This window comes from Halomonas sp. NPDC076908, assembly GCF_050269715.1.
GTDB lineage: Bacteria > Pseudomonadota > Gammaproteobacteria > Pseudomonadales > Halomonadaceae > Vreelandella.
The window spans coordinates 1-57479 of record NZ_JBNNIW010000002.1; the positions used below are offsets into that span (position 1 = coordinate 1).

Here is a 57479-nt window from a genome sequence, read left to right on the forward strand (position 1 = left end):
TGGAAGCGGCTGTTGGTGCTTGATGGATTGGTTAGGTTCTTGAAATCATAGCACTTTCAGCCGCTTTCTTTTATACCCTGTGAGAAATCCGGGCTAGCCTGTGATATGTAATAGTAAGCAAATAATTTTTAAACGTTTTTTGCGTATTGAAACAAGCGGCTTGCCAACTTTCCAATCATTAACATACAATCATGCACGTTTGCTCACCCACAGGAATACTCCACGTGAATCAATATACTTGGTGGTCTGCCACCATCATTAGCCTGGCAGTTACGCCGCTCACTTGGGCGAATAGCTGGGAAGGAAGTATCGGTGCAGGCGCCGTGTATGCACCAGATTATTTGGGCAGTGATGATTACGATACGAAACTATGGCCTTCGCTACAGTTAAGCTATGGCGAGATACTAACGATTAGCCCACGTAGCGGTATTGAGTGGCATGCTATCCGTAATAGTGGCTGGACCGTATCACCTTTTGTTGGCTACACCTTTGGGCGTGATAATAAAGGCGATATCAGGGCCTTCGAAGAAGTGGATGGTGGTGCAACGCTAGGGGTGCGCGTTGGCTATGCTCAAAGAGAGTGGCACTACAGCGTCGCAGCGAGTACGCCTATCACAGGTGATGTTGATGGCGCAGAGTTTGAAGCAGCTGCCGCATGGCGCACACCATTGAGTGAACGGCTATTTTTCTCTTTATCACCGAGTGTTCATTATTCGAATGAAAAATGGACAGAGTCGATGTTTGGCGTTTCTGCACAAGATAGCCTGCGCAGCGGCATTGCCCCTTATAATCCAGACGGTGGATACTGGCGACTGGGACTAGGCAGCAGTCTTACTTACGCCTTAACCCCCGAATGGTCTGCAACAGGCTTTGTTGGTACCAGCTACTTAACAGGTAACGCTGCTGACAGCCCTATCGTTGACGATCTAGGCAGCGAGTGGCAAACCATTACCGGCGTGTCGCTCAACTATCGTTTTTAGCGCATGACCTAAAGAGTGGCTTCTAGAAAGGTGAAGGATGGTAATTAGCAAGGGAAGGCAACGGCTCAGGTATGTTTTTCGTCACTTATCTGGCGTGGGCCTTGTGTTGGGGACGCTGCTGTTTGCCTTCTCGCTGACGCCAAGCCTACTACCACGCCCCCTGGTAGCCCAGGGGGTCGTTTCAGGGCTGAGCTTTACCGCAGCCTATGCATTAGGGGTGGTGTTTCATTGGGTGTGGGCGTATCTGCATATTCCTGAGCCTAGCCTGCGGGTAGAACGTAAAATTAAGTGGGTAGCCGCCGCACTCTGCGCCATTGTGGCGGGACTGTTCTTGTGGCAAGCCTCTGAGTGGCAGAACAGTATTCGCACATTGATGGTCATGGAACCAGCGAGTGGCACACGGCCCTTTTCTATCGCACTGATCACGCTGGCTATCTTTGCCTTTATGCTGCTCATTGCACGCCTGTTTAAGCGTACCTTTCGGCTGCTTTCACGTAAAATGGCACACTTTGTACCGCGACGTGTTTCCTATGTACTCGGCACTATCGCTGCGGTTGCGCTATTTTGGTCGGTGATCGAAGGGGTCATCTTTTCGCTTGCCTTACAAGCCGCTGATCGCTCTTATCAGCAGGTAGATGAACTAATACAAGACGACCTTTCACCACCCAATGATGCAATGAAGCCTGGCAGCGCTGAATCGCTGATTAGCTGGGAGGCGCTGGGCAGTCGAGGCCGCCGCTTTGTGACCACGGGACCAAGCGGGGCAGAGATAGGTAATTACCTGGGCGAAGACGCGCCCGACCCGGTACGTGTTTATGTCGGATTAAATGCCGCCGAAACGCCCACTGAGCGCGCCGAGCTTGCGTTAGCCGAGCTCATACGCGTAGGCGGCTTCGAGCGCTCCGCACTGGTAATAGCCACCCCTACAGGGCGCGGATGGGTAGATCCCGCCGCTCAAGATACCGTGGAGTACTTGCATCGTGGTGATATTGCCACCATTGCGGCCCAATACTCCTACTTGCCTAGTCATCTTTCATTAATTGCTGAAGCGGAATATGGCGTCGAAAACGCCCGTGCGCTGTTCACCACGGTTTATGATTACTGGACAACGCTACCCACTGACGAACGCCCCCGGCTATATCTGTTCGGTTTAAGCCTTGGTGCGCTGAACTCAGATCTCTCGTTTGATCTTTACGACATCATCGAAGACCCTTTTCACGGTGCCCTATGGAGCGGCCCCCCCTTTCGCAGTGAAACGTGGCGTAGCGTTACTACTGACCGAGATGCAGGCTCGCCCGCTTGGCTACCTACTTTCAGGGGAGGCTCCGTCGTGCGCTTTATGAATCAGTACCAAGGGTTAAACGCCACTGAAGCTCAATGGGGTGATTTCCGAATTGCCTACCTTCAGTACGCAAGCGACCCTATTACCTTTTTTGAACCTAATGCCTTTTGGCGTGAACCTGAGTGGATGCGTGAGCCACGCGGCCCAGATGTTTCACCAGATCTGCGCTGGTATCCGGTAGTCACCATGCTGCAACTGTTGGCTGATCTAGCCACTGGGACGGCCCCACCCGGCTTTGGCCATGAAATAGCCGCAGAAGATTACATTGATGCCTGGGTTGCCCTTTCAGAACCTGAAGGATGGAGCGAAGAAGAAGTGGCGCGACTACGCGAGCACTTTACTCAAGCGCGTGAAGCAAGTAAGTAACGCCTTTGAGATATAGAGTGCTTAGCTCATATAAACGTTGCTACACACTCTTTTTATAAACGATCCCTGTAGTGAGAAAAAGTGAGTATTGAAGCGCGAGATTTTTATCGCAACGGTCCTTCTCACCGGCAAGAGCAAGCCAGTAGCTTTGCACTGATTCGGCGTCAGTTTGATTTCCGCTCTATCGAAATTGGCCGCTGGGTTACGAGCGCCGAACGCGACCGAGCCGCAGAGCTATTTCACGACGCCCTTTGCGATCTAATGCTGATTCTACAGGGGCCAGAGGCGTTGATTTCGCTACGTGGCTCGTTAGCACTGCAATATGGCAGCGGTGGTCGGCCTGGTGTTTCTGCCCATTACGATCCGAGCCAACGCAGCTTTTCACTGGCCAAAAACGCAGGTCCTGGCAGTATCGCACACGAGTGGTTTCATGCTTTCGACCATTACATCGCCAGTAAATGTTTTAGCAGCACGCCTAGCGGAATGTTCGCGTCTACTGCATGGTTAGCCGACTCCTCCCCCATTCTTCATCCGCTCAATGATTTACTAATGCGTTGTTTTAAAGCCGTTTTGCTACAGCCAAAAGGTGACCAGCCCAGCGAGCTATTTAAGCACTCCGCGCAGATGGACAAAAAGCTTGGCCAGCTTTATTACAGTAAACCCGAGGAGCTCTGCGCACGCGCCTTTGAAGCCTTTGTTCAAGACGCAACCATCACCAATCACTTCCTGGTCAAAGGCACCAAAGCGTCACCCGAGGCCGAACGCGGGCTTTATCCACAGGGCGAACAACGGGAACAGATCAATAGCGCGTTTGGGGACTATTTTGGCAGGCTAGGGCGGGCTTTGGGGCGTGAAGATTAGCAGCAAACAAATAGTCTAAAATGCAATGACATAACACCAAAGGGCGGATCTACACTCAATAGAACAACAGAGGAGATTCACTATGTCACAGCAAGAATGTGCATGCCCCAAATGTACGTGCTCAGTCGATAGCACCGCCGTTGAGAAAGATGGCAAGCTCTATTGCTCACAGTCTTGCGCCACTGGGCACGCCGATGGTTCAACTGACTGCGGTCACAACTGTAAATGTGGGAAATAAAGCCCACTATCTAATGTTTTCTGCTACTTTCACCACGCCCGACGGACACACCGTCGGGCGTTTTGGTAGGGTCGTATACCTACCACCATGAAAAGTTGCCAGCCTGTTCGCCAAGGTGCGAAATAAAGGATTAGCGACTAAACTGAAATGACATTCACTACTCAAAGGAAGAGAAAATGTCTACTACCACTATTGTTGTTATCGTTGTTGTTCTTGTCGCCGTACTTGGCGTTGGTTTCAGTGGCGGACTGCCGTTCTAATAAATAGCGTTCCCAAGGCCCAGAAACGACGAAGGGGAATCAACATGAGTTGATTCCCCTTCTTTATTCTGTGGCGGAGAGGGAGGGATTCGAACCCTCGAAGCCTTACGACTTACACACTTTCCAGGCGTGCTCCTTCGACCACTCGGACACCTCTCCACATTTTTGGCTCTGTTGAAAGACTAAACCTTTCTCTACAGAACGGCGCATATACTATTGGCTAAGCCTCGAAATAGCAAGTCTTTTCAGGCTGAAGGGCTGTTTTGCTAGCGCTGCGGCAACACTACATAGCTGCCGTTGGCTTCAAGGCAAAGCGTATCGCCACAATAGAGTTGGTGCGTCAGTGAAATCCGCCCTTTGCCACGCTCCGCGAGCCTGCTGGCAAGCTGCTCAGGGCCAGCTGGGTGATCGGGCGTGCATACTAAGCGGTAGTCGCCCGTCACCGGTGCGAAAAAACGCTGGGTAGCCTCTGCAACCACTACATCACGGGCTAGCCCACGTTCGCGCAGCCAAAGCGTTACCCAGCACCAGCCTTGCAGCGTCGTTTGCGCCGTTAGCGCACCACCAAAGCCGGTGCCTTTGTCGTTAAGGTTGGGCTGTAATGATAGCTCCCAGGTCAGCGCATCGCCTTGGCGCGTCACCTCACTAATACCTAGCGCACTTACCATAGGGATCGCGTCACTCAGCCAGCGCTGAAAAGCGGCCAAATCTTCAGGTTGGCCTTCTGGCAGGGGCAAACGTGGGTGCGGGATGCCAGGCGCTCGAGGTATATTCACCGTTAGTCCCAACGCTCCACAAAGTCAGCAACGTTATGCTGCGCCACCGGCTTATGACGTCCACCTAGCGTACCCAAATAGATAAACGCAACCACTTCGTCGTCTTCATCCAGGCTTAACCCTTTACGTACCACAGGGTCAAAAGCGTACTTGCCGCTGCGCCACATAGCGCCCAAGCCTAGCGCGTGAGCGGCTAACAGAATGCCATGCGCTGCACAGCCCGCGGAGATCACTTGCTCTATTTTGGGCACTTTGTCGAGTTCTGGCGTGACCTTAGCGATCACGGCAATAATCATCGGCGCGCGCAGCGGTTTCTTGCGCGCTGAATTGAGTGTTTCGTCATCGGCGCTAGGGTCTTCCTGGAACTCAGCCTCAGCGAATAGCTCACCCAGACGCTCACGCCCTTCTCCACTGAACTCGATAAAACGCCACGGGCGCAGCTCTTTATGGTCGGGCGCACGTAAAGCGGCCTGATAGATAGCACTGAGCTGCTCAGCGCTGGGCGCAGGCTCCATCAGCTTGCCCATTGAGCTACGTTCGTGAAGCAGCGTGAGTGCGTCCATTAATGGCTCCAAATTCAAACATGTAGCGCTAGTGTAGCACCGTCGTTTATAGCACTGCTAAGCACTGCCGTTTACTGCCTTGCTAAGCGCAGCGGCGTAGGGGGCGTTAACCCAGGCGTTGCGCGCCAGGGGCTAATATCCAACCCGCCACGACGCACATAGCGCGCCAGCACCAGTAATTGAGTGGGCTTTGCCTGGGTCATTAGATCAGTAAAAATATGCTCAACGCAGTGTTCATGGAAATCCTGATGCTGGCGAAACCCAATCAAATAACGCAGCAGGCCTTCACGATCAAGCTTTGGCCCTTTGTAGCGAATCAACACGCTACCCCAATCCGGCTGACCAGTAACAGGGCAGTTAGATTTGAGCAGATGTGAGTAAAGCGTCTCTTCAACGACCTCCTCCCCTACCACTAGATGCGCACTGCTGGGAGTGTAATCACTTACTTCAATATCCAGTTCATCTACGCATTCGCCCGGCAATTGCTGCGGCGCCAGCTCAGCGGCATTTACGTCAAACAACTCGACACTCACCTCGGCGCCTGCTGCGACGGCAAGATCATTTGCGAGAGTTTCCATCACCTTTTCGCGGTTGTAAAAGCGGGTTTGGTTGAAGCTGTTAAGATAGAGCTTCCAGGATTTAGACTCAATTAGATTAGGTGAATTTGCGGGCAGGCGAAAACGCGCTACGGCGACAATGGGTTTTCCACGTGCGTTAAGCCATGAAACTTCAAAGGCATGCCACTCGTCCTCACCTACAAACGGCAAAGCACTATCTACAATGCCCAGGGGTGACCGGTTAGCGGCGCGGGGAATGGGATATAAAAGCCCCGCATCGTAGCGCTCTGGGTAGGCGGAATCGCGCCCTAACGGTGCGTGCTCTAAGGTGTCTGGACGATGTGCCATTTTTAAAAAACTCTCTCAATTCTCTTAATTACATTTTTTGTCGCTAACTGCGGATACCCTTACCACGCTCTAACATCGTCAGCGCGATTAAAAACAGCGCTACAATAAAAGCAAAAATCGCAGCGAGTGCCCAGCCAACCGGAATATCCGATACACCCAAAAAGCCGTAGCGGAAGACGTTGACCATGTACAAAATCGGATTGAGCATGGAAACGCCCTGCCAAAATTCCGGCAGCATTGAGATAGAGTAAAACACCCCACCCAAATAGGTCAGCGGCGTGAGGATAAACGTTGGCACGATAGAGATATCGTCAAACTTGTTAGCCAGCAGGGCATTAATAAAGCCACCAATGGAGAACAATGCCGAGGTAAGCACGACAACTAGTACGGTGAGCAGCGGATGCTCCATGGTTAAACGAGTAAAAAACAACGAAACCACGGTGACAATTAGCCCCACGCCTAAGCCACGCGCCATACCGCCTAAAATAAAGCCGGCCAAAATCACCCAGTTGGGCATCGGCGACACCATCATCTCTTCAATCGAGCGCTGGAACTTGTTCGAGAAGAAACTGGACGCCACATTGGAGTAACTGTTAGTAATCACTGACATCATGATCAGCCCAGGAACAATAAAGTCCATGTAGCTGAAGCCGTCCATATCGCCAATTCGTGAGCCAATTAAATTACCGAAAATGATGAAGTACATCGCCATGGTAATAGAAGGCGGCAGCAGCGTTTGCGGCCAGATTCGCGTAAAACGCTTGATCTCTTTAAGCACTAAGGTCCATAAAGCGACCATTGTCTGGCTGAAATTCATGCGCGCACCTCCTTCTTTTCAACGCGCTGATCAATCGCTCCTCGACCACTGCTTTCCACCATCGACACAAACATCTCCTCAAGGCGGTTGGCCCGATTGCGCATGGAAACTACCTGCACGCCTTGCTCGCTTAACGCACTGAAAACATCGTTCAGCCGCTGGCCGCGATGCACCATTAACGAAAGCTGTGCAGGTTCCAACTGGCGCAATTCAAATCCTTCGATTTTAGGCACTTCTACGACCGGCTCAGCCAAATCAATCAGGAACGTCTCGGTATCAAGCTCAGCCAGTAATTCGCGCACGCTGGTGTTACGCACGATATCGCCGTTATTAATAATCGCTACGTTACGGCAAAGGCTCTCGGCCTCTTCCAGATAGTGGGTAGTAAGAATAATCGTGGTGCCTTCATCTTCATTAATGCGTCGCATGTATTCCCACATACTGCGCCGCAGTTCGATATCCACACCCGCCGTTGGCTCATCCAGAATCAACAATCTTGGCCGATGCATCAGCGCCCGGGCAATCATCAAACGGCGCTTCATACCACCAGAGAGCATCCGCGCATTGCCGTTGCGTTTATCCCACAGGCCAAGATCAGTCAGCAGTTGCTTGGCGCGGGGCAGCGCTTCGCCGCTGGTCATCCCGTAATAGCCCGCCTGGGCCAATACGATATCAATCACTTTTTCAAACTGATTGAAGTTGAACTCTTGAGGTACCACGCCTAGCTGATACTTGGCTTTGGCAAAGTCTTTATCGACATCAATGCCAAAAATGGAGACCTTGCCCGCTGTTTTCTGCACCAGCGAGCAGACCACCCCCAACGTGGTGGATTTACCGGCACCATTGGGGCCTAACAAGGCAAAAAAATCGCCCTGCTGGACATCGAGATCAATACCTTTGAGCGCCTGAAAACCGTTGCCATACACCTTAGTGAGGCCACGGATCGACAATGCCGGTTCGGCCATGAATATGTCCTGTCAGCAAAAAATAGAGAGAAGGTAAAACATTAGGGCGCAAACGAGTTTTTTCAAGGCAGCAGCTAGCTACCGAGCGCCAGACACGCGAATAATGACGCCCAGCAAGTAGCTGATGCATCATAAAATCAGGAGGAAAATTAAATTAAAAGCGCTTGGAGCGGGAAAGGAGATTCGAACTCCCGACCCTCGCCTTGGCAAGGCGATGCTCTACCACTGAGCTATTCCCGCAACGCAAACTGTACTTCAAGATCAAGATGGCGTCCCATAGGGGGTTCGAACCCCTGTTACCGCCGTGAAAGGGCGGTGTCCTAGGCCACTAGACGAATGGGACTTATAGGCTTCAAAACTGGAGCGGGAAAGGAGATTCGAACTCCCGACCCTCGCCTTGGCAAGGCGATGCTCTACCACTGAGCTATTCCCGCTTATAGAACGCTTGCTATCTAACATTCTGGCTATCGGAGGTGGCGTCCCATAGGGGGTTCGAACCCCTGTTACCGCCGTGAAAGGGCGGTGTCCTAGACCACTAGACGAATGGGACGTGTTGGAGCGGGAAAGGAGATTCGACCGGGCTGGCGTTCCAGCTCACGACCTCGTCTAACTTACCACACACCTAACTGGAGCGGGAAAGGAGATTCGAACTCCCGACCCTCGCCTTGGCAAGGCGATGCTCTACCACTGAGCTATTCCCGCATTCCGATAAACCTGACGACCGCTTATTTCAAAAGGACTTAGCTCTCAAAAGAACTTAATCCTCAAAAATAAGTGGCGTCCCATAGGGGGTTCGAACCCCTGTTACCGCCGTGAAAGGGCGGTGTCCTAGACCACTAGACGAATGGGACGTTTCATTGCCTCGTCGAGGTGGCGCGTATGTTACTCAGACCTTATTGAGCTGTCAAGCACTCCACCCTTGAAGGTTAACTTACCAGCTATCAACGAACTACACACACTGATAGCTCTCATGGCGATGCCGTTAAGCGAAACTGCATTTAAACAGTGCACCGCGAAAGCGCCACCTAAACGCAGATGGCTTCATTGCGGTGCAAACGTTTATTTTTCTTACACTTAGCTTCTGCCCTAGCAACCTATAAAATCCTTAAAAATCTTTTATTTATAATAAAATCGATTTTTTTGGCACGCCGATTGCTAACCCATAGTGTTCCCTTGCTGACCCACTCCCTTATCACGAGGTGTGCTATGTCCTTATCCCGCCGCAAGTTTCTGACCACTGCTGCTGTCTCTTCAACAGCTGGCTTAGTGTTGGGTGCCCCTTCTATCGCTCGCGCCCAGTCTGCTGAAAGTTTTAATTGGCGTATGACGAATGCCTATAGTCCCGGCTCCCCCTTTTATGTGGAAGGGCCTGGAAGCCCGACTGATGTCATTGCCAAGATCAACGCCATGTCTGGCGGGCGACTCAATATTCAGCACTTCTCTGCCGGTGAACTAATCCCGGCCTTTGAAGGGTTTGAAGCGGTACAGAGCGGCACCATCGAAATGAATGCTGCCAACAGCTACTTCTGGTCCGGCACTACCTTTGCCGCCCAATACTTCACCACTGTGCCCTTTGGCATGAGCTTTATGGGTCATATGGCATGGCTGTATCACGGCGGTGGTTTAGAGCTTTGGCAGGAGGTATATGAGCCCTACGGCATGGTGGCCTTCCCGCTTAACAACACCGGTGTGCAAATGACCGGCTGGTTCCGTGAACCGATTGAAGATATTGGTCAGCTTAACGGCCTGCGCATGCGTATTCCGGGCTTGGCTGGGCAAGTTTATGCCGCACTCGGCGTTGATGCGCGCGTACTGCCGGGTGGTGAGATATTCCCTGCACTTGAGCGAGGTGTGATTGATGCGGCTGAGTTTGTGGGCCCCTATCAAGATCGCCGTATGGGATTACACAACGCCGCCAAGTTCTACCACACCACCGGCTGGCATGAACCTGCCACCACAGGCGAGCTGCTGATTTCGAAAACCCACTGGGACAGTTTGCCAGAAGACCTTCAGATGATCGTCAAATCTGCCTGTATGGCCGCCTGTTTGGAGAGCGTAACGTGGTCTGAAGCAGTTAATGGTGAAGCAATGACCGATTTGGTAGAGAACCAAGGCGTTACCGCCAGTATGCTGCCTGAGTCCGTCGTTAACGCCCTACGCGAAGCAACGATGGACACCTTAGACACAGAGGCCAATGCTGACCCTCTAGTACGTAAAGTTCACGACAGCTACATGGCGTTTAAAGCCAATCATGACCGCTGGGCAGGCCCTAGTGAACGTGCCTGGCTAAACGACATTATCGGAGTCTGATATGCGCGCCGTGGAATATTTTGTCCACGGGATCGAGGCGGTGGTTCGGCTTTTTGGCTGGATCGCCGCTTGGACCTGCGTGGTGCTTGTGGGGTTAGTCGCAGGCGATGTACTGATGCGCTACGTATTTAGCATTGGCGCGGTATGGCTACAGGAACTGCAGTGGCACTTGATATCGCCCATCGCCCTCTTCGGTATGTCTTACCTGCTGTTGATGGGCGAGCAAGTCCGCGTCGATGTGTTTTATGAGCGTTTTCCCGTGAATGCTCAGCGAGTGATTGAAGTCATTGGTGGATTGCTCTTGCTGGCCATGGGTCTATATATCGCCTGGCTGACGCTGCCTTGGGTAGCGCAATCCTTTGCACGCAACGAATCGTCACCTAATCCTGGTGGTCTCCCCCTTCGCTGGCTGCTGAAATCTTTGATTCCTTTTGGGTTTGTCCTTCTCGCGCTGCAAGGGCTGGCCCACGCGCTGCGCCAGGCTTTCGCCCTACCCACACGAGGTGAATAACGCATGTCTCCCAATGAATGGCTAGCGATCGGCATGATCGTGGCTTTTTTCGTGCTCTTGCTGATTGGTATTCCGGTGGGTATCAGCATCGCGGCCACGGCTTTTTTCTTTGGTTACATTGGCTTCGGCCCGATGCTGTTTAACCTGCTTCCATCACGTATTTACGGGGTGGTGACCAACTACACTTTTATGGCCATACCGCTGTTTGTGTTTATGGGGGTGATGCTGGAGAAGTCGAAACTGGCCGAGGAGTTGATCGATGTGATTGGTCACCTGTTTGGCGGCCTCTCTGGCGGCATGGGCGTGGCGATTATTCTGGTTGGCGTACTATTGGGTGCGGCGACCGGCATTGTCGGTGCCACGATAGTGACCCTTGGCCTGCTCACGCTACCTACGCTGCTGCGGCGTGGTTATCCTAAAACATTAGCCACCGGCATGATCTGCGCATCTGGCACGTTAGGGCAGATTATTCCGCCCAGCCTAGTGCTGATTCTGCTGGCTGAAATTCTCGGTGAATCCGTCGGCACCATGTTTGCAGCAGCCATGGTGCCAGGACTAACGCTAGCAGCGGTATATATTATTGCCATTCTAGTAGTGGCGCGCCTCTACCCAGCATTAATGCCTCCCATCCCGGCTGAAGAACGGGCACAGCTGAGCAAACGACAGCTGCTGAAAAAGGTGATATTGGTTGTTGGCCCTCCGGTGGGCTTAGTGTTTGCGGTGCTGGGTTCTATTATCGGTGGGCTGGCAGCCCCCACTGAAGCGGCCGCCATGGGTGCGTTAGGGGCGCTACTATTTGTGGCCTGCTCAGGTCGATTAACGCGTTCGCTGCTGAGCGAAGTTGCCAAGTCCACGCTGATTATTTCGGCGATGGTATTCTTTATCTTAATCAGTGCCCAGGTATTCGGCCTGGCCTTCCGTGGCCTAGGCGGCGAGCACTTGGTTGCCCGTATGTTCGACTGGGTTCCCGGTGGCGAGTTAGGTGCACTGCTGTTTATGCTACTGCTGATGTTTGTGTTGGGATTCTTCCTGGAGTGGATTGAGATCAGCTATATTGCGCTACCACTATTTTTACCCTTCTTTGTTCAGATGGGCGTCGATATGGTCTGGCTCGGCATTCTGGTGGGGCTGGTGCTGCAAACTTCGTTTCTCACACCGCCGTTTGGCTGGTCGTTGTTCTTTCTTAAAGGCGTGGCCCCGAAAGAGGTCACCACGCTAGATATTTACAAAGGTGCTCTGCCATTTATCGGTTTACAGTTCTTGGCCGTGGCGTTGGTGTTTATCTTTCCTAGCATTGCTACTTGGCTACCTGAAGCAATTGGCTGGTAACAGCCTGCCCAATAATTTTTCATTAATAGCTTCATTAATAGCTTCATTAATAACAAGGGATACCCGTCATGCTCCACACACAACGTAGTTACGGCGGCGGCTGTGTCGCTCCGCATCACCTTGCCGCTAGCGCTGGGCGCGATGTACTGAAACAAGGTGGCAATGCGGTAGAGGCAATGGTCGCGGCAGCCGCGGCCATTGCGGTGGTCTACCCGCACATGAACGCCTTAGGCGGCGATGGTTTCTGGTTAATTCACGAGCCGGGTAAAGCGCCTATGGCCATTGATGCCTGTGGTCCAGCAGCGGGCTTGGCTAATGCAGACTTTTACGCCGGAGAAACGCATATTCCCGAGCGCGGCCCTAAAGCCGCCCTAACGATGGCGGGCACCATTAGCGGTTGGCATGAAGCACTGAATGTGGCATCACAATGGGGTAAGCCACTTCCTCTAACGACGCTGCTGGCTGATGCCATACGTCACGCAGAAGCGGGCATTGCAGTCTCGCAAAGCCAAGAGGAGCTCACCGCCAAACACGTGGAACGGTTAAGCCAGAGCCCAGGTTTTAGTGATGCCCTACTGCTTAACGGCCAAGTACCCCATGAAGGCGAACGGCTACGCCAACCGCGCCTAGCCGCTACACTTAAGCGCCTGGCAGAAGCGGGCCTGGATGATTTCTACCGTGGAGAACTGGCCACCAGCATGGCGCGGGATTTAGAGGCCGTTGGCAGCCCGTTGCGCTTGGCAGACTTTCACGCCTACCGCGCCCAGCGGGTAACGCCGCTGGAAGTCACGCTGCAAGATGCCACACTGTATAACCTACCTGCTCCGACCCAGGGCATGGCCTCATTAATGATTTTGGGCATCTACGAGCGCTTAAAAGCCGCCGAGCCCAACGGCTTTGAGCACCTGCATGGTTTAATCGAAGCCACCAAGCGCGCCTTTATCCTGCGCGACCAGAACGTCACCGACCCTGATCGCGTGCCCACACCGCTGCAGGATTTACTCAGCGAAGAGAACATTGGCCTGGAGGCCGCTCAAATCGACCCCCAGCATGCCCTCCCCTGGCCTCACGTGCCCACGCCTGGCGATACTATCTGGATGGGCACCGTGGACAGTGAAGGTCGTGCAGTGAGCTTTATCCAAAGCATTTACTGGGAGTTTGGCAGCGGCGTGGTGCTGCCCGAAAGCGGGGTACTGTGGCAGAACCGCGGTATCAGCTTTTCGCTTAACCCGGATGATTTACGCGGCTTAGCTCCTGGTCGCAAGCCCTTCCATACGCTGAACCCCGCGCTTGCCAAGTTTAACGATGGTCGCACCATGGTGTACGGCACGATGGGCGGTGAAGGTCAGCCACAAACCCAGGCCGCCGTATTCTCACGCTATGCGCTGCACGGCATGCCGCTTCAGCAAGCAGTCACCGCACCGCGCTGGCTGCTGGGTCGCACTTGGGGTGATACCAGCACGAATTTGAAGCTTGAGAACCGTTTTGACGAAACCCTCGTCACCGCCTTAGCCACAGCAGGTCACGATGTGGAAGTGCTGCCTGATGCGTTCAGTGACATCATGGGCCATGCGGGTGGCATTGTGCATCACCCGGATGGGCTGATAGAGAGCGCCCACGACCCGCGCAGTAACGGCGGCGCGGCAAGCGTGTAACTATTCTCCTCACCATTTTAAGCAGGCTGAACTTGAGCATGTGAGTGGCTGTCACTCCAGGGAGTGATAAGCTAGTCTGCTTATAAAGCCTCTGAAGAGTGGCAAACCAGAGGGAGAGGAGAACCCCATGGCGAAAATCGAAAAATCCCCTGAGGAATGGCAACAGCAGCTTACGCCGGAGCAGTACCGCGTAGCCCGTGAAAAAGGTACCGAGCGCCCGTTTTCCGGCGACTACCAAGTCAGCGATGCCCAGGGCATCTATCACTGTGTATGCTGCCACGCACCGCTGTTTGAGAACGAGCACAAGTTTGACGCGGGTTGCGGCTGGCCAAGTTTTGACCGACCACTAGGTACCCGCTGCGTGGAGGAGCATACCGATACCACCCACGGCATGCAGCGTACCGAAGTGGTCTGCTCTCACTGCGATGCGCATTTGGGCCATGTTTTCCCCGATGGGCCACCAGACACCACCGGATTACGCTACTGCATTAACTCGGTATCACTGGAATTCCATCCTGACGAGTAATCAGCGCTAAATCCTCGCAAGGAAACCCAGCAAGGCGGGCGTCATCTGCTAGAATGATCGCCCGCTTTTTTTATGCTTGCAGGAGAGACCCATGCTCGGCTGGTTCCCCGGACATATGAACAAGGCCCGCCGCCAGATTAAGGAAGTGCTGCCTGAAATTGACGTGGTGATCGAGGTACTCGACGCCCGCCTACCCTACTCCAGCGCCAACCCGATGCTGGCCGAGCTGACGCGCCATAAGCCGGTGCTAAAAATTCTTTCCCGCGCCGATCTCGCCGACCCCGAGCGTACGGCCGAGTGGGTGGCCTTTTTCGATGCCCAAGAGAATATGCGCGCCCTGGCAGTCACCACCACCAATACCCGGGAGCTTAAGACAATACCCAAGCTGTGCCATGAGTTGGCTGGCGCGGTGCGCGCAGACCGCAATGTGCGGGTGATGGTGATGGGTATACCGAATGTCGGCAAATCTACGCTGATTAATGGCCTAGCCGGGCGAAAAATCGCCAAAACCGGCAATGAGCCTGCGGTTACCAAACGCCAGCAAAAGGTGCGTATTGATGGGCGTGTTGCGCTCACCGACACACCCGGCGTGCTGTGGCCCAAAATTGAAGACCAAGCGAGCGCCTATCGCCTTGCGGCCACCGGCGCCATCCGCGATACGGCCATTGAGTACACCGATGTGGCGATTGTGACCAGCGCAGAGCTTGCCAAGCGTTACCCTGAAGCACTCACCGAGCGCTATAAACTGAAAGAGCTGCCGCCCTACACTGCGCCGAACATTCCCCACGACATTGATGCGGATGGCCCTAAAAAGCCCGACTTTCTCGCCATTGCAGGCTTCGACGGCAACGCCATTTTGAAAGATATTGCTGCACGACGTGGCGGTCTGCGCCCTGGTGGTGCGGTAGATCTGCATCGCGGCGCGGAAGTACTACTTCACGAATTGCGCGATGGCAAGCTGGGCAGACTAACCCTTGAAACCCCAGCGGATATTCCGCCGCCACCAGTGCAAAACGACGAAGACAATCAAGACCTTTCCGACGCATAATGACAGCAGCACTCCTAAGTCGCCGGGCGGTTTGGGAGGCACACCATTAAGTTGGATACTTTTGGGCCTCTAGCCACTTTTGGACAAACACCTCATGGACACCCCGCAGTCGTACGAATCACAACCGCTGAAAAAATCTCATAAGCTGCACAATGTTTGCTACGACATTCGTGGCCCAGTTCTCGACCATGCCAAGCGCTTGGAAGAGGAAGGCCAGCGAATTCTCAAGCTCAACATTGGCAATCCCGCGCCGTTTGGGTTTGAGGCGCCGGAAGAGATTTTGCAGGATGTGATGCGTAACCTGCCCACCGCCCAGGGCTACTGCGACTCCAAAGGCCTCTACTCTGCCCGTAAAGCGATTATGCAGGAGTGCCAACGCAAGCAGATTCCCGGCGTTGGTATTGAGGATATCTTCATCGGCAACGGCGTCTCCGAGCTCATTGTGATGGCCATGCAGGCGCTGCTCAACGATGGCGATGAGGTGCTAATTCCCGCCCCGGACTACCCGCTCTGGACCGCCGCAGCTCACCTTTCCGGCGGCCATGCGGTGCACTACCTGTGCGACGAACAGGCCGACTGGACGCCGGATATGGCGGATATTCGCGCCAAGATTACCAGTCACACCCGGGCCATTGTATTGATTAACCCGAATAACCCGACCGGCGCGGTGTACCCTCCTGCCGTGGTGAAAGAGGTGCTGGAGATCGCCAAGCAGCACCATTTGGTGGTGTTCTCCGATGAGATCTACGACAAGATTCTCTATGACGGCGTTGAACATACCGCCACCGGTGCCCTGGCGGACGATGACCAGTTAGTGATCACCATGAACGGGCTGTCCAAAAGCTATCGCTGCGCGGGTTTTCGCTCCGGCTGGATGACCATTTCCGGCACGCTGGCCAAACTCAATGCCAAGGATTATATCCAGGGGTTGAATATGCTGGCATCGATGCGCCTATGCGCTAACGTGCCTGCCCAACACGCGATTCAAACCGCCCTAGGCGGCTATCAGTCGATTAATGATCTTATCCTGCCTGGCGGACGACTGCTGGCTCAGCGTGATATCACCATCGAGAAGCTTAATGCCATCCCCGGTGTCTCCTGTGTGACCCCAAAAGGCGCGCTATACGCTTTTCCGCGGTTAGACCCCAAGGTCTTCAATATCAAAGACGATCAGCAACTGGTGCTCGACCTGCTGCTACAGGAAAAAATCTTGCTGGTGCAAGGCACGGCTTTTAACTGGCCAGAGCCCGACCATGTGCGCATTGTGACGCTGCCCTGGGCAGATCAACTGGGCGATGCGCTTGACCGTTTTGCTAATTTCTTGTCCCGCTACCGCCAGTAAGCCTGAGTCACTTAAACATTGCTATGACTTGAAACTGCCATGAACAGCACGTATTTAAACAACTATTCCGCGGCTCATTTCACTGGCTGTTGTTAAACCGTTTTATAAACGTTTAGGGAGAACCTGCACCATGATGCGAATTCTGCTGTTTTTAGGTACCAATATAGCGGTCTTGCTGGTCGCCAGTATCACGCTGCGCCTGTTAGGCGTTGAAGGCTATCTGCGCGGCCAGGGCATCAACTTCACCAGCCTGCTGATTTTCTGCTTTATCTTCGGCATGGTCGGCTCAATGATCTCGCTGTTCATCTCCAAATGGATGGCCAAGCGCAGCACTGGGACGGTGATTATCGAAACGCCTTCCAACGCCACTGAACAGTGGTTGCTGGATACCGTCGCAGAGCTTTCCCGTGAAGCGGGCATTAAAACGCCGGAAGTGGGTATCTTCCCCGCCCAACAGTCCAACGCCTTCGCCACCGGCTGGAACAAAAACGATGCACTCGTCGCGGTTTCGGCAGGCTTATTGAACCGTATGCGCCCAGAAGAAGTACGCGCAGTACTGGCTCATGAAATTGGCCACGTTGCTAACGGCGACATGGTCACCCTGGCGCTAATTCAGGGTGTGGTAAACACCTTCGTGATGTTCTTTGCTCGTGTAGTGGCACATTTAGTTGACAACTTCCTGAAAAGCCGCAGCGGCGGTGAAGGTGGCTTAGGCTTTATGGGCTACTTTGCGGTCGTGATTGTGGCGGAGATCGTATTTGGTATTTTGGCCTCGGCTATCGTTGCCTGGTTCTCGCGCTACCGCGAATACCGCGCCGATGAAGCAGGTGCGCGACTAGCAGGCACCAATGCAATGGTGAGCGCATTGGCACGCTTGAAAACCGAAACTGAAATGCCCGATCAAATGCCCGACACGCTGCGTGCCATGGCGATTACCAAAGGCCAAACACGCTCTCTGCTTGAGAAGATGTTTGCCAGCCACCCACCGCTGGATGAGCGCATCCGTGCGTTAAAAGAAGCCGCTTATCGTCAGTAAGTGCAAACCCATAAACCGCCCTGCTTTATCACGGGGCGGCTTTTTTGTATCTAGAAGCTGGAACGGAAAAAACGTTGCCGTGCTTGGCTTTGTTAAAGCAACCAACCTATACTTGTACGGAAATACCGTACATAAAGGAGATGTTGTGGATACCATTAGCGTCAATAAATTTAGAGACAATCTAAAAAGTGTTGTGGAGCAAGTTGTTAGCCGCCATGAACCACTCAAGGTCACTCGTAGAGCGGGAGAAGCCTTTGTTGTGATAAGTGCAGACGATTGGGAAAGAGAGCAAGAAACCCTACATGTGCTTCAAAATAAAAGCCTTATGCAGCAAATTTCCGCCTCACTTGAAACTCACTCGAACCGCCAAGGCTACAGACCGACAGAAGAGCAGCTAAATGAGATCACTGGTATTTGAGGGGAGCACCTGGGAAGCCTACGAAGAGATGCGAGAGAAAGATAAAAAGCTTCACAAATCACTTTGCAAGCTACTCAAGGAAATGCTCCGCTCTAACGACCCCTCTTCTGGATTGGGTAAGCCTGAGCCACTTAAGCACAATCTATCTGGTTTATGGTCAAAGCGCATATCCCAGAAAGATCGCCTGATATATCGTTTCGACGACAGCTCGATTTATATTTTTGCCATCGGCGGCCACTACGATCAGCCTTAAGTTATTACAGAATTGTTAGTTCAAGCTAGTTCTTGGTTAATTTGCTATTAACATCAAACCCTGCCCCCTGCAGAATGCCCTCCAGCGCTACTGCTTCACCTGCCAGTTGCACGTTGAGCGTGGCGAATTCGCGGCGCAGTGGGTAGTTGGCACGGCAGTCATCAAAGCCCTTACGCATTCCATGGTGCAGCGTTTGGCGCTGTAGCGCATCGTGGTCGCGGCGTACGTCGTACACGGCTCGCATACAGAGCCGTAGGGCATCTTCGGGTGATAGCGCGTGCTGCAAATGCAGCGACGCCAGCGCGGGTGGTGGGCAAATATCGGCAAACGTTAGATCGCTCGACTGATCATAGTGACTTGCCAGCGCTTGCTGGATCATCCAGGTGCCGCGCAGCTTGCCATCCAGGCTATGCCCGGCAATATGCGGTGTGGCCAGGGAGATCAGATCACGCAGGCCTGCATCAATGTCCGGCTCCTCCTCCCATACATCCAGCACCGCACTGATATCCCCCTTACCCGACACTCGGCTACGCAGTGCCAGGCCATCCACGCAGTCCCCCCGCCCGGCATTCAGCACAACGCTGCCCGGCGTCAGCTCATTGATGCGCTGGGCGTTGAGCAATTGATACGTTGCGTGAGGGCCTTCACGGGTCAGCGGCGTATGCAGGCAGAGCACATCGCAGCGCTCAATCAGCGCGTCTAAAGAGTGAAATCCTTGCTCTGACGCCAGGCTCTCCACCGCGGCTCTAGGCGGGTCGCAGGAAAGCGTCGCCACCCCCATGGCGGATAGCCGTGCCTGCAAGCGACTGCCCACATTGCCCACCCCCACAATGCCCACGGTACGCTCGCCAAGCGACCAACCATCGCGCTCAGCAAGCGTCAGCAGGCTGCTCAGAACATAATCCACCACCGCTTCGGCGTTGCAGCCGGGGGCGCTGGCAAAGGCAATATTGCGCCTTGCTAGCGCGGCCTGATCGATATGATCCGTACCGATGGTGCAGGTGCCCACAAAGCTCAGGCGGCTGTTGGCAAACAGCGCGTCGTTAACCTGAGTAATGGAGCGCACAATCAGCGCATCGGCGTCCTGTAGGTGAGCGGCCGTAATCTCACGACCCGGCACACGGATTAGCGTACCCAACGAGCCAAAGCAGGCGTCAGCAGCAGGGATATTGGCATCGATGACAAGTTTCATAGGCGTTTTGGTATCCGAGCTTTACAATACGCCCGCGACGGCTTGATGTGCAGGCGTGTTTAAAGGCTATCTTTTAAAGGCTAAGTAAGGAGAGTGTAGTGATCGTACGCTGGGAGACCAACCACGACTACGTGTTGGTTCATATTCACCAGGATATGTTTGGCGATTGGATATTCAGCCGCGCCTGGGGCCAGATTGGTACTCAGTTTGGTGGTCTGAAGCATCAGCTAGCCGACACCCTGGATCAAGCCCAGATGTGGCTTGAGGACGAGGCCACTATTCAGTCCTCGCGGGGATTTCGCAAAGTACTTGAAGTGGCCGATCACACCCCAGAAGGCCAGGAAGCCATGCGCCAGCTATCGCTGTTAGATATGATTTAGCCTAAAAAGCGTCGCCCGCCTCGCTGATGAGCTCCTTTGGGCGCAGCGGCGTCTGGTGGCGTAATAAATCCCGCCAGAGCGTCTTCATCCAACCAACCGCGTTCGCGCAACCAATCACTTAAGCGCTCCAGCTCAAAGCCGCGATCCAGCTCATTGCCGTCACTATCCATCAGCACCGGTATGCGAACGCCGTAGCGCTCAACTAACGCGTCGTCCTCACTAATCTCGATGTGATGCAGCCACACTTTTTGATTCGCTAATGCCGCTACCAGTCCCTCTAATTGAGAACATAGGTGGCAGCCCATCGTTGTATAAAGCGATAGCTGAATCATGTTTAAGCTCTCTCCTTACTACGTCTATTTATGACGAAGTAAAAATACATGGTGCAAGTTTGTGCGCCGCTGAAAATCAGGATCGAAGCTGCGTCCAGTGATGTCTTCTACCGCAAAGTGTTCGTTAAGCGCTTCATCTAGCTTAAAGCGCCGCTGGTTATTAGAAAATACCAATGTACCACCGGATGCTAACCGTGCCATCGCCAGCTCCACAAGACGCGGGTGATCGCGCTGTATGTCTAGCGTATCACGCATTTTCTTGGAGTTAGAAAACGTTGGCGGATCCATAAAGATTAAATCGAACTCAGCATCGGCGGTTTCTAACCAGCGGAAACAGTCATCGCGCACCACCCGATGCAGGCGGGTATCAATCTGATTGAGTGCAAAGTTGTCCTTGGCCCACTCAAGGTAGGTGTTGGACATATCGACACTCACGCTATCGCTAGCGCCGCCCAGCGCCGCCTGTACCGTTGCCGTGGCGGTGTAGCAGAACAGGTTTAAAAAGCGCTTGCCGCTGGCCATTTCACCCAGCATGCGACGTACCGGGCGATGATCAAGAAACAGCCCTGTATCAAGATAGTCGCGCAGATTGACCCATAGCCGCGCCTCGCCCTCCTGCACCTCAAAGCGCTCGCCGCTGGCGGCGCGCTTCTGGTACTGGGCGCTGCCGGTTTGGCGCTCACGGCGTTTAATATAGATCTTGCTAGCGTCAACATTTAGCGCCTCTGGCATCACTTCCAGAGCATCGTACAAACGCTTTTGCGCCTGAGCAGGATTGATCGAGCTAGGCGCTGCGTACTCTTGTACGTGCACGCGATCCCCGTAGCGATCAACCGCCAGGGCATATTCAGGCATGTCGGCGTCATACACCCGATAGCTGGTTTCACCACTCTGTTTCAGCCACTTCTTCAAGCGCTTCTGATTTTTAATCAGACGATTGGCAAACATCTGCGCATTGTCTTGGTTTTTATGCGCAGCTTGCTCTTCGCTAACCCCTGCGCCAGCCCCTTCACTGGCCGCTACCTCAGCACTGCTCTCACTCTGAACGGGCGTTGCATTGCTAGCGGCAGGCGGATGCTCTGCCCCACCAATCTCCATCAGCAGCAGCTTGGCTTCCAAAGCGCCGTTTTTAAGCGCGTACTGTTTGTGCGCCCGCATGCCCAGCCGGTGACCAAGATCCGGATTACCGGTAAAGACGGCCAGGGTCCAGCCGGGAAACAGCGCTTTGGCTTTTTCGCCTAACTGAGCATACAGGCGTACCAGCTCGGGCAGCTCACCCAAACGCTCGCCGTAAGGCGGGTTGGTGATGAGCAGGCCACTTTCTGCGGTCAGTGATTCTGGACGGGTCAGTTGAGAAAGGCTTTGCCCGTGCAAGGTAATCAGCGCGGGAATGCCCGCGCGCATGGCGTTGGCTTTCGCTGCAGTGAGTGCCGCCGGGCTCTGGTCAAAGCCTAGCAACTGGGCTTTGCAGCGCTTGCGTCCAATCGAGGCACGCGCTTCAGCTTCGCGCTTTTGCTCACCCCAGGCGATGTCGTCGTGCCCCGCCCAACCGTGGAAACCAAACCGCTCACGATTAAGATTAGGCGCCTGATCGGCAGCCATCATCGCGGCTTCAATCAACAACGTACCCGCACCACACAGCGGATCGATCAGTGGCTCGCCTGCTTTTAAACGCTCGGGCCAACCTGCACGCACCAATAGCGCCGCGGCCAAATTCTCTTTTAACGGGGCGTGGCCAACATCACGGCGATAGCCACGGCGATGGAGACTCTCACCGGAAAGATCCACCCCAATGGTTAAATTCATACGGTGCAGGTGGGCGTAGATGCGCAGGTGCGGCGTTTTTGTATCGACGTTGGGACGCTCTTGACCAGCCAGCTGCAGTGCATCCACAACGCCATCTTTAACGGTTTGCGCGCCAAAGCGGGTGTGGCGAATATGTTCGCTACGGCCGTGAAAATCCACCGCCAGGGTGTTACCTGGTGCTAAGTGCCGGGTCCAGGCAATACGCGCGACCACATCACGCACTTGGTCGGCTGTATCGATCATTGATTCGCGTACCAGCGTTAAAATAACCCGGTTGGCTAACCGCGACCAAAGGCAGACACGATAGGCAATGGCTTGGCTGGCAGTGAAATAGACACCCGCCACCGTGGTTTTACCAGGCGTGGCCCCCAGCGCTATGAGTTCATCGTGTAGCAGGCCTTCAATGCCTTTGGGACAAGTGGCTAGCAGATTCAACAGGGTATTTTGGTTCGACTCGGTCATGGTAATGGTGGCGCGTAAAGGCGCGATATTCCTGTATATAACAAAAGAGTTTACGTTTTATGACAAATTGATAGTCGACAGATGCCCCTATCATGGTCTAACAATAAGAGAGTAGCTACTGAAAAACGCATGCGTTGCCTGTCAGGGTCTTTTAGGGACATATTCTTCTAATAGACCTATGGCTTGTTAGTTTCTTTGCAAGAGTGTTCTTTGCAAAAAGAGTGCCGCTCTTCCCGTTCAGCACGTGAGTGCTAGACAGTTGAGTCGATGCGGCATCTCGCTCTTGATACAAGCTCTCGGAATTGTGGATGTCGTGCATGTTTCTATGCATATTTTTTCAACATCCTATTTCTTATCAAAGGCTTTCGTGAAAAGAGGATAGCCAATGAAACGGCAAAAACGTGATCGCTTCCAGCGGGCGTATGTCCACGGCTATAAAGCGGGTGTATCGGGTCGTTCTCGTGATGATTGTCCTAGTCAAGACGTCAATTTACGCGAATATTGGATGAGCGGTTGGCGTGAAGGTCGCGGCGACCAGTGGGATGGTATGACCGGCATTTCCGGTATTCATAAAAACCCCATGGTTATGACTTAGCGTTTTTCTAAATTTTAAACGAAAGGTTTTAAGTGAGCCCACTTTTAAAAGTGGGCTTTTTATCGGCTGGCGTTCCAGCGGCTGGCGACCCAGCGGCTGGCCACCCAGCTACCAAACAGATTTTACACCGATGCTTTAAGCTGCAGCGCTCTTGCGCACTCACCTACCAGCTTAGGGCCTTGGTAAATCAACCCCGAGTAGAGCTGAACTAAATCCGCCCCAGCGGCAATTTTAGCTTGCGCCGCAGCGGCGCTATCAATACCCCCTACGCCAATAATCGGCAGTGTAGGTAGCTGCTCTCGCAACTGACGAATAACGCTATTGGACGCATCAAACACGGGCTTACCTGATAACCCACCGGCCTCTTTAGCCTGAGAGTCGCTCTGCACTGCTTCACGAGAAACCGTGGTATTGGTGGCGATCACGCCATCAAGTGCGTTGCGTTGAATACTTCCTGCCAGTAATGCCACCTCTTCCGCGCTCATGTCTGGGGCGATTTTAATCAGCAGGGGCACTTTGCGACCCGACTGGGCATCAAGCTCTGTTGCGCGGGCTCGAATTGGGCCTAGCAACGCATCCAACTGCTCGCCAAACTGCAGGCTGCGCAGCCCTGGGGTGTTGGGTGAAGAGACATTGACCGCGATGTAATCCGCACAAGGGTGCACCGCCTCTAAACAGACTAAGTAGTCATCCAGTGCATTGTCGACCGACGTCGTCAGATTCTTACCAATATTGATGCCCACAATACCGCCGTAGTGGCGCTGCTTAACCTGCTGGACAAGATGCTCCACCCCTTTGTTATTAAAGCCAAAGCGGTTAATAATTGCGCCATGTTGGGCTAAACGAAACAGCCGGGGCTTGGGATTGCCCGGCTGCGGTTTCGGTGTCACCGTCCCGACTTCGACGAATCCAAACCCTAGCGCGCCCAGTGCATCCAGGTGGTCGGCGTTCTTATCTAGACCAGCGGCCAAGCCCACGCGGTTAGCAAACCGTAACCCCATCAGCTCAACAGGATCTTCCACCGGTTTACCAAACACCCGTTGCACCCCAGCAACACGGTGCAATGCATCCAATGCGCCTAGCGCCATGCCGTGGGAGGTTTCTGGATCAACGCGAAAGAACAGTGAGCGGGCAAGGTGGTACATGGTTAGCATCTCTTGAATCAGGACAGAACGGGCGCGTGGTTGGAAACAGTTACTCATTACTCAATGTGGAATTAATTCTGCCAGCCTAATAAGTACTCCAGTGGGAGGTAGCTTTAGCTCGCGACCATTTAAGCTCCTAGCCTAATCAGGCTAAGGGGCACCTGAGGTACCCTTCGCGCGCTGAAGCGCCCTCCCACAATAAGCTTCCAACTGACATCCCTATTCGCGGAAGTGTCGAACCATCGCTGAAATAATTAATATATAGCCCTCAAAAGAGGACAAATAACCGAAAACGGGCGCCAGTATAACGCAATAAAGCGCGCCCTGGTGGAGAACCAGGGCGCGCTTTCTAACGGTTATGCGTTGCCACTATCTGGCGCTAAGCCTCGCTATCACTCTCGGCGAGATCGACCAGTTCCCGGACAGCGACGGCAAAGAGCGCAAAACCACCTTCATTGCCGCCACGCACCTCTTCAATCAGACGGCACCAGCGGCGGTGCAGATCGGCATGCTGATCCAACCACTGGGCAACCCGCTCTTCGGTATCGTGGCTACCCGCATCGAGTTTCAGTACGCTGGTGGTGAGCGCAAGCTGCTGACGCTCGATATCGTCACGGAATGTTTCCCGTGCCTGAGCCTGCCAGGCATCACGCACTTCCAACTGTGTGACCTGCTGAATCATCCATGGCAGCTCCAGGCGGCTACCAATTTCATACAGCACCTCCGCGACCCGCTGCGGTTTTTCGTTGGTTAGGCGAGCAGCCTGGATGATACCTAACCCCGCATACAGGCTTGATGAAGCCGCTACAGTTGAGGCGAGGGCGTCAGGCACCCCCGCTTCAACTAGCGTATCCCGGCGCATGCTCCAGGCGCTAAGCTCCTCACCGCTAAGCAGTTCGCCAATACCTTCTTGCAACTGTGCCAGGCGGGGCGCGAAATACTCAATAGTGTCTTGAGTTGAAAGGCCTAAATGCTGGCGCACGAACCAGCGCGTTGCGCGGCGGGTCAGGCGCATCAGATCAAGCATCATCGAGTACTGGACACGATTCGGCACTTGATTATCGAGCGCTTCAATTTGCGCCCACAAACCCGCTAAATTGAAGCTATCCCGCGCAATAATATAGGCCCGGGCAATATCGGCACGCCCCGCACCGGTTGAGTCCATTAGGCGGCGTACAAATACGATGCCCATATGGTCAACCAAGTCATTAGCCACTTGGGTGGCGACAATCTCACGCTTTAGGCGGTGATCGTACATTTCGTCTTTAAAACGCTCGGTCAACACGGCCGGGAACAGGCGCTCTAAATGCCGGTGAATATAACTATCATCAGGAACATCTGAGGTAATCAGGTCACCTTTCAGGGTGCTCTTGGCATAGGAGATAAGCACCGAAAGCTCTGGCAGACGCATCCCTTGATCGTTACTCGAACGCTCTTTTAACACGTCATCGGTGGGCAAAAACTCTAGCTCACGATCGATTTGTCCGGCAGCCTCCAACTCGCTAATAAAACGACGATAGGGGCCCATGGATTGAAGCGACAGAATGGCTGACAGGTCCAGCGCCTGGCTTTGACGATAGTTATCGAGGATGACTAGATCCGCCACTTCATCAGTCATTTCCGCCAGTAACTGATTGCGCTGCTTGTCGGTCATATCACCGCGCTTGACCACTTCATCAATCAAAATTTTGATATTCACTTCGTGGTCGGAGCAATTCACCCCACCCGCGTTATCAATGAAGTCGGTGTAAACACGCACGCCTTTAGCGGCGGCCTCCATACGGCCTCGCTGGGTTAAACCGAGGTTACCGCCCTCGCCCACTACACGGCAGTTCAGCTCGCTACCGTTGATGCGCAAGGTGTCGTTAGCCTTGTCGCCCACATCGGCATCGGTTTCATCGGAGCCTTTCACGTAGGTACCAATGCCACCGTTCCAGATCAAGTCCACTTTGGATTTGAGCATCGCGCGGATCAGCTCATTAGGCGACAAGCGTTCTTCGCTAATCCCGAACACCTGCTGCATTTCCGGCGTCAGCGTGATCGACTTGGCACTGCGGTTAAAGATTCCACCACCGGCGGAGATTAATTCACGGCTGTAGTCTTCCCAGCTTGAGCGCGGCAGTGCGAACAGACGTTTACGCTCAGCAAAAGAGGCCTCGGCATCGGGGTTAGGGTCAATAAAGATATGCAGGTGGTTGAAGGCGCCTACCAGCTGAATTTTATCGGATAGCAGCATGCCATTGCCGAATACGTCACCCGCCATATCGCCGATACCGACCACGCTGAAATGATCGCGCTGAGTATCCACATCAAGGTTTTTGAAGTGGCGCTTGACTGACTCCCAAGCGCCCCTTGCGGTGATGCCCATTTTCTTATGGTCGTAGCCGTTGGCACCACCAGAGGCAAAGGCATCGCCTAGCCAGTGGCCGTACTCGATAGAGATTTCGTTGGCGATATCAGAGAAAGTGGCCGTGCCTTTATCCGCCGCTACCACCAGATAAGCATCGTCCTCATCATGGCGAACCACGTTTTCAGGCGCTACAACGTCACCGCCAACCAGATTATCAGTGACATCCAGCAGTGCACGGATAAAGATTTGATAGCAGGCAATGCCCTCTTTCTGGACGACTTCGCGACTGGCATTTTCAGGCATGCGTTTGCAGACAAAGCCGCCTTTGGCGCCTACCGGCACGATTACCGCATTTTTGACCTGCTGGGCTTTCACCAAGCCCAACACTTCGGTGCGGTAATCTTCAAAACGGTCGGACCAGCGCAGACCACCGCGGGCCACTTTACCGCCGCGCAAGTGGACGCCTTCAACCCGCGGCGAGCAAACAAATATCTCGAACATCGGCCGTGGCTTGGGCATGCCAGTGACTTTGGATGGTTCAAGCTTATAGGCGATATAATCTTTAAAACGTCCGCCCTCGGCGAGCTGGTAGTAGTTAGTACGCAGCGTGGCGAGAATCAATTCCATGAAACGGCGCAGCAGCTGGTCGTCGTTTAGGCTGGCAACACCCTCCAAGCGCTCGTTTAAGCTCGCCACGCATTCGTCGGTAGCATGGTTTGACTGCTCAGGATCAAAGCGCAGTCTAAATAGCTCCACCAATTCCCGGGTAATCGCAGGGTAGTTAGCCAGCGTGGCGGCAATGTAGTCTTGCGACATGCCAAAGCGAATCTGTTTGAGATAGCGGGCGTAGCCACGCAGCATGGCCACTTCGCGCCAATCCAACCCGGCACCGATGATCAGGCGGTTAAAAGCATCGTTGTCGGCTTCGCCGGTCCAGATACGTTTAAAGGCCTCGCTAAACACATCGCGCATATCGCCTAGGCTGACATCCGCACCGCTGTGCTCAAGCTCGAAATCGTGAATCCAGTAACGCTGGTCAGGAGCATTGATGTCGTAGGGGCGTTCGCCAATCACGCGCAGGCCGAGATTCTCCATCATCGGCAGCACATCAGAGAGCGGTATCTGCGATTCGCGGTGGAACAGTTTTAGATTCATGCCGCCGCTTTGCTCTTCAAGCGGACGATAGAGTGAGAGCGATAAATCGGCACCGTTATTCAACGTCAGCAGATGTTGAACATCAAAGACGGCGGTACGCGCGGAGAAGTCTTCACGGTAACTGGCAGAGAACGCCTCGCGGAAATGATCCAACAAGTGATTTGCGCGCTCTTCACCAAACCCTTCAATCATGGCGCTTTGCAGCTCATCCCGCCAACTGCGTGCCAGGCGCGCCACTTTACTTTCAAGACGCTTGAGATCGTAGTCACTGGGCGCATCGCCGTTGAAGCGCAGAATTAGTTGAATACGCGCCAACACCGACTCAGATAAGTAGGTGTTGAAATCACCAAAGTGGGCGTCTAGCTCATCGCACAGCACGTTTTGAATCCGCTGACGCAGGTCGGTAGAGAACACGTCACGAGGAACAAACACCAAGCAGGAGTAGAACTTGCCGCTGATATCGGCGCGAATAAACAGGCGCACCTGACGACGCTCGCGAATATTCAAAATACCCAGCGCAGTATTCGCCAACGACTCGGTATCAATCTGGAACAGGTCATCGCGGGGATACACCTCCAGCACCTGCATCAGTTGCTTGCCGTTGTGGCCCTGGGGGTTAAAACCGGCAATGTCCATAACGGCTTTGAGCTTACGGCGCAGCAGCGGAATATTGCGCGGCGACTCGTTATAAACCATGGAGGTAAACAGGCCGAAGAAGCGCCGTTCGCCGATCACATTGCCGTCATCATCGTAGCGGTCAATGGTGATGTAATCGGGATAAGTAGGACGGTGAACCCGAGAGTGATGAGCGCTCTTAGCAAACGATAGGAGCTGGGGTACCAGCACATACTCATTGTGCTCATCCACGCCCTCTTCGGTGCGAATGCGCTCACAGTAGCGCGGTTGGTCTAAACGGAACACGCCCAATACGCTACCGGCATCGCGCTGCAATTCACCGCCATCTAGCAAGTATTCATCGTACCCCAAGAAAGTGAAGTTATCTTTGAGCAGCCACTCTAAGAAGGCAATCGCCTCTTCGTGATCATCAGGGTCAATTTGCGGCGGGCAGTTTTTTTCAAGCTCTTGGATCGATGCGGTAATTTGTGCACACATTTCATCGTAATCGCCTACGGCGGTGCGCACATCGCGTAGTACGTCATTCAAATTACTTTCAATTTTTTCGAGCAGCGCCATATCGGTGTGCCGATCTACTTCGATCACAATCAGCGATTCGCGCGCTTCTGGGGCATCTTCATCCCGCGGGGAGGTCAGCGACTGCAACTGGTGCCGCTCGTCACGGGCGACGGCTAACACGGCGTTTTGAATGGCGTGTACCGTTAAACCACGGCGATTGAGCTCAATACGCACCGAATCGACCAGAAACGGCATATCTTCATGTAGAACGGCCACAAAGGTATGCGTCGACTGCCAACCGTGCTCTTCAAAATCTGGGTTAAATACCCGTACTTTCGGGCTTTTTGGGTCGTGATGCTGCAAAAACTGCCAGATCGACAGCGTTGCGCCATACAGATCATCCAGGCGACGATCGACTAAGTCTTCCACTGGAACGGTGGCGTAAAAGTGTCGAGCAAAGGCGTCAATGGTCGCAGCTCGCGCAGGTTCTAGCCGCGCATATAAGCGCTCCTGAAGCTGCTTCAAAAGATCCTGACGACTCTCTTCAATCGCAACGTAGTGCATCCATCACCTCGACTGCCTAGGCCATTAGTCGGCCAAAAAACGAAGGACAATAGGCCTTTAGGCCAACATAGCGGCTAGCTTACGCTACCTATCGTCGCGCCCCTAATCACTTGACGAGTTATTCATGGCGCATGCCATTTACGCATTAGGTCTTAGGCTTATTAAACAGCACGCCGCTGTAATAACACGCCGCACTCAACATGATTGGTAAACGGAAACTGGTCAAACAGCGCAAAACGCTCAATCTGATGCGTTTTGGTCAGTATGGTCAAGTTTTCGGCTAACGTGGCCGGGTTGCATGAAATATAGACGATCTGAGCGTACTCGCTGAGCTGTTCGCAGCTCTGCTCGTCTAATCCAGCCCGCGGCGGGTCGACCAGCACAGTGGAAAAATCGTAGCCGTCGAGCGCCATTTCCGCCACACGGCGCCCCACTTTTTCACCCTTAAGTGCCAACGAAAACTCTTCTGCTGACATTCGTCCAATATAGGCGTTGGTCACCCCGTTGGCGGCTAGATTGATGTTGGCACTGGCCACCGAGATACGGGATATTTCCGTGGCCAGCACACGGCGGAAGTTATCGGCCAGGGCAATGGTGAAATTGCCATTGCCACAGTAGAGCTCAACAAGATCGCCTTTCGGATCCTGATTTAAGCCTTCCTGATGGCGTTCGGCAGTCACCTCGCGCGCCCAGCTAAGCATTTTTTGACAGATATGCGCATTAGGTTGGGTAAAGCTATTTTCGACCTGCTGGTAGTGCAGCGTACGGCCATCAACCTCAAGGCGCTCCCATACGTGATCACGCGTCAACACAATGCGCTGCTTGCGGGAGCGGCCAATAATCATAATACCGAGTTTAACTTCTAGCGCACGGGCTTCGCGCTCCCACTCATCGCCTAGCGGACGATGATAAATCAGCGTTACCAGCGCCTCACCCGAAAGTGTGGTTAAAAACTCAACCTGAAACAGTCGACGGCGCAGCTCGTCAGACTGACGGCAGGCTTCGCGCAGTTGAGGCATTAATTGATTAATACGTTCACTGGCCACGGCGTACTGGTCTAGGCGAATGACGCGTTTATTCTTAGGGTTCTCGGCGTCCACCTCGAACATGGCGTAGAACAGGTCATCATCTTCGTGCCAAATACGAAACTCACAGCGCTGGCGATAGTAGCCTGGCGGTGATTCAAACACTTCCAGCGCTGGCGGCTGAAAAGTGGCAAAGGTACTTTCCAGATAGTCGCGTTTAGCGGCTAGCTGTTCGGCGTAACGTTCGGGTTCTACAACGGGGATAGACAAGGCTGCTCCTGTTAAACTCGTTAAGAAATAGTAGCGACAAACACGGTTACAAGCCCACGTTTAGCAACTGAGGGGCTTTAAACCCGTAGCGAGCCATACCAGCGGTTAGGTTGGCGGCGGGCGCGGTGGTAAAACAGCGACCATCGTGCTGCTCACTCCTCAGCTCATCCACTACTTGTGCAACCCGCCGGGCAATGGCATCGCCGGAATCAATCCAATTAAGTGGCACTGGGGCAAGCTGTACCAGCCAGGGTTTAAGCAGCGGAAAATGGGTGCAACCCAGTACCACGGTATCTAGCGCGGGATGGTCAAATGAGATCGGCATGACGGCTTGCCACAGCGGTGCAAGTGCCGTCTGAATACGCTGGGTATCGGGCGTACCCCCCGCCAGATACGACTCTGCTTCGACGACTAAGGGTTCAGCAGCCACGCGTGTGATAACACAGTCGCTTGCAAAGCTATCAATCAAGCGCTGGGTATAGGGTCGCCCCACCGTGGCTTTGGTGGCTAATAATCCGATATGGCGTGTTTGACTGATGGCCGCAGCGGGTTTAATCGCAGGCACGGTACCCACGACGGGAATCGCCAGCCGTGCGCGTAAGTTTTCTAATACTAGGGTGCTTGCCGTGTTACAGGCGACCACCAGCACGCTGGGTTGACAGGCTTCTACAGCGGCCCGACAGACCGCCACGATCCGCTCAGCCAGCGCTGCGTCATCGCGCAGCCCATACGGCAACCAAGCATTATCACAGGCATAGCACATGGCAGCATCGGGGTAGTGCTGCCGCAGCGACTGTGCCACCGATAGGCCACCGACGCCAGAATCAAAAATTAACACGGGGCCTGTCATTACAGTTCTTTCATCACTGACCTTGCATCAAGGTATTGGCACGACTTATCAGCGGCGAGATGGCCGAGAATATGACTGCCTGCAATTAAAACGGGGCCGCTAGTTTAGCATGCCCCGCCTGAGAGTTGACCGATTGTGATGACCGCGATGAAAAGCTATTTTCGGCTATACCGCCGGTACGTCTGCCCCGCGCAGCTCGGCATAAAGTTCGGGATAGGCTTCCTGCAGGTGCTCTAACTCCTTCTCAGCACCTTCGGGCAGCGCTTGACGCAGCTCTTCCATATCTTCTGGGCTAAAATGCTCGTCGATTAGCGGGAATAGTCCTTCGCGCTCATGACGTAGGTAGGCACGGTGCGCTTCTAGATAGTCTTTCAGATCCTCAGCAAAGCGATCCATCGGCAGCACGTTATCCATTAGGATCATATCAATATCGTCGGAAAGGCGCAGCAAGCGTGGCTTTAGTTCGCGATAATCATTCGCCATCTTCTCGGTAAGGGCTAGATGTTCAGGGGCCTGGGTTTGCAGCCGCTCAACGCAGACGCGCTCAAGCGGCGCGGCAAAACCGTCCATATAGGACAAAATATAATCGACCACCTCACGCATCAGCTTGAAGTTGGGTCGCTCACCCAGCGTTAAGGTTTTTTGCTTGAGCTGTAGCACATGGAGCAATCTCGCCATGTTGGCATGATCTAGACGTAGTTGGTTTAACATCGAACCGTCTCCTTTGTTGTGTCATGCCTGCCGTCATGCTTACCGAGCTGACAGCATGCGATCATAAGCGCGCAGTATAGAAAACATGTCATATTGAAAATATGTCGTTCTTAATACGTGTAGCAATTAGACCATCTAATTGCTAAGCATATCGTAACGTGAGCGTGTCATAGCTAACGCCGGTTATCTTCAACAATGCCCTTCTGGCGTTATCCTAGCAAGTGTATCTTGCTGGCAGGTTACGCCAAGATAGCTCGCCATGCTGCGGTTTACCACTGACACTTGTTGGCACTTTGTTGTTCAACGTCTCGATTTACAACGGAAGTTTACATGGATCTTTTTGACAGCACCCAAGCGGTACCTGCAGAGGACGCCCCATTAGCCTTTCGTATGCGTCCACGTCGTTTGGACGATTACGTGGGGCAACAAGCGCTGGTCGGACCAGATAAACCCTTACGTCGAATGGCGGAATCAGGCGTTGTGCGCTCAATGATCCTTTGGGGGCCGCCGGGGGTGGGCAAAACCACTCTGGCAGAGCTATTGGCCAAGGCTTCTCAAGCCCACTTAGAGCATCTCAGCGCGGTGATGGCCGGGGTGAAGGAGATCCGCGCCGTGGTCGAGCGCGCCCAGCAGATGTCCTCCTCGGTTATCCTCTTTTTAGATGAGATTCATCGCCTCAACAAGAGCCAGCAGGATGCCCTACTGCCCCATGTGGAGTCCGGCCTGCTGACGCTGATTGGCGCCACCACTGAAAATCCATCGTTTGAAGTCAACTCGGCACTGCTCTCCCGAGCGCGGGTTTATGTGCTCAAATCGCTCACCCAGGAAGAACTGATGACGGTGATGCGACAAGCCCTTAGCGACGTTGAACGCGGGCTTGGCAAGCGTGATATTCAGGTGGCTGACGACGTGTTAACCGCCCTAGCTCATGCAAGCGCAGGTGACGCGCGCCGCGCACTTGGACTACTGGAAACCGCATGTGATTTTGCCGCCCAAGAAGCGGGGCGTGAGGTACTCCACAAAGACGTATTAGCCGATGTGATTGGCCATCAAGCCAGTGCCTTTGATAAGCAGGGTGACGCCTATTATGACTTGCTGTCGGCAATTCATAAGTCGATACGCTCTTCGCGTCCTAACGCAGCACTTTTATATATGGCGCGCTTTATGCAGGGCGGTGGCGACCCGCTTGATGTAGTGCGCAGGCTTACCGCTATCGCCTCGGAAGATGTCGGCAATGCTGACCCGCGTGCGCTTCCATTGGTGATTGCGGCCTGGGATGCTTACCTGCGCCTAGGCGATTACGAAGGACAGCGAGCGATAGCTCACGCAGCGATTCATTTAGCGGTGGCCCCCAAAAGCAACCGCATTGATCGCGCCTGGAATGAGGCTAAGCAGTATGTGCGTCAGCAGCCACAGGTTGAGGTACCGACGTATCTACGCAACGCGCCGACCAAGCTGATGGAGCAATTGGGCCACGGCGAGGGTTACCGCTACGCACACAGCGAGCCAGACGGTTACCCAGCGGGCAGCGCTCATGACTGCTGGCCTGAAGAGCTGCCGAAAGCCAGCTTCTTTAAACCAAGCACCATTGGTCATGAAAAACGCTTTGGGGAAATCATGGCGTGGCGGGAAAACCGCGATCAAGAAGCAGATCAGGCGCCCTAAGGCGCCTGATTCTGATTGATAGAACATGTCTAATGCGTCTGCTTACCACTCTTCGCGGATTACATCGGTGCCTTCAGGGATGTCAAAGTCGAACATGCTGCGGGCAATGTTGCCGTTGAGCGTAATATTGCTAAAGGTAATGGCGGTGCGCTGCCCAGTGCTGTCCATCATCCACAGCTCGGTTAACGTTTCGCTGTCGAACACCATACTTAGCTCTTCAAACAGCGTATCGGCAGAGATGGGTACCAGCGTAAAAACGTCGTTACCGCCATCCTGTTCGTAAAAAACCTCATAACTTTCGGTTAGCTCGCTAACACGACCAGAGAGCAGTAGCGCAGGCGTATGGGAGACACGATCATCCATGGCTTGAACCGTCACTTGTTCAAGATCGGGGTCATACATGTACACGTCATCGCCATCAGAAACGACTGTCTGGGAATACGGCGCTTCCACTTCCCAGCGCAGCATGCCTGGCCGTGAAAGCCACATTTCTCCACGTGCGCTCTGCAAGCGGTTGCCGCCACCATCTAAAATCTGCTGCTCAAAAGTAGCCTGGTAGCTTTCCAGTGGATCCAAGCGTTCTGTCAGACGTTCTGCAGCGTCGTCAGCCCATACCGGCGCACCAAATGTTAAACCTAACGCGCTGACGGCTAGCGCCAGTGATGAAGGTAGTTTTGTTTGCGTATCGCGCATGTGCTCTCCCTAGGCAACCGTTGCCAAATAACCAATATTGAATAACTATTTTTAAAAACTTGTGTGCAAGCTCGCCTTAATGGAACTAGCTGAATGTAGTAATAAGACGTGAAAAGCGCCGCGGGGTTTCACCCGCGGCGCAACTTCCACGCTTATTGCATAATTGTGTTTTTCAACACCGCGTTTGAAACCAGCCACTTGCGCCAGTGGGAGGTCGCTTTAGCTCGCGACCAATCAACTGGCCTAGTGACCTACCGGAGGCGGCGCAAGTACATCGCGCGCCCCGTTAGACCCCATAGCGGTAACCACACCAGCACCTTCCATTGCTTCAACTAAACGTGCCGCACGGTTATAGCCGATCTTAAAACGGCGCTGAACAGCAGAAATGGACGCTTTACGGGTTTCAGTGACAAACTGAACGGCTTCATCGTAGAGCGCATCTTGCTCTGCGTCGTCACCATCTACTCCTTCGGCCTCAAGACCGGTTAGGGCGTCTGCCGTCACACCGCCAGAGAGAATCTCTTCGATATACTGCGGTGCGCCACGGCGTTTCCAGTCATCGACCACGCGGTGTACCTCATCATCATCAACGAAGGCACCGTGGATACGGTTAGGCGGTCCAGACCCAGCAGGCAAATAGAGCATATCGCCATGACCCAGCAAACTTTCGGCACCGCCTTGATCCAGAATCGTGCGCGAATCAATTCTTGATGAAACCTGGAACGCCATCCGCGATGGAATATTGGCTTTAATCAAGCCCGTCACAACATCCACCGAGGGGCGCTGAGTAGCCAAAATCAAATGGATACCGGCAGCGCGCGCCTTTTGCGCCAAGCGGGCAATCAGCTCTTCCACTTTTTTACCGACGATCATAAACATATCGGCAAACTCATCGATGACCACGACGATGTAGGGCAGTTTTTCCAACACTGGATGCGGTTGATGCACCTCCCACGGCTGCGGCTCCCAAAGCGGGTCGGCCACCTGGGCGCCGGCGCGCTCGGCTTCATCCAAACGACCATTGAAGCCTGCGATATTACGTACACCCATGGCCGCCATTAGCTTGTAACGGCGCTCCATCTCAGCGACACACCAGCGCAAACTGTTGGCCGCCTCTTTCATATCGGTGACTACCGGCGCCAGCAAATGGGGAATGCCGTCATAGACCGACAGCTCCAACATTTTGGGATCGACCATGATCAGCTTCAGCTCGCTGGGTTTGGCTTTCAACAGCATTGAGATCAGCATGGCGTTAACACCCACCGACTTACCCGACCCGGTAGTACCTGCCACTAGCAGGTGAGGCATCTTGCCTAGGTTGGCCACCACGGGGCTACCGCCAATATCCTGACCTAGCGCCATGGTTAGCGGAGATGTCTCTTGCTGATAACGATCGGAATCAATAACTTCGCGCAGGCGAATCATGGCGCGATTGGGGTTAGGTATTTCAATACCCACCGTGGGGCGGCCGGGAATAACTTCTACCACCCGCACGCTTTTCACCATCAGCGAACGCGCCAAATCTTTGGCAAGGTTACTAATTTTAGAAACCTTAACCCCGGCGGCAGGTTTGATTTCAAAGCGTGTAATGACCGGGCCTGGCCAGGTATCAACAACTTCTGCTTTGACACCGTACTCACGTAGCCGCACTTCGAGCAGTTCCGCCATATCGGCCAACTGCTGATCAGTGTAGTTGGGCTGATGTGGCTCTGCTGGCGTTAATAGCTGCAGGCTAGGTACATCCCCTTCTGGCTCATCCAGGGTTTCAAAAGCAGGTCGCTGGCTCTGCAAATGCTCGACGGTCCAGAGTGCCGGGCCTTCATCCGCCTCTGGCGCTGGCACATCAGGCGAGAAAGTCGGCTCTTGGCGCGCAGTGGGCGTTGGCATCGGAGATGCGGGCATGCGCGACGCAGGAGCTACAGGCGTCTCGTTGCGCACATCCTCATCATCCATCTCCTCATCATCCCACACTGGCTCGGGGACTATTTCAGCAACACGGGGTTCATGCATGCGGGATTCTTGAACCCGTGGAGAAACGCGCTCAGAAGTGAGCTCAGTGGTTGCCATCTGCGGCGGGACCTGTTCCGGGGCACTGATACTTGGCGACCCGGTATATGGCTCCTCGCTCTGCTTCTCGGCGATAATCCTGACATCCATAGGCTCATCAGACACTGGCTCAGCGGCCATTGACCCAGGTGTTATTGACCCAGTTGTTATTGACCCAGGTGTTATTGACCCAGTTGTTATTGACTCATTTGCTATTGGCTCAGCTGATACTGGTTTAGCCTCGACTAGCTCATCTTTTTCATTAGGTTCGGCAGGCGCCTCATCCTTAACAAAGAAATTTGTCGTCGCTGGTGCTGGCGTATCTTCCTGGCGCGAAGCACGCAGCGGAAAAGCGTCATGTTCTTTGGCGGGCGCTTCTACTGACGCAGCAGCCTGCACAAAAGCATTTTCACGGGGCGCTTTGGGCTCGACAATCTGCGGTGACTTATATTCAGATTGTTCCACTGCTTTTGGCGCTGCTGCTGAAACGGCTGCCGTTGAAACAGCCGCTGCTGTCACGGTTGTTTTGTCAGGAACGTGTTTGTTACTTGAAAAAGCAGCCGCTTCCCAAGGAATCGAGCTATCCGTGGTTTCGCTACCCGCTACATTGCTGGCAGCAGTATCAGTGGAGCTGTTGGAAAGCGGCACGGTAAAACCTGGCTCGCGCCGCTCACGACCACCCGCACTTCTACCTACAGATTCAGCCATGGGCTTTGCTTCAGCAGGCGCTGATTTGGGTGCCACTGGCGGCTCTACTTGAGGCTTTACTTGAAGTTCTGCTGAGGTTTTCACTTGGGGCTTCGGCGCAGGTGCGGGTTTTGCAGCCGCACGCTGGGCAGCGCGCATCCGACGCGATTGACGGCGAGCCGAAAACCAACCGCCTAAACGGCAGATGCGCTTGCCAACCTCATCCGCCACTTGCAGCCAAGACATGCCGCTAAATAGTGGGAAGCCACTTAAAATAAGTGCTGCGGCAATTAATCCTACCCCGCCACTGCCGACTAATGGTTTAAGCGCAGCGACCAGGCCTTCACCCAAAATACCGCCTGAAGCGTAGGGCAATATGCTATTAGGGTGATAAAAATGCAGCGCACCCAGCATGGTGGTGCCAAACATCAGCAGCACTAAACCACCCGCATGCACCGCAATCGACACCGGGTCGAGTTCAAAACGTACTTGGCGCGAGCGCATCAGCCACCAGGCGGCAAAGCCAAACATACCTGGCCACCACAACGCACTGGCACCCAGCAGCGAATAGAGGACATCTGCCAGCCATGCACCGACATGGCCCATCCAGTTGCGAACCTCCGTCTCCGGCCCCTGGTAAGACCAGCCTGGGTCAGCAGGGTGGTAACTAAACAGTGCTAATAATAAGAAAACACATAGCGCAAGCAGTACCACTACCACGCATTCACGCACTGAGCCTTGCAGGCGCAATCCAAAACGACGGGCTTTATCTTTCGCGGCGTTAACACGCGCAGAAGAAGCCGAAGATGGTGTTTGACGCGCGTTACGCTGCGTTCGCTTGTTTACTGCTTTATTCACTTTCAAGCGACTCTCCCTTTACACCTAAATGGCGTCTTTAATCCACTTGCGAGTTTGCATCATACCGAGCATCCTTCCGCCGTCACAGGGCTTCTCACTAAGCACCCGTACAAGAACGTTGTAACGACGTAGCAACAGGAGCAAGTAATGCTACCTTGGCTTTCCTCACCACACCCTAAATTTCCAACGACTAATATGGCACTGGACTCACCCAATGGCCTACTGGCGGCCGGTGGCGAACTTTCCCCCACTTGGCTGGTAGAGGCCTATCGGCGCGGCATTTTCCCATGGTATAGCGATGATGATCCTATCTTATGGTGGAGCCCAGACCCGCGCATGATACTCCTACCTGAGCAATTTAAGCAGCGCCGTAGCCTTACTAAACGATTACGCCATGGTGGCTTCCATATCACACTGGATCAACACTTCGATCAGGTTATTCAAGCCTGCGCCGCCCCGCGCGGGGCAGATGCGGGCACCTGGATCACCGACGAGATGCATGAGGCCTACTGTCTGCTGCATGCGCTCGGCATTGCCCACAGTATTGAAGTCCACCAGGGTGGGCAATTGGTTGGCGGCCTATACGGGCTCGCCATGGGGCCAGTGTTTTTCGGCGAGTCGATGTTTTCACGCGCGCCTGATGCCTCAAAGGTAGCGCTGGCCCACCTGGCCAGAGCAATGCGAGAGCATGGTGGGAAACTCATCGACTGCCAAATGCATACTCCTCACTTGGCCAGTTTGGGCGCTATTACAGTCGCTCGCACGACTTTCATCAACTATCTTAATAACTGGTTACCCGATGAGGCGTTTACACTACCCTTATCAGCCGAAGAAGCACCGATGATCCCTGCGTCGCCCTGGCTCAGTGCCATTGCGGTTGAGGGTACACCTTATTGACGAAGCTATTTTGCAACGCCCAATTTTTCAACCAGGAGGCAAGCCGTGAGTAGTAACACTCCGCGTCGCCCAGTGCGGGATTTGCGCTTCTTCCTTACCGTGCCCCATGCTTGTAGCTATTTACCCGACAGAGAGGCAACAACGCTGTTTCTCGACCCTCAGGAGTCACCTGTCCCTGGGGTTTATGACTCGTTAGCACTGTTGGGGTTTCGCCGCAGCGGTCGCCACTTGTATCGTCCTCACTGCGAAGGCTGCAACGCCTGCCGCTCGGTTCGCATCCCGGTGGAGCATTTTGCTGCAAATCGCACCCAGCGCAAAATTTGGCGGCGCAATGCGGATATTACGGTTCGGGTCGTGCCTGCTTACTATGCCTCTCATCATTACGAGCTCTACGCGGAGTATATTCGCTTACGCCATGCCGACGGCGATATGTACCCCCCCAGCCGCGAGCAGTACCGTACCTTCCTAACTCTAAATGAACCCTACGCCCATCTAATGGAAATGTACCTGGGCAACGAGCTGGCCGGTGTTGCCGCTTTTGATCAGCTAGAACATGGCCTCTCGGCAATTTACACCTTCTATACTGTTAGCGATGAGTTGGATAAGCGCTCGCTGGGCACGTTTGCTATTCTTCGGCTAATTGAACTCAGCCGCGAAAAAGCGCTGCCATACCTGTATTTAGGGTATTGGATCGAAGAGTGCCGTAAAATGCGCTACAAGCAGGCTTTTACGCCGCTGGAAATACTTGATGGCCGCCATTGGCGACAATTAATTCGCTAATCTCATAAGCTTTTTTGCCTTGATGGCGGGCTTGCGGCACAATATAGCGCTGTTTCTTGAGCGCCCACCTAGCGGCACTTGAGTCCTGACGTATTGGTAGCTGATTAACTCGTACATTATTAGCCTGTACATTACTAACTCATAAGTGGGGAAATGCCTATATGGCACGCGAAGATCATATTGAAATGGAAGGCGTTATCGTCGATACCCTTCCGAACACCATGTTTCGTGTTGAACTGGAAAACGGTCACGTTGTTACTGCTCACATCTCCGGAAAAATGCGCAAAAATTACATCCGCATCCTGACCGGCGATAAGGTAAAAGTAGAGCTAACGCCTTACGATCTTTCGAAGGGCCGTATCGTATACCGTTCGCGCTAAGTCGTTGCACCGTTAACGCGTTCGGCTGATCTTAACTGTTGCCACAGAAAGACAGCACCGATCAGCGTCAATGGCTGTTCACTAAAAACGACAACGCCCCGTCGATGACAGGGCGCTGCGTTTTGCTGCATATAAACATCCGTGATTGGCTTTAGAGCGCCTTAGCGCCCTTTTCAGGGCGCATCGGCCATCTCAGTCTCTGTAGAAAGGTGCAGCTCTCCCTCTTCCAGGCTGACATGCACAATACCGCCTTGATCAGCCAACTCGCCAAACAAAATCATCTCGGCTAATGGCTTCTTCAGCTTCTCTTGAATGAGGCGCGCCATTGGGCGTGCGCCCATATCGGGATCGTAGCCTTTGTCTGCCAGCCAATCCCGCGCCATATCGTCCACATCCATCTGAACACGCTTCTCATCCAGCTGGGCCTGTAGTTCGATTAAGAACTTGTCGACCACATTGCGCACCACTGAAACAGGTAACGCATGGAACTGGATAATACTGTCCAAGCGGTTGCGGAACTCAGGTGAGAAGGTGCGACGAATCACTTCCATAGCATCCGTTGAGTGATCCTGATGCTGGAAGCCCATAGAGCGCCGCGATGACTGCTCAGCACCGGCGTTAGACGTCATGATCAAGATAACGTGACGGAAATCAGCTTCACGGCCATTGTTATCCGTTAGCCGCCCATGATCCATTACCTGCAGCAGCAGATTAAAGACTTCGGGATGCGCCTTTTCAATCTCATCTAACAACAGCACACAGTGAGGCTGCTTGGTGACCGCTTCGGTTAACAAACCACCTTGGTCGTAACCGACATAACCGGGAGGCGCACCAATCAAACGCGATACGGTGTGGCGCTCCATGTACTCCGACATATCAAAGCGCACAAGCTCAATGCCCATAATGTGCGCAAGCTGCTTAGCAACTTCGGTTTTACCCACCCCAGTCGGCCCTGCAAACAAGAAGCTACCCACCGGCTTGTCAGGTGACTTAAGCCCGGCTCGGGACAGCTTAATGGCGGCAGACAAGCTATCAATCGCTTCATCCTGGCCAAATACCAGCATCTTCAAGTCACGATCCAGCTTCTCAAGCAGCTTACGATCAGAGCTTGAAACACTCTTCGGCGGAATGCGTGCAATTGAAGCAACGACGGCTTCCACTTGCTCAACGTCAATCGTTTTAGCACGGATCTCAGGTGGCAATAGACGCTGATGAGCCCCTGCTTCATCGATGACGTCGATAGCCTTGTCGGGCAAGAAACGGTCATTGATATAACGATCTGCCAGACGCGCCGCACTTTCTAGCGCACCATCGGTGTATTTTAACTCGTGGTGCTCTTCAAAACGTGAACGCAGCCCTTTGAGGATTTTAATGGTGTCGTCGACAGACGGCGCCATGACATCCACTTTTTGGAAGCGACGCGCCAGAGCACGATCTTTTTCAAAGATGCCGCGGAATTCCTGGAACGTGGTGGAGCCAATGCAGCGCAGCTCACCTGAAGAGAGCAGCGGCTTCAACAGGTTGGACGCATCCATCACACCGCCGGAAGCAGCCCCAGCGCCAATCACCGTGTGAATCTCATCGATGAACAGTACTGCATTGGGCTGTTTACGCAGCTCCGTCAGCAAGCTTTTGAGGCGTTTTTCAAAATCACCGCGGTATTTGGTACCCGCCAGCAATGCCCCCATATCCAATGAGTAGACCACTGCGTCAGCGATAACGTCCGGCACGTCTTCTTCAACGATGCGCTTGGCCAAGCCTTCAGCGATGGCGGTTTTACCTACGCCAGCTTCACCCACCAGAAGCGGGTTATTCTTGCGCCGACGCGCTAGGATTTGCACCACGCGCTCAAGCTCATGATCTCGACCAATCAGCGGATCAATTTTGCCCAGTCGCGCCTGTTCGTTTAGGTTCGTTGCATAACCCGTCAGCGGGTGTGCAGCGCCTTCGTTGCTACCCTCTTCCGCGTCTTCACTGTCAGATGAAGAGGGAGACGGTGAAGGCCCGTGACCAGCCACTTTAGAGATACCGTGAGCAATATAATTGACGGCATCAACACGCGCGACGCTCTGCTGTTTAAGGAAGTAAACCGCTTGGCTCTCTTGCTCAGAGAAGATGGCCACTAGCACATTAGCGCCCGTGACTTCACTCTTACCAGATGACTGAACGTGGAACACCGCACGCTGAAGGACACGCTGAAAACCTAGCGTCGGCTGGGTTTCACGGTCACCCTGCCCGTCGGGAATCAGCGGCGTGGTCGAGTTAATAAAATCCTGCAAATCGGACCGCAGCTTGTCGAGGTTAGCCCCGCATGCCTTCAGTACGTCTACCGCTGAGGCATTGTCCAATAACGCTAGCAGCAGGTGCTCAACGGTCATAAACTCATGGCGTTTTGAACGCGCCACAGTGAAGGCCGTGTTCAGGGTCATTTCAAGTTCTTTGCTCAGCATGGCAGTCCCCTTTTCGCTACTACCTAGGGCGTATCACCACCTAGGGCTTGCGTCGGATCAGTTTAATCGACCGGCACTCTCAACATCGGGTACAAATGGCACGGTTGCAAGCCTCACCGTCAATTATTTCTCAACGTTTTTAATTGGCGGCCTCAATATCACTTATCAACGGGTGCTCACACTCCCGGGCGTACTCATTTACCTGGTAGCTTTTGGTTTCCGCAATATCACGCGTAAACACACCACAGGTACCCTTTCCTTGGGTATGTACAGCGAGCATAACCTGAACGGCTGTCTCGCTATCCATGTTGAAAAAATCTTGCAGTACTTCAATGACGAATTCCATCGGCGTGTAATCGTCATTATGAAGCACCACTTTATAAAGCGGCGGTTGCGCCAGCGCCGGTTCTGCTGACTGCACCGCCATATCGCCATCTTCATCAGGCATACTTGGATGTGTCATTCCCGCTTGTACGGGCAACACTGCCAAGCATGGACTATTTAGGTTGGACATAAGCAGCACGGTTGGTTGTCTCGAAACTGACCGATGAAGACATCTAAGCGCTTTACACTACTTCTAAGACGCTGCCGGTCAGTAAGGGTTCATGGAAAATTAAAATATCACAGGGCGTTGCAGAGAGTGCAATAGAGGATGCAATACAAAAACCCCCGCCCGCCAAGCGGACGGGGGCTCACAAGCCTCATCGCAGTTGGGCGCTATTAGCCTTTCGCGACCATGGCTAGCGTTTCATTAAGCGTCTTACTGGGGCGCATTACCTGGCCCGTCAACTCATGGTCAGGGTGGTAGTAGCCACGGATATCGGTAGGCTTGCCCTGAACGCTGTTCAACTCATCAACAATAATGGCTTCTTTGGCCTTCAGCTCTGTGGTTAAGCGACCAAACAGCTCTTTCATCTCGGTATCTTCATTCTGCTCAGCCAGGGCCTCTGCCCAGTATAGCGCTAAATAGAAGTGACTACCGCGATTGTCGAGTTCACCCACTTTACGCGAAGGTGACTTATTGCTGTCCAGGAACTTGCCGTTCGCTTGATCCAGCGCTTTGGCCAACATTTTCGCCCGATCGTTATCGAAGGTACTGCCCAAGTGCTCAAGGGATGCAGCTAAGGCCAGGAACTCACCCAGTGAATCCCAACGCAGGTGGTTCTCTTCCAGCAACTGTTGAACGTGCTTAGGCGCAGAACCGCCAGCGCCAGTCTCAAACAGGCCACCACCATTCATCAACGGTACGATCGAGAGCATTTTGGCACTGGTGCCTAACTCCATGATCGGGAATAGGTCGGTCAGGTAGTCACGCAGTACGTTACCAGTGACAGAGATGGTGTCTTCGCCCTTACGGATACGCTCCAGCGAGAAACTCATCGCTTCTTCCGGCGTCATGATACGAATATCTAGGCCAGCGGTATCGTGATCTTGCAAGTAGCTTTCGACCTTCTTGATCAGTTGTGCATCGTGGGCGCGCTGGGCATCAAGCCAGAAGATAGCGGGCGTACCGCTTTCACGGGCACGGTTAACCGCAAGCTTAACCCAATCGCGAACCGGGGCATCTTTGGTCTGACACATACGCCAGATATCGCCCTGCTCAACGCTATGCTCAAGTACTACGTTACCGCTGGCATCGGTGACACGCACGGTGCCATCCGTAGGAATCTGGAAGGTCTTGTCGTGGGAGCCGTACTCTTCAGCCTTCTGCGCCATCAGACCAACATTGGGTACGCTACCCATCGTCGTTGGATCAAAGGCACCGTGCTGTTTGCAGTCTTCGATTACGCTCTGGTAGATACCGGCGTAGCAGCGATCTGGAATCACCGCCTTCACGTCGTGCAGTTGATCGTCAGCGCCCCACATTTTGCCGGAGTCACGGATCATCGCAGGCATAGAGGCGTCGATAATGACGTCGCTGGGCACGTGCAGGTTAGTGATGCCCTTGTGGGAGTTCACCATCGCCAGACGCGGACGCTCGGCGTAGAGCGCCTGAATCTCATCCTGAATCTGCTTCTGACGCTCTTCAGGCAGTGTCTTAATGGCCGAATAGAGATCGCCAATACCGTTATTGGGGTCAAAACCCGCCTGCTGCAGCACATCGGCATGCTTGCTCAGCACGTCCTGATAAAATTCAGTGACCACGATACCGAACATGATCGGGTCAGAAACTTTCATCATGGTCGCTTTAAGGTGCAGCGAGAACAGCACGTCTTTGGCTTTCGCGTCAGCGACTTCTTCGGCAACAAAGCGACGCAGCGCATTACGGCTCATGACCGCACCGTCAACCACTTCGCCTGCCAGCACCGACGTTTTCTGTTTCAGCACGGTGGTGCTGCCATCTTTAGCAACCAACTCAATTTTAAGGTCGGTGGCTTTATCGATCAGCGCAGACTTCTCACTGCCGTAGAAATCGCCGTCACGCATATGCGCCACGTGAGATTTAGAGTCGCTGCTCCACTCGCCCATGCGGTGCGGGTATTTACGCGCGTAGTTTTTAACCGATAGCGGTGCACGGCGGTCAGAGTTACCTTCACGCAGTACTGGGTTTACAGCACTGCCTTTGGTTTTGTCGTAACGTGCCTGAATGTCTTTCTCTTCGTCAGTCTGAGGGGCTTCCGGGTAGTCAGGAAGCTTGTAGCCCTGCTGCTGTAACTCTTTAATCACCGCCTTTAACTGGGGCAATGAAGCACTGATGTTAGGCAATTTAATAATGTTAGCTTCTGGGGTCTTGGTCAGTTCGCCAAGCTCTGCCAGGTGATCGCCGATCTGTTGCTCTTCACTCAGATAGTCTGGAAACTGAGAGATGATCCGGGCAGCCAGAGAAATATCGCGCGTCTCTACCTGGATACCAGCAGAATCGGTGAAAGCATCGATAATCGGCAGCAGGGAGTACGTCGCAAGCGCGGGGGCTTCGTCGGTGAGCGTGTAGATGATCTTCGGCGTTTTGGACATTTTTGCGTTAACCTCTCTTGTCACTACGATTGCAAGAAATCTTAGGCGGAGCGCGAGTTCAACGATGGCCGCGTCTAGCGTCTATTTATGACGCTGCCGTCCCCAGTGCGCCCCAGCAGCTAGGCCGGAGTATACCAGCGCTGCACTCCTTACGCATAAGTGATGTGTCGACAAGCCAAGGGCAACGTTCAAAGAGAAGTCATGAGCAACCTCTATTTATTGCATAAGCCGTTTCAGGTGCTAAGCCAATTCAGTGACCGCGAAGGCCGCCAAACACTCGCTCAATATATTGATGTAAAAGGTATTTACCCCGCCGGACGGCTTGATTACGACTCTGAAGGGTTACTTCTTCTGAGCGATGATGGTGAGTTGATCCACCGTATTTCTCACCCGCGCCATAAACAGCCAAAAACCTATTGGGCTCAAGTCGAAGGGCAAGTAGACGAAGCCGCACTCAAGGCACTGCGCCAAGGCATTACGCTCAAAGACGGCCCGACACTGCCCGCCAAGGTACGCCGTATAGAGCCACCGACTACCGCTCCTCGCCAACCCGCTATCGACCCCAAGCGGCACCCTTCTACCAGCTGGTTAGAGCTGACAATCAGCGAAGGACGTAATCGCCAAGTCAGGCGTATGACCGCCCACGTCGGTTTTCCTACGCTGCGCTTGATTCGCGTGGCGATTGGCCCCTGGCGACTAGACAACTTGGCCCCTGGTGAATGGCGTAAAGAAACCCTGCACGCTCCCCGCCTGACCACGAATCCTGCACGCCAGCAAAAACGCCCCAACAACAAGCACAGGAAGCCATCATGACGCTTATTCACAGCACAGCCGCTTGCGTGATTCAGCAAGGTGAGCGCTTCTTGATCGTAGAGGAGCAGCGCGAAGGTCCACACACGGTGTTCAATCAGCCTGCCGGGCATATTGAGCTGGGAGAAGGGCCCATCGCGGCTATTCTAAGGGAGGTTCAAGAAGAGACAGCTTGGCGTGTGTCGCTCACTGGCTATCTTGGGCTGTATGTTTTTCATACCGGCGAGGGAGAAACGTTCCATAGCCATGGCTTTATTGCCGAGCCCCTTCATAAGCTCGATCAAGCCCTTGACCCTGACATCATCGCCACCCACTGGCTCACTCATGAGCAAATACGCGCACTAGATCAACAGGGGCGGCTGCGTAGTCCGCTGGTGCTGAAACGTATCGAAGATTCGCTTAGCGGGCCCTATTATCCCCTTGCAGTGATTCGCGAGTGAAGCACTCGAAGCCATTACCCCCCATCGTGTATAATCCCTCCCCAATTGCACACCGCTTTTTTGCACACTACTTCTACTGAGGATGCCTATGTCATCCACTACTATGTCATGCACTACTATGTCATCCACTGCTATGTCACCGACGGCCGGGCCGGGCGCTAACGGCAAAGTGATTGTCGGTATGTCCGGCGGTGTCGACTCGTCGGTCTCTGCCCTTCTCCTCATGCAACAAGGCTATGAGGTGGAAGGTTTGTTTATGAAAAACTGGGATGAAGACGACGGCACCGAGTACTGCACCGCTAAAGAGGATCTCGCCGACGCCGAAGCCGTCTGCGAAAAGCTCGGCATTAAACTGCACACCGCTAATTTTGCCACGGAGTATTGGGATAACGTATTCGAGCACTTTTTAGCCGAATACAAAGCGGGACGTACGCCCAACCCTGATATTCTGTGTAACCGGGAAATCAAATTTAAGGTTTTCCTTGAGTACGCAGAAATGCTCGGCGCCGACAAAATCGCAACCGGTCACTATGTACGGCAAGGATTACGTGACGGCCGTCCGCGTTTGCTGAAAGGCTTGGATGGCAACAAAGATCAAAGCTACTTCTTACACGCCGTGCCGGAAGCCGCGATTGCCCGTACTCTGTTCCCCGTGGGTGAGCTTGAAAAGCCTGCGGTGCGAGCCTTAGCGGAACAGCACGACCTGATTACCGCCAAGAAAAAAGACTCTACCGGTATCTGTTTTATTGGCGAGCGGCGCTTTCGTGATTTCCTTCAGCAGTACCTGCCCGCCCAGCCCGGCACCATTGAAACGCCGGATGGCGATGTGATCGGCAAACATATGGGCCTGATGTACTACACCCTAGGCCAGCGCCAGGGACTAGGTATTGGTGGACTCGCCAACTACTCGGAAGAGCCCTGGTACGTAGCCGCGAAAGACCTTGATCGCAATGTTCTTATTGCGGTGCAGGGCAAGCATCACTCGCTACTTTGCTCCGATATATTGGCAACAGAAGCCATGGACTGGGTCGCTGGCGAGCCGCCGGTTCAACAGGGTCGCTTTACCGCCAAAACGCGCTATCGCCAAAGTGACTGCAGCTGTGAAATGCGCGTACTGCCTGACGGCGGCGTAGAAGTCACTTTCGATGACCCTCAGTGGGCGGTTACCCCAGGCCAATCGCTGGTACTTTATGATGGCGACATTTGCTTAGGCGGAGGCGTCATTCGCGCTACCTGGAAAAAAGCCACGGAGGCTGCTGCATGAATCCCACCACCCCGATTCATCGCGCGCCTGATTCACCCGCTGCACGCCAAGCGCTTGCCCTGGCTGGTGTTTTTCAAGCTGCCAGTTTGGTTGACGAACTCGCCCGCACCGGTCAAGTTGACACCCGCGCCTGGGAAACGCTGATACAGGCCACCGTGGACACCAACCCAGAAAGCTTCGAAGCTATTTATGGTGGACACCCTAATAATTTACGCCGCGGCCTGGATACCTTAGAAGCGCTAGTGGGTCGCAAGCAAGCGAACCCAGTGGTATTGCGCTATGGTTTTTCGCTACTGCTGCTGATGAATAAGCTGCGCACCAATAACGACATGATGGATTCGCTAGGCCAGAAGCTGACCCGTATTCAGGGACAAGCCGAACACTTCGGCACCACCCATGAAAATGTAGTTGCAAGCCTAGGGGAAGCGTACCAAGAGACCATCTCCACCTTTAAAACCCGCATTGTGGTGCAGGGCGACCCGTCGCTGCTGCAAAGCCGCATGATGCCCGAGCGTGTGCGCGCCTGCTTGATGGGCGGCATTCGGTTTGGGCTATTGTGGCACCAGCAGGGCGGGCGGCGCTGGAAGCTTGTATTCCAGCGCAAAGCGCTACGCCGCGCGCTGGACAGCCTCAGCTAGACCGCTCAACTGGTCGAATAACCTGATTTTGAAGAACCTGCTCTCGATTCATTTGCTCTCGAACAACCTGGAAATTATGCCATGCAACTCTCCGCTTTGACCGCTCTCTCTCCCGTTGACGGCCGCTATGCTTCTAAAGCTGCCGCCCTGCGCGAACACTTCAGTGAATTCGGCCTGATCCGTGCCCGTGTGATTGTGGAAGTTCGCTGGCTTCAGCGCTTGGCTGAGCACGACCAAATTGCCGAAGTTCCGCCCCTATCCACTGAGGCTAACGCGTTTCTTGAGCAGTTGATTAGCGACTTCTCAATCGCCGATGCCGAGCGGATTAAAGAGATCGAGCGCACCACCAATCACGACGTCAAAGCGGTTGAGTACTTTCTTAAAGAAAAAATTGCCGATCAAGCCGAGCTGCATGCGGTCACCGAGTTCATTCACTTTGCCTGCACCAGCGAAGATATCAATAACCTCTCTTACGGCGTGATGCTCAGCGATGGCCTAACCGCCATGCTGCCCACCATGCACGAAGTGGCCGACGAAATCGCCAAACTGGCTATCGCCCACGCCGCACAACCGATGCTGTCTCGCACCCACGGTCAAACGGCGACGCCTACCACCCTTGGCAAAGAGATGGCCAACGTAGCTTACCGCCTTAAGCGCCAGCTTAAGCAAATCGAAGCGGTGGAAGTGTTGGGGAAAATCAATGGCGCCGTGGGCAATTACAATGCCCACCTGACCACCTACGCAGACATTGACTGGGAAGCCAACGCCCGTACGTTTGTTGAAGGATTGGGCTTAACGTTTAACCCTTACACTACTCAGATCGAGCCCCACGACTACATCGCCGAACTGTTTGATGCCATCTGCCGCTTCAATACCATCTTGATCGACTTTGATCGCGACGTGTGGGGCTATATCTCGCTGGGCTACTTTAAGCAGCGCACGGTTGAGGGCGAAATAGGCTCATCGACCATGCCGCATAAAGTAAACCCGATCGATTTCGAAAACTCCGAGGGTAACCTGGGGCTGGCCAACGCGGTGCTTAGCCACCTTGCGCAAAAACTGCCTATTTCACGCTGGCAGCGTGACCTGACTGACTCCACCGTGCTGCGCAACCTTGGGGTTGGCCTGGCGTATGGTTTGATTGCTTACCACGCCAGCCTGAAAGGCATTAGCAAGCTGGAAGCGAATCCTGAGCGTTTAGATGCTGACCTGGATAACAGCTGGGAAGTGCTCGCAGAACCCATCCAAACGGTCATGCGTCGCTACGGCATTGAGAAACCCTATGAAAAACTCAAGCAGCTAACCCGCGGCAAGCGCATTGATCAGGCTGGCTTTGCGGCGTTCATTGACACACTCGAACTGTCTAGCGATGTTAAAACTGAACTAAAGGCCCTGTCACCGGCAAGCTATACTGGTAATGCACAAGCGCAAGCCGAAGCATTGATGCAGCAGCTAAACGCTTTATAACGCCACCTTTTTTAACGCCACCCCACATCGCCAGGACATGCCATGAGCCATCAAGATAAGCCGTTAACCTTGCTGGGTGACCTTACCCCCGCAGACTTCCTGGCCAATTATTGGCAGCAAAAGCCGCTGCTGATTCGTGGTGCCATCCCGGACTTCATCAGTCCCATTGAGGCCGATGAGCTGGCGGGACTCGCCTGCGAACCTGGGGTAGAGGCGCGTCTGGTTGAAGAAGAAGGCCCAGATGGCCCTTGGCAGGTTTCCCACGGCCCTTTCGACGAAGCCACCTTTGCGCGGCTGCCAGAAGAGAACTGGAGCCTTTTAGTGCAGGCCGTTGACCACTACGTTCCCTCCGTGGCGGCGCTCCTGGACGAATTTGACTTCCTGCCGCGCTGGCGGCTTGATGACGTGATGATCAGCTATGCACCTCCTGGCGGAAATGTCGGCGCGCATATTGACCAGTACGATGTGTTTTTACTCCAAGCCAGTGGTCACCGCCGCTGGCAGTTGGGTGGCAAACTGACGGAAGATGCGCCGATTATCCAGGGCATCGATCTACGTATTCTGAAGGAATTCACTGTAGAGCCCGACTCCGACTGGGTGCTTGAACCGGGCGATATGCTTTATCTGCCTCCCGGCTGGGCACACCATGGCGTCAGCCAAAGCGATGACTGCATGACTATCTCTATTGGCTTCCGGGCACCTTCCGCTGATGAGGCGATCACCTCTTATGCGGACTATTTGGGCGAACAGCTACCCGCATCGCAGCGCTACAGCGATGCGGGCATGTCACCTGCCCAGCAGGCCGGTGAATTGGACGATGCGGCGGTTGAGCGTATGCGCCAGCTGCTTATCTCGACCCTCGATAAGCCTGAACAGGTCGCTCAGTGGTTTGGTCGGGTAATGACGCAGCCAAAATATGTCGATCAAGTAGTACCACTCGACACCCCAATGAATGAAGCTGAGCTTGTTGCTCAACTACAAGATGATGAGCCGCTTTATCATATGCCGGGGTCGCGCTTTGCATGGCGGAGCGATGCCAGCGGCACGACGCTGTTTGTTGATGGTGAAGGCCATGCCTGCTCTGAAGCGCTAGCCAAACGCCTTGTGGACGCCACACCGCTCTACGCTGAAGACCTTGAGCTGGACGGCGCCGCCGCGCTGATCACCCAGCTGGTTAATACCGGCAGCCTTGGTTTTATGAGCGATGTAGGTGACGAGGATGAGGAGTACTAATGGCAATTGCCCACATTAGCGCTGGCGATTGGGAAACACTGGGTGCGGCGGCCAGCGAGATTCGCCGCCGGGTGTTTATTGAAGAACAGAACGTGCCCCAGGAAGAGGAGTGGGACGGTCTTGATTCAGAGTGCCAGCACTTTTTAGCCATGCTTGATGACCAGCCAGTCGGCACAGCCCGGCTGCTGCCTGATGCGCACATTGGCCGTGTCGCGGTGCTTAAGGAAGCCCGCGGCACTGGTATTGGCGTTCTGCTGATGCGTGCCGCAATTGAGGCGGCACGCCACGCGGGCCATCCCGAAGTGACCCTCAGCGCCCAGGTGCATGCCCTTGCGTTTTATGAGCAGTTGGGCTTTGTCGCCCACGGCGAAGAGTTTATGGATGCGGGCATCCCTCACCGAGAGATGACGCTGTCGCTCGATTGAGAAGGCTTCTTGTTTTATCTCTAGCACTGCTTCGGCAGTGCTTTTTTATGCCCTCCTGACAAAAAACGACTACACAAACCCTCCCTTCCTCTACCCCGTTGTCGTCGGGTTACAACGCCTTGTGCACCCAAGTGACAATTGTTGATGAGGTCATCCTGGTAGATAGTTATTGCATTGCAGCGTTAAGAGGATGTGGTGAATTCTTCCCTCCCCCAACGCTGTCGCTGACGCCTCTAATGCCCGCGACGTTTGATTGAGAGACGTTTTGCTCAAAGACGATTGGCCTAGAGACAGCGCAGCGAAATTCAATAATGCTTGGCGTAACTTCGCAGGTGCAGCATAAGAAAATGCTGATTTGCAAGAGAGCGTCAAAATTCTAGCACTACCATCATGACCAAAGAGGGTAAGCTCATGTCAGGACTACTCGACGATATCAAAGCCATGGCTCAACTACGCGAAGCCCAGGGCGGCAAATGGGAAGCGATCAAGCCTGAGTACGCTGCCCGTATGCGTGCCCAGAACCGTTTTCATACCGGCCTGGACATTGCCCGCTACACAGCCAAGATCATGCGCGAAGATATGGCGGCTTATGACGCAGATACGGCCCAGTACACCCAGTCACTCGGCTGCTGGCACGGCTTTATTGGCCAGCAGAAGCTTATCTCGATCAAAAAGCATTTTGGTACCACGAAGCGTAGCTACCTCTACCTTTCCGGATGGATGGTGGCTGCACTGCGCTCCGAGTTCGGCCCGCTGCCCGACCAGTCCATGCATGAAAAAACGTCTGTTGCTAACTTGATAGAAGAGCTCTACACCTTTTTGAAGCAAGCCGATGCCTGGGAGCTTAACCACCTGTTCCGTGCACTGGATGACGCCAAAGAAGCGGGCGACAAATCAAAAGAGCAGGAGCTTATCGGCAAAATCGACAATCATGAAACGCATATCGTGCCGATCATTGCCGATATTGATGCAGGCTTTGGTAATGCCGAGGCCACTTACCTGCTGGCGAAGAAATTTATTCAGGCAGGCGCCTGCTGCATTCAGTTGGAAAACCAAGTTTCTGACGAAAAGCAGTGCGGCCACCAGGACGGCAAGGTTACCGTTCCCCATGAAGACTTCCTGGCCAAAATCAATGCTGTGCGTTACGCCTTCCTGGAGTTAGGGATTGAGGATGGCGTCATTGTGGCGCGCACCGACTCACTTGGCGCTGGCTTGACGCAAAAAATTGCCGTCACCCACGAACCTGGTGATCTAGGCGATCAGTACAACAGCTTCCTGGATGGCGATGTCATCGAGAACGCCGCCGATATCAATAACGGTGACGTAGTCATCAAGCAGAATGGCAAGCTGGTAAAACCCAAGCGCTTAGCTTCCGGCCTCTATCAATTCAAGGCAGGCACCGGTGAAGATCGCGTTATTCTTGACTGTATCACTAGCCTGCAAAATGGCGCAGACCTGCTGTGGATCGAGACCGAGAAGCCCCACGTTGGCCAGATTGCCAGCATGGTTAATCGGATTCGCGACGTCGTGCCCGATGCCAAGCTGGTCTACAACAATTCACCTTCGTTCAACTGGACGCTGAACTTCCGTCAGCAAGTATTCGATGCATGGCAGGAAGAGGGTAAAGATGTTTCCGCTTACCAGCGTGAGAAGCTGATGAGCGCGGAATACGACGAGACCGAGCTGGGTCAGCTAGCCGATGAGTGGACGCGTAATTTCCAGCGTGATTCGTCTCGCGAAGCGGGTATTTTCCACCACTTAATTACGCTACCTACCTACCACACGGCCGCCCTATCGACCGACAACTTGGCGAAAGGCTACTTCGGCGACGAAGGCATGCTGGCTTACGTCAAAGGCGTACAGCGTCAGGAAATCCGTCAGGGTATTGCGACGGTTAAACACCAGGATATGGCCGGCTCGAATATCGGCGATGACCATAAAGAGTTTTTCCATGGCGATGCCGCCCTTAAAGCCGGTGGCAAAGACAACACCATGAATCAGTTCGGTTAATAAGGCTTTTTATTAACCTTATTAAACATGCAATATCACAAACCAAGAGGCTTCGGCCTCTTGGTTTTTTTGTGCCATACGTATTTGCACACTGTTTTCTTAATACGCTGTTACACTCTCGTCTATGATATTCCCTAGCTATTATTTTTATCAGCTTTGATCTTTCTGGACGATAGCTGGTCAAAACGGTTAGTATCAGATATTTTAAAGAACACTGTTCTATAACTGCAGTTACGCTGTACCCGCTATACGAACGGACAAACCATGGAGGTTTTAATGAAACGTCTTCTTTTACCTGTTGCCGCATTAAGCATTCTTACCCTGGCAGGTTGCGCTAACACATCTGGCTACTCTGGTGATGTCTATCGCGGCAACCAGGCACAAACAGGCCAAAGCGTCACCTATGGCACCATCGTTGCCGTTCGTCCAGTGCAGATCCAAGCTGAAAGCCGTGCAGGCGGCCTGTTAGGTAGCGGTGGTGGTGCAGTTATTGGTGGTCTTTTGGGCAACCAAGTGGGTGGCGGTACAGGTCGTCAGCTAGCCACGGTGGCGGGTGCCTTGGGTGGTGCTGTAGCAGGAACGGCAGCCGAAGATGCGACTAACCGCGTTAATGCCCTGGAAATGGAAATTCGCCGTGATGACGGTACTGACGTTGTTGTCGTTCAGCGTGCAGATCGCCAATTCCAAGCGGGTCAGCGCGTTCGTCTGATTGGTAGCGGTGCTAGCATGAGCGTTGCACCTTATTAATTTATGGTGATTGATAGTTAGATGGTTATTGTTTTATAAATGTCGAGCTGTAAAAAGCCCGGCCATCCTATGGATGGCCGGGCTTTTTTGTAGCGATCAATGGAGTGATGGTAATTTAGTGGTGTGTTTTATTACCAGCCCAATTCACCAGTGCCATGATGCCCCAACCAATCAGGCCTAATAAAATCACCACCAGCAGCATTTCTACCGGCTGCACTAGTGTCGTGGCGCCCAGCACTGCCAAGACGATGACCCACATATTACGGTTACTACCGTGGCTCTTCAAAATGCTAGGTAGCATTTTGTCCAACCCTCGGCTAACACCGCTATTCCAGCGTTGATTAGCAAAATATGCAATCAAGCCAAATGCGATCAGCCAAATAATCAAAATCGTCATAACAAGCTCCCAGAATGATAGGGCAAAGGAAAAAGTGATGGTCGTAGGGTATCCCTGGTCACCTTAAGGCGCAATACCGCCAAAAGTTGAGATAGGGGAAAAAGCGCCCTTACCCCCTGACAAGCCGAGCCACACGCGTTACCATATTGGAACATGCACTCACCGAAAGGTTATTCCATGCAAATTGCGCAAAACTCGGTTGTCGCGTTCCACTACACCCTGACTAACGATGCAGGTGAAGTGCTAGACAGTTCTGAAGGCCGTGAGCCGCTTACTTATCTACACGGCGCTGGCAATATTATTCCTGGTCTTGAGAAAGGCTTGGAAGGCCGTGCAGCAGGCGACAAGCTGAACGTTAGCGTGTCACCTGAAGAAGGTTACGGCGAGTTGCAAGAGCAACTGATGCAAGAAGTACCCCGCGATGCCTTCCAGGGCGTTGAAAGCATTGAGCCGGGCATGCAGTTCCAAGCCCAGACTCAAGGCGGTCCTTTAATGGTCACCGTTAAAAAAGTTGAAGGCGATACGGTTGTTGTTGATGGCAATCACCCGCTGGCAGGTCAGCAGCTCAACTTTGATGTTGAGATTGCTGAAGTACGTGAAGCCAGCGCTGAAGAAGTTGAGCACGGACACGTGCACGGCGAAGGCGGCGTTGAGCACTAATTGCTCTCGCGCTTCTGCTCTAGAAAAGGTGGCCCTCGGGTCACCTTTTTTTATGTTTATAAAATAACCGCTTACTCATCAGGTATCAGCACCAATTGCCCATGGCGCACGCTTCTGGAGGAGGTTACTTCGGCGGCAAACTGCTTAAGCGCACTGCCCTGGCCTTTCAGCAGTGCTACTTCCAGGCAGCTGTCATGGTTGATATGCACATGCAGGGTTGACAACGTCAGGTCATGATGATCGTGAGAGTGACGGGTTAAGCGCTTTGACAGCTCACGTGCGGCATGATCATAGACATATACCAGCGCCCCCATGCAGGGTGCTTCCGGAGCAGCCTCTTCTCTCGCCTGTTTCAAGCCACTGCGCGTTAAATCACGAATCGCCTCGGAACGGTTTTGATAGCCGCGCTCGCGCATCAAGCCGTCTACCTCGGCTAGCAACTCCTCATCAAGCGTTACCGTTACACGCTGCATTCACGCCTCCTTTGCCGATTAGCTTTTCATAGTCTGCTTGCGCCGTTAGTATGATGTTATTTAAAAAACATCATACTAGTCGCATGAAGGATAAAAATGATGGCCAAACCATCTCAGCCTATCTTACTGGGTCTTGCGCTAAGTTGTTTAGTGGCTACTAACACTGCTCAGGCAAAAGAGCAGCTAGTGCTTGCTATTGGCGGTGAGCCCGAACAAGGCTTCGACCCGCTGCTAGGCTGGGGACAGTACGGCACGCCGTTATTTCAGTCGACGCTACTTTCACGGGGCAATGATTTATCACCCCAGCCAGAATTAGCCACTGAATGGTCGCTTTCGGAAGACCGCCTGACCTGGACACTCACGCTGCGTGACGATGCCCGCTTTGCCGATGGCACTCCCCTGACTGCCAACGACGTCGCCTATACCTTCAATACGGCAGCTAAGGCAGGTGGGCGGGCCGACCTCAGCGCGCTTAAAGAAGCCTCGGCCGTTGGTGATCATAGCGTTACACTTCAACTGCGAGCACCACGCATTACCTTTATTAATCAGTTAGTCACGTTAGGCATTGTGCCTCACGCCGGGCGCGAAAACGGCTATAGCGACGCGTACGGTAGACAACCCATGGGCTCTGGGCCCTACCAACTGGTCGAGTGGCAGGAAGGTGAGCAGTTGATTGTCGAACGCAACCCTTACTTTTATGGCCCCACACCTGATTTTGAACGACTAGTGTTTCTGTTTACCGGAGAAGATGCCACTTTAAGCGCCGCCCATGCAGGCCAGGTAGATCTCGCCTACGCTCCGCCAGCGCTGGCAACGAATGTACCGGCAACAATGCAGCGAGTAATTATGCAGAGTGTCGATAACCGCGGCATTCTTTTCCCTATGCAGCCTGCCAACGGTGAACAAACCGACTCAGGCGCGCCAATTGGTAACGATGTCACCGCCGACCTAGCCATTCGCCAAGCGATCAATTTAGCCGTTGATCGCGAGACACTAGCGGAGGTTGCGCTGCACGGTTTTGGACGCCCCGCT

General features: G+C 53.7%; 51 protein-coding genes and 7 tRNA genes (1 of these 58 running past the window's edge). 31 read left to right on the top strand and 27 right to left on the bottom strand.

Going from position 1 to position 57479, the window contains the following annotated elements; all coding sequences use genetic code 11:
* Positions 1-224: 224 nt before the first annotated feature.
* From ACQKE4_RS01125 to ACQKE4_RS01140, 4 genes are all read left to right on the top strand, one after another.
* Positions 225-980 carry a MipA/OmpV family protein gene (locus ACQKE4_RS01125; protein WP_427386518.1) on the top strand — a complete coding sequence of 252 codons (756 nt, stop codon included), beginning with the start codon at positions 225-227 and terminating at the stop codon, positions 978-980.
* Positions 981-1083: 103 nt separating this feature from the next.
* Complete coding sequence (locus ACQKE4_RS01130) at positions 1084-2688, top strand: alpha/beta hydrolase (RefSeq protein WP_427386519.1); 1605 nt, start codon at positions 1084-1086, stop codon at positions 2686-2688.
* An 81-nt stretch (positions 2689-2769) separates the two neighbouring features.
* Complete coding sequence (locus ACQKE4_RS01135) at positions 2770-3549, top strand: CLCA_X family protein (RefSeq protein ID WP_427386520.1); 780 nt, start codon at positions 2770-2772, stop codon at positions 3547-3549.
* A gap of 82 nt (positions 3550-3631) precedes the next feature.
* Positions 3632-3787, top strand: a complete 156-nt coding sequence (locus ACQKE4_RS01140; protein WP_427386521.1) for a metallothionein — start codon at positions 3632-3634, stop codon at positions 3785-3787.
* A gap of 331 nt (positions 3788-4118) precedes the next feature.
* On the opposite strand, the gene ACQKE4_RS01145 is transcribed toward ACQKE4_RS01140, so the two are convergent.
* The 12 genes from ACQKE4_RS01145 to ACQKE4_RS01200 form a co-directional block, all read right to left on the bottom strand.
* Positions 4119-4206: transfer RNA gene (locus tag ACQKE4_RS01145), tRNA-Ser, on the bottom strand.
* Positions 4207-4313: 107 nt separating this feature from the next.
* Positions 4314-4823, bottom strand: a complete 510-nt coding sequence (locus tag ACQKE4_RS01150) for a YiiD C-terminal domain-containing protein (RefSeq protein WP_427386522.1) — start codon at positions 4821-4823, stop codon at positions 4314-4316.
* Between the two features lie 2 nt (positions 4824-4825).
* Entirely contained in the window at positions 4826-5386 is a 561-nt protein-coding gene (locus tag ACQKE4_RS01155; RefSeq protein WP_427386523.1) for a nitroreductase family protein, read from the bottom strand.
* 71 nt (positions 5387-5457) lie between these two features.
* Positions 5458-6291, bottom strand: a complete 834-nt coding sequence (queF, locus tag ACQKE4_RS01160; protein WP_427386524.1) for an NADPH-dependent 7-cyano-7-deazaguanine reductase QueF — start codon at positions 6289-6291, stop codon at positions 5458-5460.
* A 43-nt stretch (positions 6292-6334) separates the two neighbouring features.
* A complete protein-coding gene (locus ACQKE4_RS01165; RefSeq protein ID WP_427386525.1) occupies positions 6335-7108 on the bottom strand; it encodes an ABC transporter permease in 774 nt (257 codons plus the stop codon).
* A complete protein-coding gene (locus ACQKE4_RS01170) occupies positions 7105-8073 on the bottom strand; it encodes an ABC transporter ATP-binding protein (RefSeq protein WP_427386526.1) in 969 nt (322 codons plus the stop codon). Before ACQKE4_RS01170 ends, ACQKE4_RS01165 begins: the two co-directional genes overlap by 4 nt.
* 165 nt (positions 8074-8238) lie before the next feature.
* Positions 8239-8313: transfer RNA gene (locus ACQKE4_RS01175), tRNA-Gly, on the bottom strand.
* Positions 8314-8340: 27 nt separating this feature from the next.
* Positions 8341-8416 (bottom strand) — tRNA-Glu (locus ACQKE4_RS01180).
* A gap of 16 nt (positions 8417-8432) precedes the next feature.
* Positions 8433-8507 (bottom strand) — tRNA-Gly (locus tag ACQKE4_RS01185).
* Between the two features lie 40 nt (positions 8508-8547).
* Positions 8548-8623: transfer RNA gene (locus ACQKE4_RS01190), tRNA-Glu, on the bottom strand.
* A gap of 77 nt (positions 8624-8700) precedes the next feature.
* Positions 8701-8775 (bottom strand) — tRNA-Gly (locus tag ACQKE4_RS01195).
* Positions 8776-8848: 73 nt separating this feature from the next.
* Positions 8849-8924: transfer RNA gene (locus ACQKE4_RS01200), tRNA-Glu, on the bottom strand.
* Positions 8925-9279: 355 nt separating this feature from the next.
* Between ACQKE4_RS01200 and ACQKE4_RS01205 the strand changes: the two genes are divergently transcribed.
* From ACQKE4_RS01205 to ACQKE4_RS01250, 10 genes are all read left to right on the top strand, one after another.
* On the top strand, positions 9280-10383 hold the full coding sequence (locus ACQKE4_RS01205) for a TRAP transporter substrate-binding protein (RefSeq protein ID WP_427386527.1): 1104 nt from the start codon (positions 9280-9282) through the stop codon (positions 10381-10383).
* Between the two features lies 1 nt (position 10384).
* Positions 10385-10894, top strand: a complete 510-nt coding sequence (locus tag ACQKE4_RS01210) for a TRAP transporter small permease subunit (protein WP_290837181.1) — start codon at positions 10385-10387, stop codon at positions 10892-10894.
* Positions 10895-10897: 3 nt separating this feature from the next.
* Positions 10898-12223, top strand: coding sequence for a TRAP transporter large permease (locus ACQKE4_RS01215; RefSeq protein WP_427386528.1), 1326 nt, complete (start codon positions 10898-10900; stop codon positions 12221-12223).
* 68 nt (positions 12224-12291) lie between these two features.
* A complete protein-coding gene (locus tag ACQKE4_RS01220; protein ID WP_427386529.1) occupies positions 12292-13878 on the top strand; it encodes a gamma-glutamyltransferase family protein in 1587 nt (528 codons plus the stop codon).
* 127 nt (positions 13879-14005) lie between these two features.
* Complete coding sequence (msrB, locus tag ACQKE4_RS01225; protein ID WP_427386530.1) at positions 14006-14404, top strand: peptide-methionine (R)-S-oxide reductase MsrB; 399 nt, start codon at positions 14006-14008, stop codon at positions 14402-14404.
* Positions 14405-14495: 91 nt separating this feature from the next.
* Positions 14496-15452 (top strand): ribosome biogenesis GTPase YlqF, encoded by a 957-nt coding sequence (gene ylqF, locus ACQKE4_RS01230; protein ID WP_427386531.1) that lies wholly within the window; start codon positions 14496-14498, stop codon positions 15450-15452.
* Positions 15453-15546: 94 nt separating this feature from the next.
* Positions 15547-16794, top strand: a complete 1248-nt coding sequence (locus tag ACQKE4_RS01235; protein ID WP_427386532.1) for a pyridoxal phosphate-dependent aminotransferase — start codon at positions 15547-15549, stop codon at positions 16792-16794.
* Between the two features lie 130 nt (positions 16795-16924).
* Positions 16925-17830, top strand: coding sequence for a protease HtpX (gene htpX / locus ACQKE4_RS01240; RefSeq protein ID WP_427386533.1), 906 nt, complete (start codon positions 16925-16927; stop codon positions 17828-17830).
* Positions 17831-17975: 145 nt separating this feature from the next.
* A complete protein-coding gene (locus ACQKE4_RS01245) occupies positions 17976-18248 on the top strand; it encodes a type II toxin-antitoxin system Phd/YefM family antitoxin (RefSeq protein ID WP_427386534.1) in 273 nt (90 codons plus the stop codon).
* Positions 18229-18501 carry a Txe/YoeB family addiction module toxin gene (locus tag ACQKE4_RS01250; protein WP_427386535.1) on the top strand — a complete coding sequence of 91 codons (273 nt, stop codon included), beginning with the start codon at positions 18229-18231 and terminating at the stop codon, positions 18499-18501. Before ACQKE4_RS01245 ends, ACQKE4_RS01250 begins: the two co-directional genes overlap by 20 nt.
* A 25-nt stretch (positions 18502-18526) precedes the next feature.
* Here the strand turns inward: ACQKE4_RS01250 and pdxB are convergent, their stop codons facing one another.
* The gene (pdxB, locus tag ACQKE4_RS01255; RefSeq protein ID WP_427386536.1) at positions 18527-19693 is read right to left on the bottom strand and encodes a 4-phosphoerythronate dehydrogenase PdxB; all 1167 of its coding nucleotides are present in this window, start codon (positions 19691-19693) and stop codon (positions 18527-18529) included.
* A gap of 98 nt (positions 19694-19791) precedes the next feature.
* On the opposite strand from pdxB, the gene ACQKE4_RS01260 reads away from it, so the two are divergent.
* Positions 19792-20073, top strand: a complete 282-nt coding sequence (locus ACQKE4_RS01260) for a hypothetical protein (RefSeq protein ID WP_427386537.1) — start codon at positions 19792-19794, stop codon at positions 20071-20073.
* Here the strand turns inward: ACQKE4_RS01260 and ACQKE4_RS01265 are convergent.
* Positions 20070-20405 (bottom strand): glutaredoxin family protein, encoded by a 336-nt coding sequence (locus ACQKE4_RS01265; protein ID WP_427386538.1) that lies wholly within the window; start codon positions 20403-20405, stop codon positions 20070-20072. The genes ACQKE4_RS01260 and ACQKE4_RS01265 overlap by 4 nt on opposite strands.
* Positions 20406-20429: 24 nt before the next feature.
* Complete coding sequence (gene rlmKL / locus ACQKE4_RS01270) at positions 20430-22673, bottom strand: bifunctional 23S rRNA (guanine(2069)-N(7))-methyltransferase RlmK/23S rRNA (guanine(2445)-N(2))-methyltransferase RlmL (protein ID WP_427386539.1); 2244 nt, start codon at positions 22671-22673, stop codon at positions 20430-20432.
* Positions 22674-23058: 385 nt separating this feature from the next.
* Between rlmKL and rmf the strand changes: the two genes are divergently transcribed.
* A complete protein-coding gene (gene rmf, locus ACQKE4_RS01275; RefSeq protein WP_427386540.1) occupies positions 23059-23268 on the top strand; it encodes a ribosome modulation factor in 210 nt (69 codons plus the stop codon).
* 122 nt (positions 23269-23390) lie between these two features.
* Here the strand turns inward: rmf and ACQKE4_RS01280 are convergent, their stop codons facing one another.
* From ACQKE4_RS01280 to ACQKE4_RS01300, 5 genes are all read right to left on the bottom strand, one after another.
* A complete protein-coding gene (locus ACQKE4_RS01280) occupies positions 23391-24413 on the bottom strand; it encodes a quinone-dependent dihydroorotate dehydrogenase (protein WP_427386541.1) in 1023 nt (340 codons plus the stop codon).
* A 379-nt stretch (positions 24414-24792) separates the two neighbouring features.
* Positions 24793-29616, bottom strand: coding sequence for an NAD-glutamate dehydrogenase (locus tag ACQKE4_RS01285; protein ID WP_427386542.1), 4824 nt, complete (start codon positions 29614-29616; stop codon positions 24793-24795).
* Between the two features lie 161 nt (positions 29617-29777).
* On the bottom strand, positions 29778-30911 hold the full coding sequence (trmA, locus tag ACQKE4_RS01290) for a tRNA (uridine(54)-C5)-methyltransferase TrmA (RefSeq protein ID WP_427386543.1): 1134 nt from the start codon (positions 30909-30911) through the stop codon (positions 29778-29780).
* A 46-nt stretch (positions 30912-30957) separates the two neighbouring features.
* The gene (gene murI / locus ACQKE4_RS01295; RefSeq protein ID WP_427386544.1) at positions 30958-31761 is read right to left on the bottom strand and encodes a glutamate racemase; all 804 of its coding nucleotides are present in this window, start codon (positions 31759-31761) and stop codon (positions 30958-30960) included.
* Between the two features lie 165 nt (positions 31762-31926).
* A complete protein-coding gene (locus ACQKE4_RS01300) occupies positions 31927-32472 on the bottom strand; it encodes a hemerythrin domain-containing protein (protein WP_427386545.1) in 546 nt (181 codons plus the stop codon).
* 330 nt (positions 32473-32802) lie between these two features.
* On the opposite strand from ACQKE4_RS01300, the gene ACQKE4_RS01305 reads away from it, so the two are divergent.
* On the top strand, positions 32803-34137 hold the full coding sequence (locus ACQKE4_RS01305; RefSeq protein WP_427386546.1) for a replication-associated recombination protein A: 1335 nt from the start codon (positions 32803-32805) through the stop codon (positions 34135-34137).
* Positions 34138-34179: 42 nt separating this feature from the next.
* On the opposite strand, the gene lolA is transcribed toward ACQKE4_RS01305, so the two are convergent.
* Positions 34180-34830 (bottom strand): outer membrane lipoprotein chaperone LolA, encoded by a 651-nt coding sequence (gene lolA / locus ACQKE4_RS01310; RefSeq protein WP_427386547.1) that lies wholly within the window; start codon positions 34828-34830, stop codon positions 34180-34182.
* Positions 34831-35073: 243 nt separating this feature from the next.
* The gene (locus tag ACQKE4_RS01315; protein ID WP_427386548.1) at positions 35074-38427 is read right to left on the bottom strand and encodes a DNA translocase FtsK 4TM domain-containing protein; all 3354 of its coding nucleotides are present in this window, start codon (positions 38425-38427) and stop codon (positions 35074-35076) included.
* Positions 38428-38568: 141 nt separating this feature from the next.
* Between ACQKE4_RS01315 and aat the strand changes: the two genes are divergently transcribed.
* The 3 genes from aat (at position 38569) to infA (ending at position 40478) form a co-directional block, all read left to right on the top strand.
* On the top strand, positions 38569-39318 hold the full coding sequence (gene aat / locus ACQKE4_RS01320; RefSeq protein ID WP_427386549.1) for a leucyl/phenylalanyl-tRNA--protein transferase: 750 nt from the start codon (positions 38569-38571) through the stop codon (positions 39316-39318).
* A 45-nt stretch (positions 39319-39363) separates the two neighbouring features.
* Positions 39364-40098 (top strand): arginyltransferase, encoded by a 735-nt coding sequence (locus ACQKE4_RS01325; protein ID WP_427386550.1) that lies wholly within the window; start codon positions 39364-39366, stop codon positions 40096-40098.
* Between the two features lie 161 nt (positions 40099-40259).
* Positions 40260-40478 (top strand): translation initiation factor IF-1, encoded by a 219-nt coding sequence (infA, locus tag ACQKE4_RS01330; RefSeq protein WP_007111068.1) that lies wholly within the window; start codon positions 40260-40262, stop codon positions 40476-40478.
* A 173-nt stretch (positions 40479-40651) separates the two neighbouring features.
* Here infA and clpA read toward each other — a convergent pair whose 3' ends face one another.
* The 3 genes from clpA to ACQKE4_RS01345 form a co-directional block, all read right to left on the bottom strand.
* Positions 40652-42928, bottom strand: coding sequence for an ATP-dependent Clp protease ATP-binding subunit ClpA (clpA, locus tag ACQKE4_RS01335; protein ID WP_427386551.1), 2277 nt, complete (start codon positions 42926-42928; stop codon positions 40652-40654).
* A gap of 139 nt (positions 42929-43067) precedes the next feature.
* Positions 43068-43376 carry an ATP-dependent Clp protease adapter ClpS gene (gene clpS / locus ACQKE4_RS01340; protein WP_290828165.1) on the bottom strand — a complete coding sequence of 103 codons (309 nt, stop codon included), beginning with the start codon at positions 43374-43376 and terminating at the stop codon, positions 43068-43070.
* Between the two features lie 272 nt (positions 43377-43648).
* Positions 43649-45883, bottom strand: coding sequence for an NADP-dependent isocitrate dehydrogenase (locus tag ACQKE4_RS01345; protein WP_427386552.1), 2235 nt, complete (start codon positions 45881-45883; stop codon positions 43649-43651).
* A 201-nt stretch (positions 45884-46084) separates the two neighbouring features.
* On the opposite strand from ACQKE4_RS01345, the gene ACQKE4_RS01350 reads away from it, so the two are divergent.
* From ACQKE4_RS01350 to ACQKE4_RS01390, 9 genes are all read left to right on the top strand, one after another.
* Positions 46085-46696 (top strand): pseudouridine synthase, encoded by a 612-nt coding sequence (locus ACQKE4_RS01350; RefSeq protein WP_427386553.1) that lies wholly within the window; start codon positions 46085-46087, stop codon positions 46694-46696.
* Positions 46693-47133 (top strand): NUDIX domain-containing protein, encoded by a 441-nt coding sequence (locus ACQKE4_RS01355; RefSeq protein ID WP_290837131.1) that lies wholly within the window; start codon positions 46693-46695, stop codon positions 47131-47133. The genes ACQKE4_RS01350 and ACQKE4_RS01355 overlap by 4 nt, the downstream gene beginning before the upstream one ends.
* A gap of 118 nt (positions 47134-47251) precedes the next feature.
* On the top strand, positions 47252-48397 hold the full coding sequence (gene mnmA, locus ACQKE4_RS01360; protein ID WP_427386554.1) for a tRNA 2-thiouridine(34) synthase MnmA: 1146 nt from the start codon (positions 47252-47254) through the stop codon (positions 48395-48397).
* On the top strand, positions 48394-49035 hold the full coding sequence (hflD, locus tag ACQKE4_RS01365; RefSeq protein WP_290837127.1) for a high frequency lysogenization protein HflD: 642 nt from the start codon (positions 48394-48396) through the stop codon (positions 49033-49035). Before mnmA ends, hflD begins: the two co-directional genes overlap by 4 nt.
* 81 nt (positions 49036-49116) lie before the next feature.
* Complete coding sequence (gene purB, locus ACQKE4_RS01370) at positions 49117-50502, top strand: adenylosuccinate lyase (protein WP_427386555.1); 1386 nt, start codon at positions 49117-49119, stop codon at positions 50500-50502.
* Between the two features lie 42 nt (positions 50503-50544).
* Positions 50545-51735, top strand: a complete 1191-nt coding sequence (locus ACQKE4_RS01375) for a JmjC domain-containing protein (RefSeq protein WP_427386556.1) — start codon at positions 50545-50547, stop codon at positions 51733-51735.
* A complete protein-coding gene (locus ACQKE4_RS01380) occupies positions 51735-52160 on the top strand; it encodes a GNAT family N-acetyltransferase (protein WP_427386557.1) in 426 nt (141 codons plus the stop codon). The genes ACQKE4_RS01375 and ACQKE4_RS01380 overlap by 1 nt, the downstream gene beginning before the upstream one ends.
* Positions 52161-52571: 411 nt before the next feature.
* On the top strand, positions 52572-54170 hold the full coding sequence (locus tag ACQKE4_RS01385) for an isocitrate lyase (RefSeq protein ID WP_427386558.1): 1599 nt from the start codon (positions 52572-52574) through the stop codon (positions 54168-54170).
* A 276-nt stretch (positions 54171-54446) separates the two neighbouring features.
* Entirely contained in the window at positions 54447-54917 is a 471-nt protein-coding gene (locus ACQKE4_RS01390; RefSeq protein WP_290837117.1) for a glycine zipper 2TM domain-containing protein, read from the top strand.
* Between the two features lie 115 nt (positions 54918-55032).
* Here ACQKE4_RS01390 and ACQKE4_RS01395 read toward each other — a convergent pair whose 3' ends face one another.
* Positions 55033-55314, bottom strand: coding sequence for a hypothetical protein (locus ACQKE4_RS01395; RefSeq protein ID WP_427386559.1), 282 nt, complete (start codon positions 55312-55314; stop codon positions 55033-55035).
* A gap of 177 nt (positions 55315-55491) precedes the next feature.
* Here ACQKE4_RS01395 and ACQKE4_RS01400 point away from each other — a divergent pair, with 177 nt between their 5' ends.
* Complete coding sequence (locus tag ACQKE4_RS01400) at positions 55492-55974, top strand: FKBP-type peptidyl-prolyl cis-trans isomerase (RefSeq protein ID WP_290837113.1); 483 nt, start codon at positions 55492-55494, stop codon at positions 55972-55974.
* 71 nt (positions 55975-56045) lie between these two features.
* Here the strand turns inward: ACQKE4_RS01400 and nikR are convergent, their stop codons facing one another.
* Positions 56046-56447 carry a nickel-responsive transcriptional regulator NikR gene (gene nikR, locus ACQKE4_RS01405; protein ID WP_427386560.1) on the bottom strand — a complete coding sequence of 134 codons (402 nt, stop codon included), beginning with the start codon at positions 56445-56447 and terminating at the stop codon, positions 56046-56048.
* Between the two features lie 96 nt (positions 56448-56543).
* Here nikR and ACQKE4_RS01410 point away from each other — a divergent pair, with 96 nt between their 5' ends.
* Positions 56544-57479 carry the 5' portion of an ABC transporter substrate-binding protein gene (locus tag ACQKE4_RS01410; RefSeq protein WP_427386561.1) on the top strand. 657 nt of this gene lie beyond the right edge of the window, so only the first 936 of its 1593 coding nucleotides appear in the window; its start codon is at positions 56544-56546; its stop codon lies beyond the right edge, outside the window.

Excerpts from the sequence above, each read along its gene's own strand:
- ACQKE4_RS01140 (WP_427386521.1), top strand. The coding sequence starts at position 3,632 with ATGTCACAGCAAGAATGTGCATGCCCCAAATGTACGTGCTCAGTCGAT.
- ACQKE4_RS01155 (WP_427386523.1), bottom strand. The coding sequence starts at position 5,386 with ATGGACGCACTCACGCTGCTTCACGAACGTAGCTCAATGGGCAAGCTG.
- queF (WP_427386524.1), bottom strand. The coding sequence starts at position 6,291 with ATGGCACATCGTCCAGACACCTTAGAGCACGCACCGTTAGGGCGCGAT.
- ACQKE4_RS01165 (WP_427386525.1), bottom strand. The coding sequence starts at position 7,108 with ATGAATTTCAGCCAGACAATGGTCGCTTTATGGACCTTAGTGCTTAAA.
- ACQKE4_RS01170 (WP_427386526.1), bottom strand. The coding sequence starts at position 8,073 with ATGGCCGAACCGGCATTGTCGATCCGTGGCCTCACTAAGGTGTATGGC.
- ACQKE4_RS01205 (WP_427386527.1), top strand. The coding sequence starts at position 9,280 with ATGTCCTTATCCCGCCGCAAGTTTCTGACCACTGCTGCTGTCTCTTCA.
- ACQKE4_RS01210 (WP_290837181.1), top strand. The coding sequence starts at position 10,385 with ATGCGCGCCGTGGAATATTTTGTCCACGGGATCGAGGCGGTGGTTCGG.
- ACQKE4_RS01215 (WP_427386528.1), top strand. The coding sequence starts at position 10,898 with ATGTCTCCCAATGAATGGCTAGCGATCGGCATGATCGTGGCTTTTTTC.
- ACQKE4_RS01220 (WP_427386529.1), top strand. The coding sequence starts at position 12,292 with ATGCTCCACACACAACGTAGTTACGGCGGCGGCTGTGTCGCTCCGCAT.
- msrB (WP_427386530.1), top strand. The coding sequence starts at position 14,006 with ATGGCGAAAATCGAAAAATCCCCTGAGGAATGGCAACAGCAGCTTACG.
- ylqF (WP_427386531.1), top strand. The coding sequence starts at position 14,496 with ATGCTCGGCTGGTTCCCCGGACATATGAACAAGGCCCGCCGCCAGATT.
- ACQKE4_RS01235 (WP_427386532.1), top strand. The coding sequence starts at position 15,547 with ATGGACACCCCGCAGTCGTACGAATCACAACCGCTGAAAAAATCTCAT.
- htpX (WP_427386533.1), top strand. The coding sequence starts at position 16,925 with ATGATGCGAATTCTGCTGTTTTTAGGTACCAATATAGCGGTCTTGCTG.
- ACQKE4_RS01250 (WP_427386535.1), top strand. The coding sequence starts at position 18,229 with ATGAGATCACTGGTATTTGAGGGGAGCACCTGGGAAGCCTACGAAGAG.
- pdxB (WP_427386536.1), bottom strand. The coding sequence starts at position 19,693 with ATGAAACTTGTCATCGATGCCAATATCCCTGCTGCTGACGCCTGCTTT.
- ACQKE4_RS01265 (WP_427386538.1), bottom strand. The coding sequence starts at position 20,405 with ATGATTCAGCTATCGCTTTATACAACGATGGGCTGCCACCTATGTTCT.
- rlmKL (WP_427386539.1), bottom strand. The coding sequence starts at position 22,673 with ATGACCGAGTCGAACCAAAATACCCTGTTGAATCTGCTAGCCACTTGT.
- rmf (WP_427386540.1), top strand. The coding sequence starts at position 23,059 with ATGAAACGGCAAAAACGTGATCGCTTCCAGCGGGCGTATGTCCACGGC.
- ACQKE4_RS01280 (WP_427386541.1), bottom strand. The coding sequence starts at position 24,413 with ATGTACCACCTTGCCCGCTCACTGTTCTTTCGCGTTGATCCAGAAACC.
- ACQKE4_RS01285 (WP_427386542.1), bottom strand. The coding sequence starts at position 29,616 with ATGCACTACGTTGCGATTGAAGAGAGTCGTCAGGATCTTTTGAAGCAG.
- murI (WP_427386544.1), bottom strand. The coding sequence starts at position 31,761 with ATGACAGGCCCCGTGTTAATTTTTGATTCTGGCGTCGGTGGCCTATCG.
- ACQKE4_RS01300 (WP_427386545.1), bottom strand. The coding sequence starts at position 32,472 with ATGTTAAACCAACTACGTCTAGATCATGCCAACATGGCGAGATTGCTC.
- ACQKE4_RS01305 (WP_427386546.1), top strand. The coding sequence starts at position 32,803 with ATGGATCTTTTTGACAGCACCCAAGCGGTACCTGCAGAGGACGCCCCA.
- lolA (WP_427386547.1), bottom strand. The coding sequence starts at position 34,830 with ATGCGCGATACGCAAACAAAACTACCTTCATCACTGGCGCTAGCCGTC.
- aat (WP_427386549.1), top strand. The coding sequence starts at position 38,569 with ATGCTACCTTGGCTTTCCTCACCACACCCTAAATTTCCAACGACTAAT.
- infA (WP_007111068.1), top strand. The coding sequence starts at position 40,260 with ATGGCACGCGAAGATCATATTGAAATGGAAGGCGTTATCGTCGATACC.
- clpA (WP_427386551.1), bottom strand. The coding sequence starts at position 42,928 with ATGCTGAGCAAAGAACTTGAAATGACCCTGAACACGGCCTTCACTGTG.
- clpS (WP_290828165.1), bottom strand. The coding sequence starts at position 43,376 with ATGCCTGATGAAGATGGCGATATGGCGGTGCAGTCAGCAGAACCGGCG.
- ACQKE4_RS01345 (WP_427386552.1), bottom strand. The coding sequence starts at position 45,883 with ATGTCCAAAACGCCGAAGATCATCTACACGCTCACCGACGAAGCCCCC.
- ACQKE4_RS01350 (WP_427386553.1), top strand. The coding sequence starts at position 46,085 with ATGAGCAACCTCTATTTATTGCATAAGCCGTTTCAGGTGCTAAGCCAA.
- ACQKE4_RS01355 (WP_290837131.1), top strand. The coding sequence starts at position 46,693 with ATGACGCTTATTCACAGCACAGCCGCTTGCGTGATTCAGCAAGGTGAG.
- mnmA (WP_427386554.1), top strand. The coding sequence starts at position 47,252 with ATGTCATCCACTGCTATGTCACCGACGGCCGGGCCGGGCGCTAACGGC.
- hflD (WP_290837127.1), top strand. The coding sequence starts at position 48,394 with ATGAATCCCACCACCCCGATTCATCGCGCGCCTGATTCACCCGCTGCA.
- purB (WP_427386555.1), top strand. The coding sequence starts at position 49,117 with ATGCAACTCTCCGCTTTGACCGCTCTCTCTCCCGTTGACGGCCGCTAT.
- ACQKE4_RS01375 (WP_427386556.1), top strand. The coding sequence starts at position 50,545 with ATGAGCCATCAAGATAAGCCGTTAACCTTGCTGGGTGACCTTACCCCC.
- ACQKE4_RS01380 (WP_427386557.1), top strand. The coding sequence starts at position 51,735 with ATGGCAATTGCCCACATTAGCGCTGGCGATTGGGAAACACTGGGTGCG.
- ACQKE4_RS01385 (WP_427386558.1), top strand. The coding sequence starts at position 52,572 with ATGTCAGGACTACTCGACGATATCAAAGCCATGGCTCAACTACGCGAA.
- ACQKE4_RS01390 (WP_290837117.1), top strand. The coding sequence starts at position 54,447 with ATGAAACGTCTTCTTTTACCTGTTGCCGCATTAAGCATTCTTACCCTG.
- ACQKE4_RS01395 (WP_427386559.1), bottom strand. The coding sequence starts at position 55,314 with ATGACGATTTTGATTATTTGGCTGATCGCATTTGGCTTGATTGCATAT.
- ACQKE4_RS01400 (WP_290837113.1), top strand. The coding sequence starts at position 55,492 with ATGCAAATTGCGCAAAACTCGGTTGTCGCGTTCCACTACACCCTGACT.
- nikR (WP_427386560.1), bottom strand. The coding sequence starts at position 56,447 with ATGCAGCGTGTAACGGTAACGCTTGATGAGGAGTTGCTAGCCGAGGTA.